Annotated in this window: 51 protein-coding genes (2 of these 51 cut by a window edge); 20 read left to right on the forward strand and 31 right to left on the reverse strand. The window is 60.6% G+C overall.

Annotated elements, in window-relative coordinates:
• Positions 1 to 913, reverse strand: the 5' portion of a protein-coding gene (gene yiaY / locus PG888_RS01590) for an L-threonine dehydrogenase (RefSeq protein WP_270692812.1). Its footprint begins 239 nt before the window's first position; the window shows 913 of its 1,152 coding nt (coding positions 1–913); its start codon is at positions 911 to 913; the stop codon falls past the left edge of the window.
• A 383-nt stretch (positions 914 to 1,296) separates the two neighbouring features.
• On the opposite strand from yiaY, the gene udp reads away from it, so the two are divergent.
• On the forward strand, positions 1,297 to 2,052 hold the full coding sequence (udp, locus tag PG888_RS01595) for a uridine phosphorylase (RefSeq protein WP_042018691.1): 756 nt from the start codon (positions 1,297 to 1,299) through the stop codon (positions 2,050 to 2,052).
• A 150-nt stretch (positions 2,053 to 2,202) separates the two neighbouring features.
• Here udp and PG888_RS01600 read toward each other — a convergent pair whose 3' ends face one another.
• A complete protein-coding gene (locus tag PG888_RS01600; RefSeq protein ID WP_182939259.1) occupies positions 2,203 to 2,898 on the reverse strand; it encodes an RluA family pseudouridine synthase in 696 nt (231 codons plus the stop codon).
• Between the two features lie 239 nt (positions 2,899 to 3,137).
• Here PG888_RS01600 and rihA point away from each other — a divergent pair, with 239 nt between their 5' ends.
• A complete protein-coding gene (gene rihA / locus PG888_RS01605) occupies positions 3,138 to 4,073 on the forward strand; it encodes a pyrimidine-specific ribonucleoside hydrolase RihA (protein ID WP_127008254.1) in 936 nt (311 codons plus the stop codon).
• Positions 4,074 to 4,106: 33 nt separating this feature from the next.
• The gene (locus PG888_RS01610) at positions 4,107 to 4,574 is read left to right on the forward strand and encodes a hypothetical protein (RefSeq protein ID WP_127008256.1); all 468 of its coding nucleotides are present in this window, start codon (positions 4,107 to 4,109) and stop codon (positions 4,572 to 4,574) included.
• Positions 4,575 to 4,660: 86 nt separating this feature from the next.
• Here the strand turns inward: PG888_RS01610 and PG888_RS01615 are convergent, their stop codons facing one another.
• The 3 genes from PG888_RS01615 to PG888_RS01625 form a co-directional block, all read right to left on the reverse strand.
• Entirely contained in the window at positions 4,661 to 4,957 is a 297-nt protein-coding gene (locus PG888_RS01615; RefSeq protein WP_127008258.1) for a winged helix-turn-helix domain-containing protein, read from the reverse strand.
• Positions 4,954 to 5,484 (reverse strand): DUF1523 family protein, encoded by a 531-nt coding sequence (locus PG888_RS01620; protein WP_005344342.1) that lies wholly within the window; start codon positions 5,482 to 5,484, stop codon positions 4,954 to 4,956. The genes PG888_RS01615 and PG888_RS01620 overlap by 4 nt, the downstream gene beginning before the upstream one ends.
• A 175-nt stretch (positions 5,485 to 5,659) precedes the next feature.
• A complete protein-coding gene (locus tag PG888_RS01625; RefSeq protein ID WP_127008260.1) occupies positions 5,660 to 7,282 on the reverse strand; it encodes a methyl-accepting chemotaxis protein in 1,623 nt (540 codons plus the stop codon).
• Between the two features lie 232 nt (positions 7,283 to 7,514).
• On the opposite strand from PG888_RS01625, the gene PG888_RS01630 reads away from it, so the two are divergent.
• Positions 7,515 to 8,147: a LysE family translocator gene (locus tag PG888_RS01630; protein WP_042058111.1), complete on the forward strand. Its 633-nt coding sequence runs from the start codon at positions 7,515 to 7,517 to the stop codon at positions 8,145 to 8,147.
• A gap of 72 nt (positions 8,148 to 8,219) precedes the next feature.
• On the opposite strand, the gene PG888_RS01635 is transcribed toward PG888_RS01630, so the two are convergent.
• From PG888_RS01635 to PG888_RS01670, 8 genes are all read right to left on the reverse strand, one after another.
• Positions 8,220 to 9,428, reverse strand: a complete 1,209-nt coding sequence (locus tag PG888_RS01635; protein WP_182939260.1) for a cation:proton antiporter — start codon at positions 9,426 to 9,428, stop codon at positions 8,220 to 8,222.
• Positions 9,429 to 9,457: 29 nt separating this feature from the next.
• Complete coding sequence (locus PG888_RS01640; protein WP_127008262.1) at positions 9,458 to 10,561, reverse strand: beta-N-acetylglucosaminidase domain-containing protein; 1,104 nt, start codon at positions 10,559 to 10,561, stop codon at positions 9,458 to 9,460.
• A 43-nt stretch (positions 10,562 to 10,604) separates the two neighbouring features.
• On the reverse strand, positions 10,605 to 12,332 hold the full coding sequence (locus PG888_RS01645) for a potassium/proton antiporter (protein ID WP_127008264.1): 1,728 nt from the start codon (positions 12,330 to 12,332) through the stop codon (positions 10,605 to 10,607).
• A gap of 270 nt (positions 12,333 to 12,602) precedes the next feature.
• Entirely contained in the window at positions 12,603 to 12,749 is a 147-nt protein-coding gene (locus tag PG888_RS01650) for a hypothetical protein (RefSeq protein WP_005337933.1), read from the reverse strand.
• A complete protein-coding gene (locus PG888_RS01655; protein WP_182939261.1) occupies positions 12,746 to 13,435 on the reverse strand; it encodes a M15 family metallopeptidase in 690 nt (229 codons plus the stop codon). The genes PG888_RS01650 and PG888_RS01655 overlap by 4 nt, the downstream gene beginning before the upstream one ends.
• Complete coding sequence (dapE, locus tag PG888_RS01660) at positions 13,432 to 14,559, reverse strand: succinyl-diaminopimelate desuccinylase (protein ID WP_182939262.1); 1,128 nt, start codon at positions 14,557 to 14,559, stop codon at positions 13,432 to 13,434. The genes PG888_RS01655 and dapE overlap by 4 nt, the downstream gene beginning before the upstream one ends.
• Positions 14,560 to 14,578: 19 nt before the next feature.
• Positions 14,579 to 14,929, reverse strand: coding sequence for an ArsC family reductase (locus PG888_RS01665; RefSeq protein ID WP_182939263.1), 351 nt, complete (start codon positions 14,927 to 14,929; stop codon positions 14,579 to 14,581).
• Positions 14,930 to 15,248: 319 nt separating this feature from the next.
• Positions 15,249 to 15,563 carry a hypothetical protein gene (locus tag PG888_RS01670; protein WP_005337929.1) on the reverse strand — a complete coding sequence of 105 codons (315 nt, stop codon included), beginning with the start codon at positions 15,561 to 15,563 and terminating at the stop codon, positions 15,249 to 15,251.
• 285 nt (positions 15,564 to 15,848) lie between these two features.
• On the opposite strand from PG888_RS01670, the gene dcuC reads away from it, so the two are divergent.
• The gene (gene dcuC, locus PG888_RS01675) at positions 15,849 to 17,225 is read left to right on the forward strand and encodes a C4-dicarboxylate transporter DcuC (protein WP_182939264.1); all 1,377 of its coding nucleotides are present in this window, start codon (positions 15,849 to 15,851) and stop codon (positions 17,223 to 17,225) included.
• 134 nt (positions 17,226 to 17,359) lie between these two features.
• Positions 17,360 to 18,499 carry a M20 family metallopeptidase gene (locus PG888_RS01680; RefSeq protein ID WP_182939265.1) on the forward strand — a complete coding sequence of 380 codons (1,140 nt, stop codon included), beginning with the start codon at positions 17,360 to 17,362 and terminating at the stop codon, positions 18,497 to 18,499.
• 139 nt (positions 18,500 to 18,638) lie between these two features.
• Here the strand turns inward: PG888_RS01680 and PG888_RS01685 are convergent, their stop codons facing one another.
• The 4 genes from PG888_RS01685 to asnS form a co-directional block, all read right to left on the reverse strand.
• Positions 18,639 to 19,295, reverse strand: coding sequence for an adenine nucleotide alpha hydrolase (locus tag PG888_RS01685; RefSeq protein ID WP_182939266.1), 657 nt, complete (start codon positions 19,293 to 19,295; stop codon positions 18,639 to 18,641).
• Between the two features lie 143 nt (positions 19,296 to 19,438).
• On the reverse strand, positions 19,439 to 20,782 hold the full coding sequence (locus tag PG888_RS01690; RefSeq protein ID WP_042062536.1) for an anaerobic C4-dicarboxylate transporter: 1,344 nt from the start codon (positions 20,780 to 20,782) through the stop codon (positions 19,439 to 19,441).
• 377 nt (positions 20,783 to 21,159) lie between these two features.
• Complete coding sequence (locus PG888_RS01695; RefSeq protein WP_139407501.1) at positions 21,160 to 21,912, reverse strand: substrate-binding periplasmic protein; 753 nt, start codon at positions 21,910 to 21,912, stop codon at positions 21,160 to 21,162.
• A gap of 110 nt (positions 21,913 to 22,022) precedes the next feature.
• Positions 22,023 to 23,423: an asparagine--tRNA ligase gene (gene asnS / locus PG888_RS01700; RefSeq protein WP_182939267.1), complete on the reverse strand. Its 1,401-nt coding sequence runs from the start codon at positions 23,421 to 23,423 to the stop codon at positions 22,023 to 22,025.
• Positions 23,424 to 23,623: 200 nt separating this feature from the next.
• Here asnS and PG888_RS01705 point away from each other — a divergent pair, with 200 nt between their 5' ends.
• Positions 23,624 to 23,968 (forward strand): hypothetical protein, encoded by a 345-nt coding sequence (locus PG888_RS01705; protein WP_182939268.1) that lies wholly within the window; start codon positions 23,624 to 23,626, stop codon positions 23,966 to 23,968.
• A gap of 9 nt (positions 23,969 to 23,977) precedes the next feature.
• Here the strand turns inward: PG888_RS01705 and PG888_RS01710 are convergent, their stop codons facing one another.
• Positions 23,978 to 24,790, reverse strand: a complete 813-nt coding sequence (locus PG888_RS01710; protein ID WP_182939269.1) for a HAMP domain-containing protein — start codon at positions 24,788 to 24,790, stop codon at positions 23,978 to 23,980.
• A gap of 177 nt (positions 24,791 to 24,967) precedes the next feature.
• A complete protein-coding gene (gene bioA / locus PG888_RS01715; RefSeq protein WP_182939270.1) occupies positions 24,968 to 26,242 on the reverse strand; it encodes an adenosylmethionine--8-amino-7-oxononanoate transaminase in 1,275 nt (424 codons plus the stop codon).
• Between the two features lie 193 nt (positions 26,243 to 26,435).
• On the opposite strand from bioA, the gene bioB reads away from it, so the two are divergent.
• From bioB to htpX, 5 genes are all read left to right on the forward strand, one after another.
• Positions 26,436 to 27,524, forward strand: coding sequence for a biotin synthase BioB (gene bioB / locus PG888_RS01720; protein WP_182939271.1), 1,089 nt, complete (start codon positions 26,436 to 26,438; stop codon positions 27,522 to 27,524).
• Positions 27,521 to 28,717 carry an 8-amino-7-oxononanoate synthase gene (gene bioF, locus PG888_RS01725; protein ID WP_182939272.1) on the forward strand — a complete coding sequence of 399 codons (1,197 nt, stop codon included), beginning with the start codon at positions 27,521 to 27,523 and terminating at the stop codon, positions 28,715 to 28,717. The genes bioB and bioF overlap by 4 nt, the downstream gene beginning before the upstream one ends.
• Positions 28,710 to 29,525 carry a malonyl-ACP O-methyltransferase BioC gene (gene bioC / locus PG888_RS01730; RefSeq protein WP_182939273.1) on the forward strand — a complete coding sequence of 272 codons (816 nt, stop codon included), beginning with the start codon at positions 28,710 to 28,712 and terminating at the stop codon, positions 29,523 to 29,525. The genes bioF and bioC overlap by 8 nt, the downstream gene beginning before the upstream one ends.
• A 60-nt stretch (positions 29,526 to 29,585) precedes the next feature.
• On the forward strand, positions 29,586 to 30,263 hold the full coding sequence (gene bioD / locus PG888_RS01735; protein WP_182939274.1) for a dethiobiotin synthase: 678 nt from the start codon (positions 29,586 to 29,588) through the stop codon (positions 30,261 to 30,263).
• A gap of 113 nt (positions 30,264 to 30,376) precedes the next feature.
• Positions 30,377 to 31,249 (forward strand): protease HtpX, encoded by an 873-nt coding sequence (gene htpX / locus PG888_RS01740; protein WP_005337890.1) that lies wholly within the window; start codon positions 30,377 to 30,379, stop codon positions 31,247 to 31,249.
• Between the two features lie 77 nt (positions 31,250 to 31,326).
• On the opposite strand, the gene PG888_RS01745 is transcribed toward htpX, so the two are convergent.
• Both PG888_RS01745 and PG888_RS01750 read right to left on the reverse strand, forming a co-directional pair.
• Complete coding sequence (locus PG888_RS01745; protein ID WP_182939275.1) at positions 31,327 to 33,039, reverse strand: methyl-accepting chemotaxis protein; 1,713 nt, start codon at positions 33,037 to 33,039, stop codon at positions 31,327 to 31,329.
• 221 nt (positions 33,040 to 33,260) lie between these two features.
• Complete coding sequence (locus PG888_RS01750) at positions 33,261 to 35,063, reverse strand: MOSC N-terminal beta barrel domain-containing protein (RefSeq protein WP_182939276.1); 1,803 nt, start codon at positions 35,061 to 35,063, stop codon at positions 33,261 to 33,263.
• A gap of 133 nt (positions 35,064 to 35,196) precedes the next feature.
• On the opposite strand from PG888_RS01750, the gene PG888_RS01755 reads away from it, so the two are divergent.
• The 6 genes from PG888_RS01755 to yciA all read left to right on the forward strand — a co-directional run bounded on the left by PG888_RS01755 (position 35,197) and on the right by yciA (position 43,881).
• A complete protein-coding gene (locus tag PG888_RS01755) occupies positions 35,197 to 35,943 on the forward strand; it encodes a substrate-binding periplasmic protein (protein WP_232099213.1) in 747 nt (248 codons plus the stop codon).
• A gap of 176 nt (positions 35,944 to 36,119) precedes the next feature.
• Entirely contained in the window at positions 36,120 to 37,766 is a 1,647-nt protein-coding gene (locus tag PG888_RS01760) for an NAD(P)-binding protein (protein WP_182939278.1), read from the forward strand.
• Complete coding sequence (gene nifJ / locus PG888_RS01765; protein WP_182939279.1) at positions 37,763 to 41,338, forward strand: pyruvate:ferredoxin (flavodoxin) oxidoreductase; 3,576 nt, start codon at positions 37,763 to 37,765, stop codon at positions 41,336 to 41,338. Before PG888_RS01760 ends, nifJ begins: the two co-directional genes overlap by 4 nt.
• 239 nt (positions 41,339 to 41,577) lie before the next feature.
• Positions 41,578 to 42,498, forward strand: coding sequence for a hypothetical protein (locus PG888_RS01770; RefSeq protein WP_182939280.1), 921 nt, complete (start codon positions 41,578 to 41,580; stop codon positions 42,496 to 42,498).
• An 85-nt stretch (positions 42,499 to 42,583) separates the two neighbouring features.
• Positions 42,584 to 43,417 (forward strand): NAD-dependent epimerase/dehydratase family protein, encoded by an 834-nt coding sequence (locus tag PG888_RS01775; protein WP_182939281.1) that lies wholly within the window; start codon positions 42,584 to 42,586, stop codon positions 43,415 to 43,417.
• A gap of 59 nt (positions 43,418 to 43,476) precedes the next feature.
• On the forward strand, positions 43,477 to 43,881 hold the full coding sequence (gene yciA / locus PG888_RS01780) for an acyl-CoA thioester hydrolase YciA (protein WP_042061418.1): 405 nt from the start codon (positions 43,477 to 43,479) through the stop codon (positions 43,879 to 43,881).
• Here the strand turns inward: yciA and PG888_RS01785 are convergent, their stop codons facing one another.
• The gene (locus PG888_RS01785; RefSeq protein ID WP_042061420.1) at positions 43,882 to 44,106 is read right to left on the reverse strand and encodes a hypothetical protein; all 225 of its coding nucleotides are present in this window, start codon (positions 44,104 to 44,106) and stop codon (positions 43,882 to 43,884) included.
• Between the two features lie 106 nt (positions 44,107 to 44,212).
• Here PG888_RS01785 and PG888_RS01790 point away from each other — a divergent pair, with 106 nt between their 5' ends.
• Positions 44,213 to 45,058, forward strand: coding sequence for an endonuclease/exonuclease/phosphatase family protein (locus PG888_RS01790; RefSeq protein ID WP_075114512.1), 846 nt, complete (start codon positions 44,213 to 44,215; stop codon positions 45,056 to 45,058).
• Positions 45,059 to 45,163: 105 nt separating this feature from the next.
• Here the strand turns inward: PG888_RS01790 and PG888_RS01795 are convergent, their stop codons facing one another.
• From PG888_RS01795 to PG888_RS01835, 9 genes are all read right to left on the reverse strand, one after another.
• The gene (locus PG888_RS01795; protein ID WP_257496286.1) at positions 45,164 to 45,460 is read right to left on the reverse strand and encodes a GrxA family glutaredoxin; all 297 of its coding nucleotides are present in this window, start codon (positions 45,458 to 45,460) and stop codon (positions 45,164 to 45,166) included.
• 97 nt (positions 45,461 to 45,557) lie between these two features.
• Positions 45,558 to 46,994 (reverse strand): D-alanyl-D-alanine carboxypeptidase/D-alanyl-D-alanine endopeptidase, encoded by a 1,437-nt coding sequence (gene dacB / locus PG888_RS01800; protein ID WP_182939282.1) that lies wholly within the window; start codon positions 46,992 to 46,994, stop codon positions 45,558 to 45,560.
• A 119-nt stretch (positions 46,995 to 47,113) separates the two neighbouring features.
• Positions 47,114 to 48,874, reverse strand: a complete 1,761-nt coding sequence (locus tag PG888_RS01805; RefSeq protein WP_182939721.1) for a DEAD/DEAH box helicase — start codon at positions 48,872 to 48,874, stop codon at positions 47,114 to 47,116.
• A gap of 104 nt (positions 48,875 to 48,978) precedes the next feature.
• Positions 48,979 to 50,016, reverse strand: coding sequence for an HlyD family secretion protein (locus PG888_RS01810; RefSeq protein WP_075112117.1), 1,038 nt, complete (start codon positions 50,014 to 50,016; stop codon positions 48,979 to 48,981).
• 3 nt (positions 50,017 to 50,019) lie between these two features.
• Positions 50,020 to 50,358: a DUF3302 domain-containing protein gene (locus tag PG888_RS01815; protein WP_058053676.1), complete on the reverse strand. Its 339-nt coding sequence runs from the start codon at positions 50,356 to 50,358 to the stop codon at positions 50,020 to 50,022.
• A gap of 222 nt (positions 50,359 to 50,580) precedes the next feature.
• The gene (locus PG888_RS01820) at positions 50,581 to 52,002 is read right to left on the reverse strand and encodes a carbon starvation CstA family protein (RefSeq protein WP_182939283.1); all 1,422 of its coding nucleotides are present in this window, start codon (positions 52,000 to 52,002) and stop codon (positions 50,581 to 50,583) included.
• Between the two features lie 140 nt (positions 52,003 to 52,142).
• The gene (gene btsR / locus PG888_RS01825; RefSeq protein ID WP_182939284.1) at positions 52,143 to 52,847 is read right to left on the reverse strand and encodes a two-component system response regulator BtsR; all 705 of its coding nucleotides are present in this window, start codon (positions 52,845 to 52,847) and stop codon (positions 52,143 to 52,145) included.
• Positions 52,844 to 54,514, reverse strand: a complete 1,671-nt coding sequence (locus PG888_RS01830) for a sensor histidine kinase (protein ID WP_182939285.1) — start codon at positions 54,512 to 54,514, stop codon at positions 52,844 to 52,846. Before PG888_RS01830 ends, btsR begins: the two co-directional genes overlap by 4 nt.
• A 353-nt stretch (positions 54,515 to 54,867) precedes the next feature.
• Positions 54,868 to 56,103, reverse strand: a complete 1,236-nt coding sequence (locus PG888_RS01835) for an HD-GYP domain-containing protein (protein ID WP_182970751.1) — start codon at positions 56,101 to 56,103, stop codon at positions 54,868 to 54,870.
• Between the two features lie 230 nt (positions 56,104 to 56,333).
• On the opposite strand from PG888_RS01835, the gene PG888_RS01840 reads away from it, so the two are divergent.
• On the forward strand, positions 56,334 to 57,671 hold the 5' portion of the coding sequence (locus tag PG888_RS01840; RefSeq protein ID WP_182939287.1) for a phosphoethanolamine transferase. 279 nt of this gene lie beyond the right edge of the window; 1,338 of the gene's 1,617 nt are visible here — the first part of the coding sequence; it begins with the start codon at positions 56,334 to 56,336; its stop codon lies beyond the right edge, outside the window.

Here is a 57,671-nt window from a genome sequence, read left to right on the forward strand (position 1 = left end):
GGGCCACATCCTTCAGACGAGCCGCGCTCACCTGGGCGTTGTAAGCCTGAACGTGGGGCAGCAGCACGGCGTTGCAGACACCGTGGGGCAGGTCGTAGAAACCGCCCAGCTGGTGGGCCATGGCGTGTACGTAACCCAGGCTTGCGTTGTTGAAGGCCATGCCGGCCAGGAACTGGGCATAGGCCATCTGCTCGCGGGCGTGCAGATCATCGCCCTGGTTGACGGCGGTGCGCAGGTGCTTGGCAATCAGTTCGATGGCCATCACGGCGCTGGCATCGGTCACCGGGGTGGCGATGGTGGAGACATAGGCTTCGATGGCGTGGGTCAGGGCATCCATGCCGGTGGCGGCGGTGAGACCGGCCGGCTTGGCCAGCATCAGCTCGGGGTCGTTGACCGACATCAGCGGGGTAACGTGTTTGTCGATGATGGCCATTTTCACCTGGCGCGCTTCGTCGGTGATGATGCAGAAGCGAGTCATCTCGGAGGCGGTACCGGCGGTGGTGTTGATGGCGATGAGCGGCAGTTGTGGCTTGGCGGAGCGATCCACCCCTTCGTAATCCTTGATGTTGCCACCGTTGGCTGCCACCAGGGCGATGCCCTTGGCGCAGTCATGGGGTGAGCCGCCACCGAGTGAAATGACGCAGTCACAGCCGTTGGCCTTGATCATGGTCAGACCCGCTTCGACGTTGGTCATGGTGGGGTTTGGCTTGGTTTCATCGAAAACCACGCTCTCAATGCCATGTTCAGCCAGCAGGGTGGTGAGCTTGGCGACCACGCCAATCTGGTTGAGGATCTTGTCGGTGACGATCAGTGCCTTGCGATAGCCGTAACCCTTGATATCGGCGGCGGCCTCTTGCAGACAGCCGGCACCCATCAGGTTGATTGCGGGAATATAGAACTTGAATGTAGCCATGATGGACTTCCTGTAGTTAGCCATTAAGTGGTAGTTGGCCGCTAGGCTATCATCTCGAAAGGGATACAAAAGCATCTTGTTTACAACTTTACGGGGTCGATCACGAGTCGTTAATTAAGCGCTGAACCGGGCTTGACTTTCCCTGTTCGAGACCCTTTTTCAGAAAAACGTTTGTCAATTATTTCATTGGGTTAGCCAACGTTTTGCGCGATCTTTGTGACTGTCAATGCGTGGAAGTGTGAGGCGCTTCAAGGAATTGGAAAGCGCTTTCGACCATAGTTGGCGCCTCCCCGAAGAGGGGGGTAAAGGCTTGAAAGTATCATAAAGAATCATCTTAACTTGCGCCCTGACCATGCTGGCAGGGGGGCAACCAGGAGTCCACTATGTCTGATGTATTTCACTTGGGTTTGAAGAAAGCGGATCTGCAAGGCGCCACCCTGGCGATCGTCCCCGGTGACCCCGAGCGCGTCAAGCGCATCGCAGAGATGCTGGATAACCCGGTGCACCTGGCCAGCCATCGTGAATTCACTTCCTGGCGCGGCGAGATGGACGGCAAGGCCGTGATCATCTGCTCTACCGGTATCGGTGGCCCGTCCACCTCCATCGCAGTAGAAGAGCTGGCCCAGTTGGGTATCAACACCTTCCTGCGTATCGGCACCACCGGCGCCATCCAGCCGCACCTGAACGTGGGTGACGTGATTGTGACCACCGGTTCCGTGCGCCTCGACGGTGCCAGCCTGCACTTTGCACCGATGGAGTTCCCGGCTGTTGCCGACTTCGACTGCACCACCGCGCTGGTCAACACCGCCAAAGAGATGGGCTCCAAGCTGCACATCGGTGTGACTGCTTCTTCTGATACCTTCTACCCGGGTCAGGAGCGTTACGACACCGTATCCGGCCGCGTAGTGAGCCGTTTCCAGGGTTCCATGAAAGAGTGGCAAGCCATGGGCGTGCTGAACTATGAGATGGAATCTGCCACCCTGCTGACCATGTGCACCAGCCAGGGCCTGCGTGCCGGTATGGTAGCTGGCGTTATCGTCAACCGTACCCAGCAGGAAATCCCGAACGCCGAAACCATGGCGAAGACCGAATCTGATGCCATCAAGATCGTACTGGGCGCTGCCCGCAAGCTGATCTGATAGCACCACAAAGAGTGGGGGGTGGGGGCCGTTGCGAAAGCACGGCCCCTATCTTTATCCGCCGTTTGTCCCTTTTCTTCTCCCGTCACGCCTTTATTCCCGACACACTCGCGTCTATTGCCATCAACTGACGGCCTCTACTGATTGCTCCTAAAAAGGCGCGGCACAGCGGATCTGCATCGGCTCGCCGCTCACCGGATGTGCAAAATCCAGCTCGCTGGCATGCAGCATCAGCCGCGGTGCTTGCTCGCAGCCAGGTGACAGCAGGCCGCCATAGAGATCGCAGCCGAGAATGGGGTGGCCCAGCAGCTGGCTGTGGATGCGCAGCTGATGGGTGCGGCCGGTCTCCGGCACCAGCCTTACCCGGGTCAGTGGCACAGCCTGACCCTGCATCTGCTGCGCCAGCCGCTCAATCACCTGATAGCGGGAGCGGGCGGGTTTGCCGCTGGCGGCGCAGATCTTCATCAGCGGGAAAATCGCCGGATCCTTGGCAATGGGGGCATCGATCCCCCCCTCATCGTCAGCGAGATGGCCGCACAGCAGGGCGCTGTAGGCCTTGCTCACCGCCCGCTGGCTGAACTGCTGGCAGATCAGGGCATTGATGACCTTGTTTTTGGCCACCACCATGATGCCTGAGGTACCGAAGTCGAGACGGTGCACCAAGGTGCAGCCGGGGAAATCCTGCACCAAGCGATAGTGAACCGAGTCGAGGTTCTGCGGATTTTTGCCCGACAGGCTCAGCAGGCCGCTCGGCTTGTTGATGAGCAACAGGTGCTCATCTTCGAACAGGATCTCGATGGCGGCACTGCAGGGCGGGGCGATAAAGGTGTCGACGATAACGGACATAGGGCACACGGGCAGAAAACGGGGGGCCATCATACCCAAGTGGCGGGTAAGGCGCGAATCGGCGTAGCGGATACGCTCGCCACACCATCCCCTCGTTGCGGCCTGCTGCTGGCCGGCTGTGACAGCGCGAAGGTAACTGATTGAAAAAAATCAGGAACCATTTTGTGACCCCCTCCCGAGTTCAGCCGCTGCGAGCTTGCTAAGGTAGGGCTCCCTTTGATGTTGTAAGGAGTCTCTCCATGGCACTGCCCGTTATTCTTGATTGTGATCCCGGCCACGACGACGCCATCGCCCTGATTCTGGCGCTGGCCAGTCCTGAACTGAAGGTGCTGGCGGTCACCACCAGCGCGGGCAACCAGACCCCGGACAAGACCCTCAACAATGCCCTGCGCATCCTCACCTTGCTGGGGCGCGACGATATTCCGGTGGCGGCAGGGGCACCGAAACCGCTGGCCCGGGAGCTTATCATCGCCGACAACGTCCATGGCGAATCGGGTCTCGATGGCCCCAAACTGCCGGATCCCGCCTTTGCCCCGCAGGGGATGACGGGGATCGAGCTGATGGCCAGATGTCTGCGCGAGAGCCCGGAACCGGTGACCCTGGTGCCGACCGGGCCGCTGACCAATATCGCCCTGCTGCTGGCGGCCCACCCGGAGCTCAAACCCAACATTGCCCGCATCGTATTGATGGGGGGCGCCGCAGGGGCCGGCAACTGGACCCCGGCGGCGGAATTCAATATTTATGTCGACCCACAAGCGGCCGATATGGTGTTCAAGTCGGGTATTCCCATCACCATGTGTGGCCTCGATGTGACCCATGAGGCGCAGGTGATGGACGAGGATATCGAGCGGGTGCGCGCCATCACCAATCCGGTGGCCCAGTGCGTCGCCGGGCTGCTCGACTTTTTCATGATCTACCACCGGGATCCCAAGTGGGGATTTGCTGGTGCACCGCTGCACGACCCCTGTACCATTGCCTGGTTGCTGGCTCCCGAGCTGTTCCACGGGGTCGAGTGCCGGGTCGATATCGAGACTGGCGGCACCCATACTTGCGGCATGACTGTGGTGGATCGTTATGGTCTGACCGGCAAGCCAGCCAATGCGCTGGTGCTGTTGGGGCTGGATCGTCCGGGCTTTATCGATCTGCTGGTGACGCGGCTGCGGGCGTTTGACTGATCGTCGGTTCATTTTTGCAAGAAGGGGCGGGGAATGTGGAAGAGAGGGGTGGTGCTGCTGGCCGGGTTGCAACTGACGGGTTGTGCGACGCCATTCGAACGGATGTGGCAGGGGCTGGCGACCTGCGAGTTTACCGATCTCTATGTGGATGAGACGGGCAGAGCCGCCAATCTACAGCTGGCCAACTACACCCCCTACAAGGTGAGCGACGGCTTTGCCTGGTACAAGGTGCACGAGGAGCTGCACGGCCTGCCGGTGGTCGGCTTTATCGTGCCTGCCGCAAGCTTTGAAGTGCACGCTCTCTTTGTCGATACCCCCATCGCCAACGCCCGCCGCTTGACTCACAACGCCTACGGCAGCGAGTTTAGTGACGAGCAGAAGCATGACGAGGGGTTGGCGCCCCTGCTGCTGCGCGATCCCAACAACCCCAAGCGATCCATCATCGATTGCACCAGAGGGGAGTCGGAAGAAGAACTGGAAGATTCGGCCATGCCCGAGTAGGGCGACCTGCCACACCATCAGCCTGGAAATAGAGGGGCCAGCCTTGTCGGCTGGCCCCTCTATTTTATTGCTGGCAGGCTTCCGGATCAGGGGTAACTCAGCGTCTCTTTGATAAGAGGCAGTTGGGCTGCAATCCAGTCAGGATTGATGGGACCCCAGTCGCTGATACGGTAGTGCCCCTGCAGGTGGCGAGCCCCCTCGGTCTGCTCGAAGGCGCAGCTGATATCGAGTTCGGCAAGCGCCGTCAGGGTATCTTGCGCAGTGCGGCGCGGCATGCCGGTCGCCTCCATGATGGCGGGTACCGTATCCGTGCCCTGGCTGATCAGCCAGGCCACGTAGAGCCGCCGGTAGAAGCTGGTGCGGGTCTTGCTCGGCTCCATCAGATCTCATCCTCGAGACGATCGAAGTAGCGCCAGGTCGCAATGGCCGCTTTGCCCATCACCAGTGCCCAGAGGCCGAACCAGAACCAGCGGAAGAAGCTCCAGGTGGAGGCATCGGGTTCGGTGCTCTCGATCTTGGTGACGTTGGGGAACATGGAGAACATGTTGATGCGCCAGCCGTAGGAGGTGATGATGGCCAGACGCTTCTCGAACTCCATCGATTTGGCCTTGGCCTGCACGTCGGCGGCGTTGAACTTGAAGTAGAAGGGCCAGCCCCACTCGGTATCTTCATTGCGGAACACCCGGATCTTCTCGCCGGGACGCTCGGTATAGATGTAGTAGACATCGGTGGTGGGGCCGTCAGCCGGGTTCTTCTGGCTGATGGGGCCATCCTTGTCGGTGCGTTTCACCTCGACCCCGGTGATGGTGGCGATGGTGTGCTCCGGCAGATAGTAGTCGAGCCAGGCGGCGGAAATGAGGGCGATGAGCCCCAGGGCGATAAAGGCGGGTTTCTTGAATCTCAGGCTCATGGTGTGCTCACGTGAGGGGGAGTAACGTGCCTCTACCATACCGATATTTGACGGGGCAGCCCAGCCCCTTATGGCACCAATGGCCAAAAAATGGCGTTTAAAACAGGGACAAACGGATTGCCCCGTGAATTAAAAAGGCCCTCGCGGGCCTTTTTGTCTTGTTCACTTCGTGTGCTTACAGCTGGAATTGGGAGAGCTGCTTGCGCTGCTGCTCGGCGAGCTGCGAGAGCTCGTTGCTGGCAGTGGCGCTCTGGCTGATACCGGCGGAGCTTTGGCTCACGATCTCGTGAATATTGGTGATGTTGCGGTTGATGTCGGCGGTGACGCAGGACTGCTCCTCGGCGGCGGTGGCGACCTGGGCGTTGGCGTCGTTGATCTGGCGCACGGCACCGGTAATGCCACTTAGCAGATCCTGCACCTGAGCCGATAGGCGCTGGTTATGGCTGAGGATCTCCAGGGTCTCCTGCACGCCGTTGTTGGCGGACTGGGACTGGCTCTGCAGCCGCTCGATGATGGTCTGGATCTCCTTGGTGGAGTCCTGGGTGCGGGCCGCCAGCATTCTCACCTCGTCGGCCACCACCGCAAAACCACGCCCCGTTTCACCGGCACGGGCCGCTTCGATGGCGGCATTGAGCGCCAGCAGGTTGGTCTGCTCGGAGATCCCCTGGATCACTTCAATCACCTTGCCGATCTGCTCGGACTGGGATTTGAGCTGGGCCACAATGGCGGCGGCATCTTCCAGACTGCCCGCCATCCGGCTGTTGGCGGCGATGCTTTCGGTAAAGAGCGCAAGCCCCTGTTCGACCCGGCCATTGGCATCCCGCGCCAGCTCATCGGCGATGGCAGCATTGTGGTTGACGTTGTCCGCGGTGCTGGAGAGCTCGGTCACGGCGGAGGCGACCTGCTCAATTTCGCTGTGCTGCTGCCTTGCATTGGCCTCGGACTGGGTCATCACGGCGGCCAGTTCGGTGGCGGCGGAGGCGACGCTGTTGCTGATCCCGGTCAGGCTCTCAATGGTGCTACCGAGCTGGGTCAGGGTGAGGTTGATATCTTTGGCCAGACGGGTCAGCTCGTTGTTACCCTCCGCCTTGGCACGGACGTTGAAGCGCCCTTGCGCCACCGCGTGCATCACTTCCTGCAACTGGGCGATGGGGCTGACGATACGACCGGAGAGCACCCAGCCGCAGATCAGTGCAGCCAGCAGGGTGCCGGCAGTGAGCAGCAGGGTACGCAGCAGGGTAGCGTCGTAGTGGGCCTGCTCTTCGGCCAGCTCTTGCTGGGTCAGCTGGTTGATGTGGGCAGACATGCTGTCGATCTGCTTGATCAGCTGTTCACCCAGCTCGCGAAAATGGAGGCGGGCCGCCTCGTAGGCGACCGGATCGCCGCCACCCTGATGTTTTTGCGCCAGCAGCGGCAGCATGTTGCCGCGAGTATGACCGAGGTAGGCCTGCAGGGCGGCAGCGACCTGACGGTTATCTTGCTCGGCCCCGGGGATCACCAGACGGGCGAGGATGCTGTTGATCTCCTGCTCGGCGCTGTTGAGGTTCGCCGGCAGCGCGGCAAACAGCTTGGCATCGTAGAGGCCATAGATGGCACTGGTGCGCAGCCGGTAGGTGGCGTGGATCAGTTTGGCAATGTCGTCCTTGTTCTGGACCACGCTCTGGGTCGTCTCATCTATGTCACGGATGGCTTCGTCCAGCCCCTGTTTACTGATGGCGATCATCACCAACATCAGTAGGCTGGCCAACAGCAGCGGTATCAGGATTTGGACTCTTATTGATAGATTATTCAATGACATAGATAGTTCTAATCCGAAATTGGAGGAACCGACACATTACACATTAGCGTCAGGAGCTGTCAAAGGCTTTTATTGCTGAAATGTGCTGAAGAAAAGGTTTTTCCTTGTGCGCAAGGAGCCGTTTAGGCATGATTGAACGCTTAATCCCCTGAATATGTGGTACAACTGGCTGTATTGATTCAATATTGTCCGGTTTCCGTTATTCCCCGCTCTCGTCCCATGGAGGTGTGTTGTGTCCAGCTGGATCGATCCGGCCATTCTGGCTCTGTTTATCCCGACCTTTTTCTTTGTCTCGGTGACCCCCGGCATGTGCATGACCCTGTCGATGACGCTGGGGATGAGCCTGGGTGTGCGCCGTACCCTGCACATGATGTGGGGGGAGCTGATCGGGGTCGGGTTGGTCTCGGTACTGTCGGTGATCGGGGTGGCCGCCATCATGCTCAACTATCCGGGGATCTTTGCCGCCTTCAAATATGTCGGGGGCGCCTATCTGGTGTGGCTTGGCATCCAGATGTGGCAGGCCAAAGGCAAGATGGCCATTCCGGCGGATCTCTCGGCGGGTCAGCAGACCAGCGCCATGGGGCTGGCGGTGCAGGGCTTTGTCACCGCTATCGCCAACCCCAAGGGGTGGGCCTTTATGATCTCCTTGCTGCCGCCGTTTATCTCTGCCGACAAGCCGATGGCGCCGCAGATCAGCGCGCTGGTGGCGCTGATCCTGGTCATCGAGTTCTCCTGCCTGCTGCTCTACGCCAGCGGTGGCCGCACCTTGCGCCACTTCCTCGCCAGGAGTGGTAACGTCACCCTGATGAACCGCATCGCCGGTACCCTGATGCTGGGAGTGGGAGTCTGGCTGGCGCTCGGTTAAGAGCCGTCAGCGGCACACGCCACCAAAGAAAAATGCCACCGTCGGTGGCATTTTTTATGGGCGCGGCTTGGCTCAGCGAGGTTTGAAGCGCTCGACCCAGGGGTTGGCGGTCAGACCGTGGAGCAACACGCTCAATATGATGGTGCAGAGCACGGTGGCGATGATGGGGCGTTGGCCGATCAGCGCCGGCTGGTTTTGCAGCACCATCACCGCAAAGACGATGCTGGCAAGGCCCCGTGGCCCGAACCAGCCGATAAAGAGCTTGAGCTCGGGCTTGAGGCCGGTGCCGATGAGGCTCAGCCAGACCGGCACCATCCGCAGCAGGGTGAGGCTGGCAACGGCATAGAGCCAGTATTGCCAGTGCATCAGCTCCGGCAGCATGGGGAGCAGGGTGGCGCCGAACACCATCCAGATCACCACGGAGAGCAGGTCGCCATACCCCTCGCAGCTGTCCATATAGGCATGCTTGTGTTCACCGAGTCTGCGCCCGATAAAGAGGCCGCCGACAAAGGCAGCGATAAAGCCGCTGCCACCGAGAGTCTGGGCCAGCGCAAAGCAGAGCAGGGCCAGCCCCGGCATGGTGAGCTGACGCCAGAGTGGCAGTTGCCAACCGTTGAGATAGGACATTTTCAGCAGCCGGATGGTGAGGCTGGTCAGCACGAAGGCGACCAGCAGGCCAATGCCGATCTCCTCCAGCATCAGGGTGATGGCCAGCGTCGCGGTGCCTGCGTGCTGTTCGGTGGGGGCGATAAGGGCCAGCAGCAGGAGCAGTACCGGCACGCAGATACCGTCGTTGAGGCCGCTCTCCTGATTGAGCCCTTCGCGCACCAGTGCCGGTACGGCCGGGTTGCTGACCACCGCCTTGCCGAGCGCCGCATCGGTGGGGGCAAGAATGGTGGAGAGAATGGCCATCTCCAGCAGTGGCAAATCGGGGAAGAGCCAGTGGCCAAATAGGGCGCCACAGACCAGGGTGAGGGGCAGGCCTATCAGTAGCAGCCGGATTGGCAGTTGCCGGTTGGCCAGCAATACCTGCCAGTTGGTATTGGCGGCATCGTTGAACAGCACGATGACCAGCGAGAGCTCGGCCAGCAGCTTGATGCCATCGCTGTCGATGGAGAGGGCGATCAGCTCCACACCACCCGGCCCCAGCAGCCAGCCCGCCAGCATAAACAGCAGGGGGCCGTTGACCAGTTTTGATTCAAAGCGCCCGGCGATCAGGCTATAGACCAGCAAGAAAGCGGCGATCACCGCCAGGTTCTGGTAAATCAGGGATGCGTCCATGCAATATCCTTACGGCCCCGCAGGGCAGATCAATCGGTCAGACAGTCGGGGTCGAACACATACTCCCCGTCGAGCCAGCGCACGATTTCGTCGACGCAGGCTTGATCCCGAAACGGCAGGTAGCGCGCCTTGAGGGCGGCAATCTGCTCGGGGGTGAGCTGCGCCAGCCCCAGATCCTGAAACAGCGGCAGGTCGGCTTCGATCATCGCCGAGATCTGTGGGCCGCAGGTGGCGTTGAGGGCGGCGTGCAGCGCCTTGTCGGGATCGTACTGCTTGCCGAGGCGGTAACTCATCGGCAGGGTGGCGAGCGGCAGGGCCGACAGCGCCGCCTGCTTCATCGGGTTGACCGCATGGCCAGCGACCAGCTCTGCCAGTTCGGCGGGGCGGTTCTCGAAGGCGCGCAGATGGAGGTAGCTGCTCGCCTTGCTGCCGTCGTTGACCGGGTAGTTGTCCCACAGGAAGGGCTTGCGGCCGAGCAGTTCGGTCACCTGCTTGAGGTGGCTGGCCGGATATTCGCTGGAGCAGACCTTGGGGCCGGTCCAGAAAATCTCGAAGCGGCGGTCGAGCTGCTCGCCAAGTTCTTCCAGATAGCGGGGAGGTATGGCGCCGAACACCTTCTCCAGCACCGGATCGGTCGAGTAGTAGCTGGGGCAGAAGATGAGGCGGGTCGACTTGCTGTGGGCCGCGATATCGTGGGCGATGGTGAGCTGGTGGCGGGCCAGGTCAGGGGTATCCCCCTTCATGTCGTCAAACAGCACTGCCAGAATGTCGGGCTGGAGCATCTCGTCGATCAGGCGCACTTTTTCGAGCAGCGCCGGGCGCTTGCGATCGTAGTCGTGATGCGCCCCCATCGGGCTCAAGCCCACCCCGAAGGCGAGCCCGTTGGCGCGGCACTGGCGCGCCAGCTCGGCGAGATCCGCCAGCTGCTGCTCGGGCCAGGGGAGGGCCCAGTGCTTGCGCAGATAGCCATCCTCTTTTGGTGCGTAGATATAGAAGCCGTAGCCGTGGCGCGGCAGCCACTGGGCGTAGCGGGCGCGGGCCTGCCAGCTCCATCCCTTGCCAAAAAAGCCTTCAATGACCCCCAGATTGGCAGCGGGGGGCAGGGGGCCGGACAGCAAACTTTGATATGGCATAACTCTCTCCCTTCTTGCTGGGGACTTGATACGGGACGGTCGGTCAGACCGGGTCCTCTTCCTGAAAGCGCACCCCGATCTTGCTCGGCACGCTCTCGTCCATTTCGGCCACGGTCCAGATCAGGCCCTGCCATTCGATGTTGTCACCGACCACCAGATTATCGCCCAACTGGCTGGCAATAAAATCGCCCAGTGTCTGATCCGCCACCTCGCTCACATCCAGCCCATAGAGAGGGGCGAGATCCACCAGCCGCGCCGCTGCTTCCAACAGGAAGTCGCCGAAAAAGCGGGGGCCGAGATCCTGCTCCGGCGCTTGGCTAAAGAGCTGGCCGAGGGCGGGGAGGTCACGCTCGTGACCAATCACACAGAGAATGTCATCGGCCTGCAGGCAGGTACTGCCCGAGGGGTGGAGCAGCTCGCGGCCACGAAACAGGGCGCAGATCCGGGTGCCGGCAGGCATCTGCAGATCCCGCAGTGGCGAGCCGATACACCACTTCTCCTCCCCCAGTTGGTAGACGAAGGTCTCCCACTGACTGTCGAGATCGATCTCGAGCCCGGAGCGGTTGATGGGCGAGGGCGGTGCCGGTACTTCCACCCGCGCCAGTTTTGATGCCAGCGGCAGCGAGCTGCCCTGCAAGATCAGCGAGACCAGCACCACGAAGAAGGCGACGTTGAAGTAGAGCTGGGCGTTGGGTAGCCCCGCCATCATGGGGAACACCGCCAGAATGATCGGCACGGCGCCGCGCAGCCCAACCCAGGAGATAAACCAGCGCTCGCGCGGGGCGAAGTTCTTGAACGGCAGCAGCCCGATCCAGACCGATACCGGGCGGGCAAACAGGATCATCCAGGCCGCCAGCGCCAGCGCGGGCAGGGCGATGGGCAGCAGCTTGTGGGGTGAGGCGAGCAGCCCCAGCACCAGAAACATGCCGATCTGGCTGAGCCAGGTCAGGCCGTCCAGCACCGACAATGTGGTGCTGCGACTGCGCAGGGAGAGGTTGCCGAGCAACAGACCGGTCAGATAGATGGCGAGGATGCCGCTGCCACCGACTGCCGTGGTGAGGGCGAAGATCAGCAGGCCGCCGCTGACGGTGAGCAGTGGATAGAGCCCCGGCGCCAGACGGGCGCTATTGATGAGGCGCCACAGCAGCCAGCCGCCGCCGAGGCCGATCCCGGCGCCAAGGCCAAACTGCTTGATCAGTTGCAGCAGCAGGAAGCCCGCATCCAGCCCTTGCTGGGCGGTGGCGAGCACCTCGATCAGGGTGACGGTGAGAAACACTGCCATCGGATCGTTGCTGCCTGACTCTATCTCCAGCGTGGCGCTCACCCGCTCGTTGAGGCTACGCCCGCCGAGCAGGGAGAAGACCGCCGCCGCATCGGTGGAGCCGACGATGGCGCCGATCAGCATTCCCTGCATCAGACTGAGGTCAAACAGCCAGGCGGCGGCCAGACCCGTCAGGCCGGTGGTGATGGCCACCCCGACCGTGGCGAGCGATAGCGCAGGCCAGAGTGCGACCCGAAACGAGGAGACCCGGGTGCGCATGCCGCCGTCGAGCAGGATGATGGCAAGCGCCAGGTTGCCCACCAGATAGGCGATGGAGTAGTCGGCGAAGTGAATGCCACCGGGGCCATCCTCACCGGCCAGCATGCCGACAGCGAGGAAGATAACCAGAATGGGAATACCGAGGCGGGAAGAGAGGGCGCTCAACAGTACGCTGGCTCCCACCAACAGGGCAGCGACAAAAAAGAAACTGTTGATGGTAGCGGCATCCAAGGGCGAACTCCTTCCTGGTAATGTGCAAAGTAGGCACATTATATGCAGTTAGGCCCCCCTTGTGTGGCTTGATTGTGCATCAATTTGCATTTTTTTACATTTTTCACCTCATGCCCGCGCCATATGATGGTCGCGACAAGGTGAACGAAAGCGGAGCCAAAGGAGCGTTGATCTCAGGGTGAGAAGACGGGGTGTAATGGGGGACCAGTGAGGTCGGGCAGGAGTGGGGCAGGGGAGCACAAGGGAGCTCCCCACGGGATGGGGCGGGATTCAGTCGTCCTCGTCATCCTTCACTTCGCGGATCTTGTCCTTGTAGTTGGGCAACTGTTTCTCCAGCCGTTTCATGTCTTTGATGGCATTGAGAAACAACCCGAGCAGGAACAGCAGCGGCAACCCTATCCACAGCCAGAGATTCATGGGATTTTCCTTTCGTCAGGACAGGTGGTGACATAACGGGCCAAAAGTTCATCAAGGTTGGCCAATATGGTCGACTTGCCTTCAATATCCGCCTGTTGCAGGCAAAGCGCCAGTGCCGCGGGATCGAGCCGCTGCTCGTCGGACTCCAGCGAGAAGCTGATATGCCAGGGCTCGTAGGCGACCCCGCTCTGTGCCCCGACCGGTTTGGCATAAGGAAGGAAGAAGCCGAAGTCGCTCATATGATCGCTGAGCCACTCGCTCAAGTCGGCAAACCAGCCCCCGGCTTCATATTCCCACGGCTCCAGCGCCAGTTTGGTACCGGCAGGCAGGCAGTCCGGATCATAGATATCGAGATCGGTCCCCCAGTGGTGGCGACTGGTGCCCGGTAGGGCGCTCCAGCGCAGGATGGCGTGCAGCCGCTCTATCTCGCAGAGTTGCAGGGCATCGATGGGCTGGCTGCTGGCATCGAGCAGCGGCCGCTCGCCACGCCACTTGCCATTCCAGATGGCGAGCTGGCGCTCGAAGCTGCGCCAGCTGGAGGCCGCCTGCAGGTTGAACCCCTCATAGGCGGACGCCACCTGCATGTCGTTGAAGGCCGCCGCAGTGGCTGCGGTCAGACGATGGGGGCCGCGCCCCACCACAATAAGATGGCTCTCGTCGAGCCCCAGCAGTTGTTCCTGTCTCATGCCAGCAATCTCTCGAGCACCCCTTGGTACATGTCGGCCAACAGATCCAGATCGTCCGCCTTCACGCACTCGTTGACCTTGTGAATGGTGGCGTTGACGGGACCGAGCTCAATCACCTCGGCGCCGGTGGGGGCGATAAAGCGCCCGTCGGAGGTGCCGCCGGTGGTGAGCAGGGCCGGTCGCTGGCCGTTCACTGCCTCGATGGCCGCCACAGCCGCATCGAGCAGCGCGCCGGTATCGGTGAGGAAGGGCTGGCCGGAGAGGGTCCAGCTCAGCTGATAATCGAGGCCATGTTTATCCAGCAGTGCCTCGACCCGCTCGCGGATATCCATGTCGGTCAGTTCGGTGCTGAAACGGAAGTTGAACTGCACCTGCAGCTCGCCCGGAATGACGTTGGAGGCGCCAGTGCCCGCCGAGATGTTGGCGATCTGGAAGCTGGTGGGCGGGAAGTAGGCGTTGCCCTCATCCCACACGGTGGCGGCGAGCTCCGCCAGTGCTGGCGCGGCGTTGTGAATGGGGTTGTCCGCCAGATGGGGATAGGCCACATGACCCTGCACCCCGCGCACCAGCAGATCGCCGGTGATGGAGCCGCGTCGGCCATTTTTCACCACATCGCCGACCACGGCGGTAGAGGAGGGCTCACCGACGATGCACCAGCGGATCTTCTCGTTACGCGCTTCCAGGGTGTCGATCACCCGGGTGGTACCATTGATAAAGGGCCCCTCTTCATCGGAGGTGATGAGAAAGGCGATGGACCCTGTGTGATCCGGATGCTCGGCCACGAAGCGTTCGACCGCCACTACCATGGAAGCCAGCGAGCCCTTCATGTCGGCCGCGCCGCGCCCGTAGAGTACGCCATCCTTGATGGTCGGCTCGAACGGCGGGGTGTGCCATTTGTCCAGCGGCCCGGCGGGCACCACGTCGGTGTGTCCGGCGAAGCAGAACAGCGGCCCCTCGCTGCCACGGCGGGCCCAGAGGTTGGTGGTGTCTTCAAACACCATGGGCTCGATAACGAACCCGATCCTGGCGAGGCGCTCCGCCATCAGGGTCTGGCACCCTTCATCGAGGGGGGTAACGGAGGGGCGGCGGATCAGATCCTTGGCCAGTGCGATGACATCCGACATCAGTTGTCCTTAGTTGTCCTTAACGGGAGAAGAGGGATTGGTAGTGATCGGCCTTGAAGCCCAGGGTCAGCTCGCCGTCACGGTCCAGCAGCGGGCGCTTGATCATGGCCGGGTATTCCAGCAGCAGGGCGCGCGCCTTGGCGGTGTCGAGCCCCTGTTTGGTCTCATCCGGCAGGGCGCGGAAGGTGGTGCCGCGGCTGTTGAGCAGGGCTTCCCAGCCGAGTTGTGCCAGCCAGCAGTCCAGAGCGTCCGGGTTCAGGCCGTCGGCGCGGTGGTCGTGAAAGCGGTAGTCGATACCGGCCTCATCCAGCCACTTGCGGGCTTTCTTGATGGTGTCGCAGTTCTTGATGCCATAGAGGGTGGTGGCCATGGGGAGTCCTTCTCTTGTGGGCGCAGCCGTGGGGCGCGTCCCGAAAATCCGAATCAATACAGTGCAAGGGCCCGATTCTGGCATTGTGGCGATCTCATGGCAACGCTGATGGTCTGGAGTGAGGGGATTCTCGTGACTGGTCGCACCTGAACGGTGCTTTCGAGCTCAGGTCAGGATCACTGTGGCGGGAGTGCCCGATGGGGGGCGGTTATTCTGGGAGAAAAGCGGTTATTGCGAGAGAAAAAGAGAAGGGGGCAAACGCCAGATAGCCAAAACGCGCCAGCGGGCGCGTTTTGGTCGGCATCTTCAAGCACGTCAATCAGTGCAGGGTGGTCCATTCATGATCAAAGACCCGGGCCCGTTCCCAGGGGGCATCAGGCAGGCTGGAAGAGAGGCCAGTGTATTTGCCCACGTCGTCCACCACGATGGCGGAGAGGATCGGCAGGTTGTTTTCGGTGCAGTACATGCGGATGCGTTGCAGCAGGGTGCGCAGTTCATCCTGGCACTGCTCCAGCCCGGCCTGCTTGGCCAGTTTGGAGTAACGAATGGTAGTGCGTTCCTTTGCAGACTCGACGAGGATGTCCCACAGCTTGTAGTCGCAGGTCGAGGCACCTGCGGTGGCTTGGCTTGTCATAACTCTCTCCGGCGCGAAATGGTCGCTATATGTCGAAGCGCATCTTCGCCAGTTCGGCGCCGTCATATGTTGATCCAACGCAAAAAAGAGGGGAGTCGCGTCACACAATTCCCCGATAAGGGCGGACAAAGGTTTTCCAGTAGTTGAAATAACGAAAATTTGTTACATGACCGACATATTATGCTGATGAATCCCGATGACGGCACCTTTCTTGATAGGGATCAAAGGCAAACTGTGGTCAGAACACTAGATTTCGCTCTTCGATAAATTTATCAGGAGTGAATATTGGAACTGCTATTCGTCTTGCTCGTACTGGTTGCCGTGGTCTACGGCATTATCAAGGATTACAACCCGCAGGCGGTGCTGGCGCTGGCGGGCATGGCCATTTTTGCGGTGGCCTACTGGCTGGGGCTGCACCCCATTCTCCCCGCTGACAAGAGCACCGGCTTCGCCCTGTTCGACCTGTTCGAAGTGTTCAAGGGGATCTTCTCCTACCGCGCGGCGGGGCTGGGCCTCACCATCATGGCGGTGGCGGGCTTTGCCACCTACATGTCCCATATCGGGGCCTCTCAGGCGCTGGTGCGGGTGGTGGTCAAACCGGTGGCGGGCATCCAGTCCAGCTACCTGATGCTCTCCATCTGTTATCTGGTGGCGGTATTCGTCTCCCTGTTCGTCACCTCCGCCACCGGCCTTGGCCTGCTGTTGATGGTCACCATGTATCCGGTGATGCGCAACCTCGGCATCAGTCCGGCCTCCGCCTGTGGTGTCATCGCCACCTCCCAGGCGTTCGAGATTGGCCCGACCCAGACCAACGCCATCTTCTCCGCCGGCCAGTCCGGCATGGATCCGACCAGCTATTTCGTTGACTACCAGATCTGGCTGGTAGCCCCCATGCTGCTGGTGACCATGGTGTTGCACTTCTTCTGGCAGCGGCACTGTGACCGCAAGGATGGCTGGGATCCGGCCCAGCATCGCGGCGATCACGCCGAGCTGGACGAGCAGGGCGCCGAGAGCGTGCAGGCGCCCACCTGGTATGCCCTGCTGCCGATCATCCCCTTCGTGCTGATGATGACCTTCTCCAAGTTGCTGGTGAGCGACATCAAGATGAGCGTGGAGGTGGCCATGCTGCTGTCGGTCTTTATCGGCATGCTGTGCGAGCTGCTGCGTAGCCGCTCGGTGCGCACAGCCATGGCGGGGCTCTCCAGCTTCCTCGACGGGATGGGCAAGGTGTTTGGCCCTGTAGTGGCACTGATCGTCTGTGCCGAGCTGTTTGCCGAATCCCTCAAGGCCATCGGTGCCATCGATACCCTGCTGCACTCAGCCAGCAATGCCGGGATCGGCAGCGGTCTGATGACGCTGGTGATGGTGGCGCTGATCATGGTGGCAGCGGTCATCATGGGCTCCGGCAACGCGGCGTTCCTCAGCTTCTCGACCTTGGCACCGGCGGTAGCGGCCAAGTTTGGCGTGCCTGCGGTGACCATGCTGCTGCCGATGCAGCTGGCCTCCAGCATTGGCCGCACCATCTCCCCCATCGCGGCGGTGCTGATCGCCTGTGCGGGGATTGCCAAGGTATCGCCCTTTACCGTGGTCAAGCGCACCAGCGTGCCGATGGCGGGGGCACTGGTGACGGCGTTGACCCTCAACTATCTGCTGTTCATGTAGTGATATGAGTTATGTAGTGGTGTTTGGAATTTAGCGGTCGGGCGGGTGGCATGGCTGCCCGCCTTTTTCTCACTGTGTCGCATAGTTGCAATTGACGATCGGCCATCAACGCTGATTGTTGCATGGAGAAGATAATGACAGTTGTAAAGAGCCCGTTTTCCCTCGATAGCTATCTGGCCGATCTGGCCCCGCTGATCAATCTCGATTGCGGCACCCGCACCCCGGCCGGGGTGGCTCGGGTGGCCGACATCATGACCGAGAAATATGAGGCTATCGGCTGGCAGGTGACTCGCCATCAGTTTGCCGCCGAGTGCGGCCCCTGCCTCGAGATCACCAATGCGCCGGGCGCCGATCACTACGACGTGATGCTGTGCGGGCACATGGATACCGTCTTCCCCGAGGGGACGGCGGCCAAACGCCCGCTGAAAATCGAAGGCAATCAAGCCTTTGGCCCCGGCGTGTCGGACATGAAGAGCGGCCTGCTTTCCATCTGGTATGCCCTTAAAGAGATGGATCCGGCCCAGCTGGCCAGGCTCAAGGTGCTGGTCTGCTACAACTGCGACGAAGAGATTGGCTCCCCCTGGTCGAAGAATTGGCTGGTCGAGCGAGCCAAACAGAGCGGCTGCGTGCTGGTGGCTGAAGCGGCGCGCCCCAACGGGGATCTCATCAGCGCTCGCAAGGGTAATGCCAAGTACCGCATCACCTTCCACGGCAAGGCGTCCCACGCCGGTTCGGCGCTGACCGAAGGGGTCTCTGCCATTACCGAGCTGGCGCACTGGGTGCTGGCCATCAACGAGCAGGTCAATATGACCACGGGCACCACCATGAACGTCGGCGTGGTACAGGGTGGCACCGGCGTCAACGTGGTGCCGGACTTTGCCGAGGCGATCGTCGATCTGCGCTTCTGGAGCAACGAAGAGGCCGCTGCGGTGCACGACCGGCTCACCTTTATGGCCAACAACCCCTTCCTTGCGGGCTGTCGGGTCGAGGTGGATCGCCAGACCTTCAAGCCAGCGATGCGCCCGAGTGGCGATACCGAGGCGCTGATGACGCTGGTGGCGGCGGCGGCCAAGGAGGAGGGGATCCCTTTCAACTGGCTGGAGGCCGGTGGCGGCTCGGATGCCAACTTCACCGCCGCCGCGGGCGTACCGTCGCTGGATGGCTTCGGCCCCATGGGCGGCGGCTTCCACTCGGAGGCAGAGTTCCTGCTGCTCGACAGCATCGAACCGCGCATCCGTCTGTTGCAGCGGGTGCTGGGCAAGCTGGCGAAATAAGCCGGTTTATCCCTTGTTCGGGTCGTTATTGGCCCGCTCAAAACTGGTCCGCTCAAATCCAAACGGGAGGCTGTTGCCTCCCGTTTTTTTATCTCGATTTTTCGCGCGCTGAGTGAGCGGGCCAGATGGCCTGATGCCGTTACCCCTGTGGCTCGGCCAGATAGGCCAGATGATCCTGCCGCGCCACCTGCCAGCCATCGAGGTGCAGCGGGGCGGCAAAACCCGGGCCGTCAGTCACCATGGTGTGGTACTCCCCCTGCTCGCCGCAGGCATCGAATCCTTCACGCTCGGCCAGTTGCTGCAGATCGCTGAGGGTGGCCGCATCTAGGATTCGCCCGGCCCACTCGGGGGCCAGCACCCGGGTATCGACGCAGGAGAGGTGGGCGACGATGCCGCGGGCCAGCATATCCGCCAGCAAGGCTTGGCGAGATTGCTGCCAGAGCGGGGTATGGACGGTGAGCCCGAGCGGGCGGCAGCGTTCACGGATCCAGTTTGGTGCGCCCCCCACGCTGTCGATATCGCCGGTCACCACCCCATCCAGAACCCACTCCTGCTGCAAGCGGCTCAGCGCCGTCTCATAACTCTGCTCGAACGGCGCTTCTATGGTGACCAGCAGATGGGGCAGCCCGAGGGCCGCCGCCTGACGGCGCACCAGCGGCAAGGGGTGAGCGAGAAATCGGGGCTCTGGCGGGGCAAAGGTGGCCAGTGCCACCACCTGATGGCCCGCAGCGCGGGCATGACAGAGGGCCAGCATGGCATCTTTGCCACCGCTCCAGAGCAGGATGACGCGAGACATGGGGGAGATTCCGGTGGTGAACGAGGGGGCATGCTACCCAGCGGCGGGGGCGCAGGTAAAGCGGATGGGTCAATCGGAGCGCAAAAAAGCAACGGGCCCGCGATGGGGCCCGTTGAGCGGTGACGTGATAAACGGCGCTGCGATTACAGCAAAATGGTGGTCAGCAGATAACCCACGGCACTGGCGCTGCTCACCCCGATCAGCCCCGGAATGATGAAGCTGTGGTTGATGATGAACTTGCCGATGCGGGTGGTGCCGGAGCGGTCGAAACCGATACAGGCCAGATCGCTCGGGTAGGTCGGCAGCACGAAGTAGCCGTAGCTCGCTGGCAGGAAGGCGATCAGCAGTTTCGGCTCAACGCCCAGTGCCAGACCCATGGGGGCGATGGCGGTCAGGGCGGCGGCCTGGCTGTTCACCAGCTTGGAGATGAGGAACAGCACCAGGGCGTAGGTCCAGGGCTGGGCCTGTACCACGTGGGCCAGGGTCTCTTTGAGCAGCGGCATGTGGGCCTGGAAGAAGGTCTCACTCATCCATGCAACCCCGAACACGGAGAAGATGGCGACCATGCCGGCCTTGAAGACGGCACCGTTGGAGATATCACCCGGCTTGACCTTGCAGCGCATCAGGATGATGGCACCGGCGATCAGCATCATCATCTGGATCACCAGGTTCATGGAGAGCGGGCCGGTCTTGTCCTTGATGGTGAACACCGGACGCAGACCTTCGTTGGCACCGAGCAATACCACGGCGGCGATGGCGGCGAAGAAGATCCAGGTAGACCAGTAGGCCTCTTTCGGGAACTTGGTGTTGAGCAGGGTTTCACCGCCGCCGTAGATGAAGGCGCGTTGCTCCGGATCCTTGATCTTGGCCTGGAACTCTTCGTCCTTGTCCAGATCCTTGCCGCGACGCAGGCTCCACAGGGCCGCCATGACCACACCGGTCAGGGAGGAGGGGATGGCGACCATCAGGATGTCGAGCAGGCCGTAAGCCTGACCGATGCCGTGACCGGCAGCCAGAATGGAGACCATGGAGACCACGGCAACGGAGACCGGGGAGGCACAGATCGCCATCTGGGAGGCAACGGATGCCACGGCCATCGGACGCTCGGGACGGATGTTCTTCTGCAGCGCGATGTCAGCGATGATGGGGAACATGGTGTAGACCACGTGGCCGGTACCGCACAGGAAGGTGAGGGTCCAGGTCGTCAGCGGCGCCAGGATAGTGATGTATTGCGGGTGACGGCGCAGCAGACGCTCGGCCACTTGCATCATCAGGTTGAGGCCACCGGCAGTCTGCAGGGTGGCGGCACAGCCGATCACCGCCAGAATGGTCAGCATCACCTGCACCGGCGGTTCGCCCGGCACCAGGCCGAAGACGAAGGTCAGCAGGAAGAGACCGATACCACTGATGAGACCGAGTCCCATGCCCCCAAAGCGGGTACCCAGCAGCAAGCAGCCGAGTACCACTAAAAATTCCATCAAGATCATTCCGTTACCTCGTGTGATTCAACCCATATTGCCGCGGGTAGCCTGAACCATGAATTGTCGTTGTCTGTTTTATTTAGCCCAAAAGGGTTAGTTGCTATTCTGCTCCCCTGCAAAAGTGAAAAAATTGAGTTACTTCAATAACTCGATGAATTTTAGATTAAACCACTTAAAAACCACGTGCTGATAAAAGCATCACTTCTTCAAGGGTATGGTATCACTCTGGACTCACCCGACAGGTCGCTACAGAGGGCGTCATGACGGGGAAAAAGGCTGCAAGGGAGGCGTCAGAAAAGGTCTGGATCACCGGAGAATAGGTGCTAAAAGCGCGGGTTCGGATGATAATTCCCGCCAAGTTGGGGGTTCTACGAGTCTGATTGTCAGGGGGCGGGCGGTGACTGCAGATAGCGGCGTTGATAATCCTCGCTCAGCTGCACAATATCGAGTCTTGCAATAGCCTGAGCCACCCGTTGTTGCAGTGCCTGCTGGTCGGGGTGAAACATGATGTGCAGGCTCTTGTGCTCGAGGATCCGCGGGTGAAACTGCAATCCGGCCACTTGCAGCTGGCGGTCGTGATTGATCAGCCAGTGAAAGACATCCCGGTCGATCACTGCCAGATCGAGCCGGTTGCGCTGCAGTTTGCGCAGATTGAGCAGATCTTCATCGACGGCAAACGTATTAAGGCGCTTGTTCACCATCAGGGTATCGAACTCTCGGGTATTGACGTACCCCTCCACCACGCCGATCCGGTAGGGGGCGAGATCCTCGAGCTGCTGCCAGAGGATGGGCGCCCCGGCACGCTGCGCCATGCCCAGCACACTGTCGCCCACGCTGGGGGAGCTGCGCCACAGGGTGGGCAGGGTGTCGGAGAGGTACTCGGGAAAATAGCCGCTATAGGGCTCGGCCGGATCGGCGGCCAGCCGTACCGCCCGTTGCCAGGGGTAGAAGTCGAACTCCACTTCCAGTCCCGCCTCGGCAAAGGCACGCTTGACGATGTGACCGGTGAGGCCGCCATCGGGCAGACTCTGGCTGGTGTAGGGGGGCCACTCCAGAGTGGCCAGACGAACGGGCTTGGCCCACAGTGGAACAGGCATGCAGAACAGCAATAGCGAGAACAGCAGGCGATATCCCATAGGCGACGAGTTCCTTGTGCCGTTTGATCCTGAGTATCACCCATAACGGTGACAATAAAAAAGCCGACCCACAGGTCGGCTTTTGCAATGCAGTGGCAAGATACCGCTGATCAGAACTCGGCAGTACGCGGAGTACGCGGGAACGGGATCACGTCGCGAACGTTGCCCATGCCGGTCACATAGACCACCAGACGCTCGAAGCCCAGACCGAAGCCGGAGTGCGGCACGGTACCGTAGCGACGCAGGTCGCGATACCACCAGTAATCTTCCTTGTTCAGGCCCATCTCGGCCAGACGGGCATCCAGCACGTCCAGACGCTCTTCACGCTGGGAACCACCGATGATCTCGCCGATACCCGGTGCCAGTACATCCATCGCGGCAACGGTCTTGCCGTCGTCGTTGAGGCGCATATAGAAGGCCTTGATATCTTTCGGGTAGTTCTTCACCACCACCGGAGACTTGAAGTGCTCCTCGGCCAGATAGCGCTCGTGCTCGGAGGAGAGGTCGATACCCCAGGAGACCGGGAACTCGAACTTTTTGCCGCAGTTTTGCAGCACTTCGATGGCATCGGTGTAGTCGATCTGGGCGAAGTCGGAAGAGACGAAACGCTCCAGACGGTCGATGGCATCCTTGTCCACGTGCTGGGCGAAGAACTCCAGATCGTCGCGACGCTCGGTCAGCACGGCGTTGAAGACGTACTTCAGCATGGCTTCGGCCAGTGCGGCGTTGGCGGCCAGATCGTTGAAGGCCACTTCCGGCTCAACCATCCAGAACTCGGCCAGGTGACGGCTGGTGTTGGAGTTTTCAGCGCGGAAGGTCGGGCCGAAGGTGTAGACCTTGGAGAGGGCGCAGGCATAGGTTTCGGCGTTCAGCTGGCCGGATACGGTCAGGAAAGCCTCTTTGCCAAAGAAATCTTCGTTGTAGTCCACCTTGCCGGCGTCGGTGCGCGGCAGGTTTTCCATGTCCAGGGTGGAGACGCGGAACATCTCGCCGGCACCTTCGGTGTCAGAGGCGGTGATGAGCGGGGTCGCAACCCAGAGGAAACCCTCTTCGTGGAAGAAACGGTGAATGGCTTGCGCCAGGCAGTGACGAACGCGGGTCACGGCGCCAACGATGTTGGTGCGCGGGCGCAGGTGGGCCTGTTCACGCAGGTATTCGATGCTGTGGCGCTTGGCGGCCATCGGGTAGGTGTCCGGATCTTCGACCCAGCCGATCACCTTCACCTCGGTCGCCTGCAGTTCGAAGGCCTGGCCGCTGCCCTGAGAGGCGGCAACCACGCCGGTCACTTCCACGGAGCAGGCAGTGGTCAGACGCAGCACTTCATTCTCGTAATTGGCCAGGGTATTGGGGACAACCGCCTGTACCGGATGGAAACAGGAGCCATCGGATACGGCCAAAAATGAGATCCCCGCCTTGGAATCACGGCGAGTCCGGATCCACCCTTTTACAGTTTGGGTGGTGCCGACCGGATACTTACCGGCCAGCACATCTACTACGGATGCGTGCGTCATCGAAATATTGTCTCCAGCTTGTTCTTGCAGCGCTATTTGCAACACTAGGGAGTCTGGCCCGGGCACAGATGGCCCACCATGGCAGACTAAGCCGACAATCTTACCCGCGCGGGTTTGATAAACAAGCAAAAATGTCGGACTCTGGTGGGGTTTTCGGCATGGTTCACTCAACAAGAGTGTCACGGGCGCAGGAGAGGTGGGTGAAAGAGCGGCGGCAGGGGCCAGATTGGCTGACACGGGTGTTGCGGGTGCTGGTGCTGCTCTGCTGGGGCGGCTTTATCGTGCTGCTCTCGCTCTATCACTATGCCCGCCCGGAGATTGCCTACGGTTTTCTGGTCTATGGCGGGATCAAGGTGCGCGACTATTGGGATCCGGCGCTGACCCCCTGGCTGGTACACGGACTCTGGGGCTGCTGCGCCCTGACGCTGGCGGTGTTGCTGCTGGAGCGCAACCGCAGCCGCCGTCGGGATGATGCCCTGCATGTCAATCTGGCGATCCTGTTGCTGGTGCTGATCGCCGGATTGCTCTTCTATTACGTCGGTTAATCGCCCGCCTCAACGGGGCTGATCCGGCTCCTGCCTGCTGGCCTTGGGGCGCTTGCCGAGCTGGCGCTCCACGCTGTCGAGCATCTGGTTGTAGGCCACAGCCACCCGGCCAATCTCGTCGCCGTCATCTCCCTCCAGCCGGTGGCCGAAGTCGTGCAAATCGGTCGCCTCTTCCATGGAACGGGTCAACTGGTTGAGAGGGCGCACGATCCAGGTGCGGATGACCCAGAGGGTCAGCAGCAGCCCCAGCCCGAAGATGCCGGTGAGAATGAGCGCCGAGGTGAGGATGTTCTGTTCGACCCGGGTAAACAGCGAGTCGAGGGAGTAGTCAAAGCGCACCGCGCCGAGCACGGTATTCTCCGGCACCAGATGGCAGCTGGTGCAGTCGGTGCCGCGAAAGTCCTTCTTGGCCAACAGCGGTCGGGTCACCACCAGACGGCTGTGCATGCCGTCGTGAACGACTTCCAGACTCCCTTTACCGGCCAGTGCCAGCTGATCATATTCATCCTTGCTCTGTTCGCTCTCCCGGCCCGGCCCGTACAGTTTGCTCACCGCCTCGCCACGGACGATGCGGGCATCCTCAACATGGGCATGATCGAGAAACTTGCCGCGCAGGGTATCGCGGGCATCCATCTTGCCGGTCAGCATCAGCATGTTGAGGCCGTCGAAGTAGGCTTCGGTCTGCTCGCGGCTCTGCTCCTTGATGAGGGTCAGGATGAGATCGCGCTCGCGCACCGCCTGATAGGCGGCGGAGAAGACCAGTACCATGGAGAAGATGAAGAGCAGGAAAAAGTTGATTTTGGCAGCAATGGAGAGGCGCATGGGCAGTCTTTCTTGATGGTAAAACCGCAGCAGTTTACCCCTCTTGGCGCCTCAGGTCTGGTGTTTTGCTCACATTACGGCAAGTGAAACCGCAGTGACGGGGATAAAGTTGCCCTCTTTATATATCAAATGCGGGCAGTCAAACGGGCGGCCCGAGATGGCCGCCCGTCCCGTGCCTTAAAACTCGCCCTCGGCGATGGCCTGACTGATGGCGCCGGTCAATACACGCAGTTCTTCCGGGGTGATGACGAAGGGAGGCATCAGGTAGATCAGCTTGCCAAACGGGCGGATCCAGGCGCCCAGTTCGACAAACTTGCGCTGGATGCGCGCCACATCCACCCGCTCTTTCATCTCCACCACCCCGATGGCGCCGAGTACCCGCACGTCGGCGACCGCCGGGTGCAGGGTCAGCTGCACCAGCTCGGTACGCAGTTGATGTTCGATGGCGCGCACCCGCTCCTGCCACGGCGAGGCCAGCAGCAGATCGATGGAAGCGTTGGCCACCGCGCAGGCAAGCGGATTACCCATAAAAGTAGGGCCGTGCATAAAGACCCCCGCCTTGCCGTCGCAGATGGTGCGGGCGACATGCTCGGTGGTCAGGGTCGCCGAGAGGGTGAGATAGCCGCCGGTAAGCGCCTTGCCCAGACACATGATGTCGGGGCTGATCCCCGCCCAGTCGCAGGCAAACAGCTGGCCGGTGCGGCCAAAGCCGGTGGCAATCTCGTCGGCAATCAGCAGCACACCGAACTCGTCGCACAGGGCGCGCACCCACTGCAGGTAGCGGGGGTGATAGAAGCGCATGCCGCCAGCCCCCTGCACTATGGGCTCGAGCACGATGGCGGCGATCTCTTCGTGATGATCGGCTACCAGCGTTGCCAGCTCCACCACGCACTGCTCGTCCCACTCGGCGTGGAAGCGGCAGCTGGGGGCCGGGGCGAAGTAGTGCTCTGGCAGGAATCCCTGGTAGAGCTCATGCATCCCGCCCTCCGGATCGCAGACGCTCATGGCGCCAAAGGTATCGCCGTGATAGCCGCTGCGCAGGGTGAGGAACTTGGCTCTGGGCGTTCCTTTGCTGTGCCAGTACTGCTGGGCCATCTTGAGCGCCACTTCCACTGCCACCGAGCCGGAATCGGCCAGAAACACCCGATCCAGACCCGCCGGGGTGATCTCCACCAGTTTGCGACAGAGCTCGACCGCCGGAGCGTGGGTCAGGCCGCCGAACATCACGTGAGACATCTTGCCGAGCTGGGCGGTGGCGGCAGCGTCCAGTTCAGGCACCTGATAGCCGTGCACGCAAGCCCACCAGGAGCTCATGCCATCCACCAGTTCGCGGCCATCGCTGAGGGTGAGGGTCACGCCCTTGGCGCTGGCCACTTCATAGCAGGGCAGGGGGTGAGTGAGGGAGGTATAGGGGTGCCAGATGTGGTGCAGGTCGAATTCTTGATTGGTCATTTGTTATTCTGTTGTCAATTAGTTTGATCTGGTCGGTGTTGACAGTCTACGCGTGCTCTCTACACTAGCCAACAATTTCAGCCACTTGGCACTGCGCATCACCCTGAGCGCGCAGGCCCGGCGGCGGGTTTTGTGGCCGTCCATCCCAAGATGGCGGGCGCAGGATCCCACTAATAACAACCGGAAGCCATGTATGAATGCTCTCACCGCGGGCGGTCACGCCCTTCGTCATGACTGGACTCTCGCCGAGGTTCAGGCCCTGTTTGTCCTGCCATTCAACGATCTGCTGTTCCAGGCCCAGACTGTCCACCGCGCCCATTTCGACCCGAATGAAGTACAGGTGAGCACATTGCTCTCCATCAAGACCGGTGCCTGCCCGGAAGATTGCAAATATTGCCCCCAGAGTGCCCGCTACCACACCGGGCTCGAAGCCGAACGGCTGATGGAGGTGGAAAAGGTGCTGGAGCGGGCCCGCGAAGCCAAGGCCAACGGCTCGTCACGCTTTTGCATGGGGGCCGCCTGGCGCAATCCCAAAGAAAAAGACATGCCCTACATCATCCGGATGATTGAAGAGGTGCGTGGGCTGGGGATGGAGACCTGCATGACCCTGGGGATGCTCACCGCCGATCAGGCGGCGCGCCTCGGCGCTGCGGGGCTCGATTACTACAACCACAACCTCGACACCTCGCCGGAGTTTTATGGCGAGATCATCTCCACCCGCACCTATCAGGATCGGCTCGATACGCTGGAGCATGTGCGCGGCGCGGGCATGAAGGTCTGCTCCGGCGGCATCGTCGGTATGGGCGAGCAGGCCAAGGATCGGGCGGGCCTGCTGATAGCGCTGGCCAACCTGCCACGCCACCCAGAGAGCGTGCCCATCAACATGCTGGTCAAGGTGAAGGGGACGCCGCTGGAGAACGAAGAGAACCTCGATCCGTTCGAATTTATCCGCACCATCGCGGTGGCACGGATCATGATGCCCGCCTCCCATGTACGCCTCTCCGCCGGGCGGGAGAAGATGAACGAGCAGATGCAGGCGATGTGCTTTATGGCGGGCGCCAACTCCATCTTCTACGGCTGCAAGCTGCTGACCACGCCTAACCCGGACGAAAACAGCGACATGCAGCTGTTCAAGCGGCTCGGCATTCGCCCTGCCCAGCGGGCCCAGAAGCCGGATCAGGTCCAAGAAGAGGATCTGCTGGCCGAGGTGAGTCGCCAGAGCGAACCTGCCGAGCTGTTTTATGACGCCACTCGCCCCCGTGCAGGGGCCGTGCGGTCATGACTGGCCCTGCAGTCACAGGTCCCTTTGCATTGGGCACGGCGCTGGCCGGGCGCGAGCAGGCCAATCTGCTGCGTCGCCGCATCGCGACGCAAGGCAGTGTGGCAGGGCGGTTACAGGTGGCCGGGCGTGATTACCTCAATTTCTCCGCCAACGACTATCTGGGGCTTACCGGTCATCCCGCCATCAAGGCCGCCTTCCAAGCGGGGATTGAGCGCTATGGCGCCGGTGCCGGCGCCTCGCCGCTGGTAACCGGTTACTGCCGGGCCCACCAGCAGTTGGAAGAGGCGCTTGCTGACTGGTTGGGGGTGGAGGCTGTGCTGCTGTTCAACTGCGGTTTTTCCGCCAATCAGGCGGTGCTCAAAGCGCTGCTTGGCAAGGAGCATCTGCTGTGGCAGGACAAACTCAACCACGCCTCCCTGCAGGAGATGGGCAGCCAGCTGCCCTGCAAGATGAAGCGCTTCGGTCACAACGATATGGCGGCCCTTGAGCGGCAGCTTGAGCCGAATCGCGGGCTGATTGTCTCTGAAGGTGTGTTCAGCATGGATGGGGATCAGGCTCCCTGGCGCGAGCTCGCAACACTCGCCGCCCAAAGCGGCAACTGGCTGATGATCGACGATGCCCACGGCCTCGGCGTGCTGGGGCCCGAGGGGCGCGGCACGCTGGCTGCGCAGGGAGTAGATCCGGCCAGCATACACATCCAGATGGGCACCTTTGGCAAGGCGCTCGGCGTCGCCGGTGCCTTTGTCGGCGGCAGCCGCGAGCTGGTGGAGTATCTGGTCAATTTCGCCCGCCACTATGTCTACAGCACCCATATGCCCGCCGCCCAGGCTTGCGCGGTCAGCAAGAGTATCGAGCTGGTGCGCGCCGCCGACGAGGCCCGCGCCCACCTCGCTCGCCTTATCGCCCGCTTTCGGCAGGGGGCAGAGGGGCTTGGCTGGCCACTCGGTGCGAGCGACACCCCGATCCAGCCGCTGCTGGTGGGGGAGAGCAGTGCCGCGCTGCAACTGGCCGAACGACTGCGCGAATGCGGCGTCTGGGTGAGCGCCATTCGCCCGCCCACGGTGCCGGTCGGTACCGCGCGGCTGCGCATTACCTTGAGCGCGGCTCACCGCGAACAGGATGTGGATCGCCTGCTCGATGCCCTCGGCCCCTGCTCAGGCAGTGCCACTTCGGAGGGGGCTCACCATGGATGAGCGCTTCCAGTCGGTGGACAAGGCGCAGCTTGCTCGCCGTTTCGGCGCCGCCGCCCGTCATTACGATGCCCACGCCCACTTTCAGCAGGAGGTGGGTCAGGCGCTGCTGGAATGGATGCCGGACAGGTCGGTTGGCACTGATCTGACGGTGAGCGGGCTGGATCTGGGCTGCGGCACCGGTTTTTTCTTGCCTCAACTGGCGAACCGCTGTCACCAGCTGGTGGGGCTGGATCTCGCCCCCGGCATGCTGGCGCAGGCTGCCCAGCGCGCCAGCGGTGCCCGCCTGCTCTGCGGTGATGCGGAGCAGCTTCCTTTCGCCGATAACGCGTTCGACTGGGTCTTCTCCAGTCTGGCGTTGCAGTGGTGCGAACGTCCGGCGCACGCCTTCGGCGAGCTGCTGCGGGTGGTCAAACCGGGCGGCCAGATCTTTTTCTCGACCCTGCTTGATGAGTCGCTCTGGCAGTTGCGAGCCGCCTGGCAGCAGCTTGATGGCCGCGCCCATGTCAATCGCTTCCTCAGCCTTCCACAATTGGAGCAGGCGCTGGCCGCCGCCGGGGTCGCCTCTCCCGAGCTGCGGTGTGTCACCTGGGATCTCGCCTATCTTGAATTGCCGCAGCTGCTGCGCGATCTCAAGGGGATCGGGGCCAATCAGGTTAACGATAATCAGGGAGGCGCCGCCCCGGCCGGTCTGAGCGGTCGCGCCAGATTGCAGCAGCTGGCTCAGGCGTATGAGGCGTTTCGCCAGCCCGACGGCAGGCTGGTCGCCAGTTATCGGGTGTGCCTCGGCCGTATCAGCAAGCCTCGCTGAGCGCCGGGAATTGCAGTATGTGCAGGGCAGTGTGCCACTCCCTGCCAAGGAGAGAACCGTATGAAATCATTCTTTATCACCGGCACCGATACCGATGTGGGCAAGACGTTGGTGGCGCGCACTTTGCTGCGTGAATTCAGCGCACAGGGGATCAAGTGCGCGGGCTACAAGCCGGTCTCGGCAGGGTGTGCCCGCACTTCGGACGGGCTGCGCAACCTCGATGCCGTCCTGTTGCAGGAGGCTGCGAGCCTGCCGCTGTCTTACGAGGTGGTCAATCCGTTTGCCTACGAGCCACCGATTGCGCCCCACATCGCCGCCAGCGAGGCGCGTCAACCCATCACCATGGAGGGGTTGAGCGATGGGCTGCGCAAGATAGAGCAGGCTGGTGCCGAGATCACGGTGGTGGAGGGGGCGGGGGGCTGGTATCTGCCGCTTGATCGCAAGCATCTGCTGTCGGACTGGGTCAAGCAGGAGAACATGGCGGTGATCATGGTGGTGGGGGCCAAGCTGGGTTGCCTCAACCATGCGCTGCTCACCTTTGCCGCCATTCGCAACGACCAGCTGCCGGTAGCGGGCTGGGTAATTAATCGGCTCCATGGTTCCATGAGTCATTATCAGGAAAATCTGGACACCCTGAGGGGCTTGCTGCCAGCCCCCTTCCTCGGTGAAATTCCGTTTATAAACAATCCGCTTGAAGCCAATTTGCAGGGGCGTATCGATATCTCGCCGCTACTGTGACGGCATATTCAGCGAACATTCATCGAATCTCCCTAGAATGTCGACATTAACATGATCAGGTGGGGATCCCGAGTGGTCCCCGGTCATGTCCTTTATCTTCACAAGGAGTCTATATGAAGCGAATTATGCTATTCCTGGTGACCAACCTGGCCGTCATGCTGGTGCTGGGGGTGGTACTCAATATCCTGTTCTCGGTTCTGGGGATCAACAAGTCCAGCATTTCCGGGCTGTTGGTGTTCTGTGCCGTGTTCGGTTTTGGGGGTTCCTTTATCTCCTTGCTGATGTCCAAGTGGATGGCCAAGCGCAGCTATGGCGTCCAGGTCATCGAGCAACCCCGTAACGAGACCGAGCACTGGCTGGTGAGTACTGTGGCCCGTCAGGCCCGCGAAGCGGGTATCAAGATGCCGGAAGTGGGGATCTACGACTCTCCCGAGATGAACGCCTTTGCCACCGGCGCCCGCCGCGATGATTCGCTGGTGGCGGTCTCCTCCGGCCTGCTCTACAGCATGAGTCGTGACGAGGCGGAAGCGGTACTGGCCCACGAGGTTAGCCACGTGGCCAATGGCGACATGGTGACCCTGACCCTGATCCAGGGGGTGGTGAACACCTTCGTGATGTTCTTCGCCCGTATCGTGGCTGGCGTCATCAGCAACTTCTTCAGCTCCAACAACGAGGAAGAGAGCAGCAGCACCGGCGGTTTTGCCTACATGATCACCGTGTTCGTGCTGGAGATGCTGTTCGGTATTCTGGCCTCCATCATCGTCATGTGGTTCAGCCGTCAGCGCGAGTTCCGTGCCGATGCCGGTGCCGCCAAGCTGGCCGGTCGTGACAAGATGATTGCCGCCCTTGAGCGCCTCTCCCGCGGTGCCGAGCCGCAGCTGGAAGGCTCCATGATGGCCTTTGGCATCAACGGCAAGCGCTCCATGAGCGAGCTGTTCATGAGCCACCCGCCCATCGAGCAGCGCATCGCCGCCCTGCGTGGATGATCGATGCTGGATGACAGGGGATAACCCTGAATAAAAAAACGGCTGCCTTTTGGCAGCCGTTTTGCTTTGCAGCATTTTTAAAGTTTGAAGTGCCCCATCTCCTGGCGCAGCACCCGTGACAGCTGCTTGAGCTTGGCCGCCTCTTGCGACACGTGGCGGGCGGCATCCCCCGATTGCTCGGAGAGAGAGGTGATGTTGCCGACGGTAGAGACCACCTCGTTGGCGGCGGTGGACTGCTCGCGCAGGGTGTGGCTGATCTCCCCCATCAGGCCGGTGAGGTTGGAGGCGTGACTCTGGATACTGGCGATCGCCTCGCCGGTCTGGTTGGCCAGCGTGACCCCGCGGGAGACGTTGTTGACCGTGTTCTCCATGCTGCGGATGGAGGCATCCGCCCCGCTCTGGATCTTGCTGATCATCCCGGTGATCTGCTGGGTTGACGCCGCCGAGCGACTGGCCAGATTGCGCACCTCGTCGGCCACCACCGCAAAGCCGCGCCCTTGTTCACCCGCACGCGCCGCCTCGATGGCGGCGTTGAGCGCCAGCAGGTTGGTCTGATCGGCAATGCCGCGGATCACCCCGATGATCTCCGAAATCTGCTGGGTATGACCATTGAGTTCGGAGATGGTGCTGGCCGCTTCCCCTACCGTGGTGGAGATGTTCTCGATGCTGCCGAGGGTCTCCTTGATAACGCCGGATCCCTCCTCCAGGGTATTGGCGGAGACCTTGCTCAGCTCGTCGGCATGGGTGGCATTGTCGGAGAGATGGCTGATGCTCACCACCAGCTCCTCGATAGCAGCGGCCATGGTCTGGGTACTGGTCTGCTGGGAGGTGGCGAACTGGGCGGTCTGTTCGGCGATCTGGGCGATGCTGTCGGCAGAGTCGGACAACTCTTCGGTGGAGTGGGAGACCTTGGCGATGATCCCTTTGAGGGTGGTCTGCATGCCGCCGAGCAGGCCGATCAGGCTCTCTTTCGAGCCTTGCGGCACCTTGATGGGACGCGAGAAGTCCCCTTCCGCCAGCAGATGAAGATCGGTCTTGAGCTGTTCGACCGAGGTGCCCACCAGATCGAGCAGGGAGCGATAGGTGCGCCAGAGGAAGAACATCAACACCAGACCGAGGGCGATAAAGAGATAGCGCAGCATATCGGTATGGGAGATGGCGCTCTCGACCGCCTCCTGGTTGCGCTGCTCCATCATCACGTAAAAGTCATCGATGGGGGACATGATGCGCCCCTTGTTCTGGTGATAGGCCTTGTCATGCATCATGGCGATGGCTTGTTGCTGATTGGCGGCGAGATCGCCATCGGTCTGCTGCACCAGCTTGAAGGCGGCCACCTCGGTGTTGACCAGCGCATCCGAGTTGTTTTTGGCTTCGTTGAGTTTGGCGAGCTCCCCGTCGGTAAAACCGGCATCCTTCATCAGGTCGATCAGGCCGCGGCGCTGGTTGCTATCGGGTCGGGGATTCTGACCGTTGGCGGCGACAAAGTCCCAGTAGATACGGTTGTAGCCTTCCGGCCTCGGTTGCTCGCCGTTGCGAATGGCCAGGATCCGCATGTACTGCTGCTCGTAGGCGGGATCCTTGGTGATGACGTAGGTGCGCCCGAGTCGGGTCAGATCATCGGAGGATTGGCGCAGCTCATCGGCCAGCAGGTAGGAGACATATTGTTGCCGATAGCTCTCTTCCTGCTGTTTCCCCGCCCAGCTGTAGGCGAAAAATACCAGTGACAGCAGGATCAGGGTAATGACGGATAGCAGCAGGTTGAGCTGAAAGGCGGGCTTGTTCTGTTCCATGGTGGAGCGTCCTTATTCTCATCAGGGAGCGTCTTGTGGCGCATTGCCAAGTCAATGGCTGGCAAGGCTTTTTGCTCTGTGATTATAGGAAGGGAAAGCTTGCTCCGAGGACGATGAACGGAAATAAGCAGAAACGGGGCGGCGCCATCGGCAAAAAAATGACCGGGGTCAATTCCCCGGTCATCTGAGTGAGAGTGAGTTAACGCGGCCCGATCACCAGATCACAAGATCTCCAGATCGGTCAGCGGCACGGCGCAGCAGGTGAGGATCTTGCCCTCGGCCCGTTCGGCGGCGGTAATGGCGGGGGCATCGGGGTGATCCACCTCGCCCGAGACCAGCGTCTGCTTGCAACTGCCGCAGATCCCGGCGCGGCAGCTCCAGGGCAGCTCTACGCCCTGTTTGTTGGCCTGATCCAGCACGGTACCCTGATTGTTGCCGGTGAAGGCCTGGGTGCCGATGCGCAGTTGTACCGCCTGATGGGGGCGGGCTACCGAGATAATGGCGCCGCCAAAACTCTCCTGGCGGATGCGCTCGGCCGGAACGCCGAGGGCGGCGACTCGGGCGGCGGCATCGGCCATAAAGCCGTGGGGGCCGCAGATAAAGACCTCTTTCCCGGCCAGCCCGTTGACCCGTCGCAGATGCTCATCATTGAGTCGCCCTTGCAGCCCCTGCCAGTGATTGTCTGGCTGGCTCAGGATAATAGTCAGGGTCATCCCCTGCTGCGCCATGGCGTGCAGCTCGCTGGCGGCGGGAATGTCCGCTTCACTGCGGCACTGGTGCATAAAGTGAACGGCTTCCAGCTCCCCGCGCAGCGCCTGGGTGCGGGCTATCGCCAGCATGGGGGTGACGCCGGAGCCTGCGGATAACAACAGCAGATCGCGCTCGCGGCCCAGGTGAAACTCGCCAGCGGGAGTGGCGGCCAACAGCCGATCACCTACCTGCAACTGCTGGTGCAGCCAGTGGGAGATGCGGCCCCCCGCCACCTTCTTGACGCTGATGCTGCAGCGCTCAGGCTGCTCCGGTGTGGAGCTCAGGGTATAGCGCCGCTGAACTCGCTCGTGTTTGATATCGAGACTGATGGGCAGATGCTGGCCCGGCAGGTAGTCGGGTAGCGGTTCGCCATCGGCCGCCTCGAACCAGAAGGTCTCCAGATCCCGCGCCAGCGTTTCGCGGGCCACACAGACCAGCTCCCGCTTCTTCGGTGCGGCGTTGGGGTAGACAGGGGGGCGTGTCGTTTCCAGCACCTCGATCTCGCTGCCCGTCTCGATCCATCCTTCGTTCAGCGCCACCAGATTCTGGCCGAAGTAGACCTCGCCATCCTCGCCACGGCGGTAGCGGGTGAGGGTCGCCAGCGGCTCTTTCAGGGCATTGAACCGATCGGTACCCGCTTCCACCGTGGTCATGATGCAGCGGCTGCAGGGCTTGACCACCTGAAACTCCACCTCGCCGATGCGGATGCGCACCCAGCTGTCCTCCTCGAAGGGGCGGGTGCCGCTTGCCACCAGATTGGTGCGAAATTGACTCATCTGGTGCAGCGCATCGGAGCGCAGGTTGAGATCCTCGATGGAGGCCTGGCTTATCAGCAGCAGCGGATAACCGTCGGCAAAGCTGACCCGGGTGCCGGTTTTTTCACGAAAACGATCAGAGGTTTCACCCAGCCAGAGCAGTTGCACCGGTTCCCCTGCCACCCGGCTCAGCCAGCCATCGGCTTTTGGGTCGGTATGCAGGGCGGTGAAGCGGTCGCTCCAGACGCCGGTGGCCTGCGGGGTGCGGCTGAAGTCGGCCTCTTGCAGGATGAGCGGTTCAAAGCCCGGATAGCGCAGTTGCAAACCGCCATCGACAGGGGTAGCGACGACTTGCTGCAGTTGGGGGTGGGTGCGGGCGGTGATAAAGGTACCGTCCGGCTTGACCACCATATAGCGGCGATCCCCGGCGAGCCCCTCTTCGGTCACCCGGGCGCGAGCCAGTGGCATGCCTGCCGTCGATTTGATGGGGTAGAGGTGAATGCTGGCTAGCCTTGGCATGTCCGGATCCTTGTGAAGTGGCTGTTTTCGTTCGGGAAGGGGGCAACATAGCGGTTCCGTGGCGATCCGGCAATCCTTTCACGGCGGCAGTCTATAGTTGGAAAAACAGTACTAAGAGGGCATCGGGATGAAAATGAGCTGGTTGCTGGCGGGGAGCCTTTTTTGCCACGGGCTCTGGGCGCAGGAGCTGACCCTGACCACGGGGGAGTATCCGCCCTACTGCTCCGAGACGCTGAAATATCAGGGGCTGATCCCCCATATAGTGAGCGAGGCATTCAAGAGTGAGGGGGTTAGCGTCAAGTTCCAGTTTCTGCCCTGGAAGCGGGCCTTTCGCTTGTCGGAGGAGGGGGTGGTGGATGGCACTGTCCACTGGTACGAATCGAGCGAGCGGCGCAAAAGCCATCTCTACAGCGATCCCATCCTGAGCGAGACCTATGTCTGGTTCTATCTCAAGTCAGTTCCACTTGAATGGAATGAGTACCGGGATCTGGCAGAACGCAGGCTGGCTGCGGTCAGTGGCTATACCTACAATGCAGATTTTTTTGCAGCCATCGAACAGGTGCCACTGCAGGTGCAATTCGTCACCCGGCTGCGCCAGAGCTTCGATCTCCTGCTTTCCGGCCGCGCCGACCTGACCCTGGAGAACATCGATGTCGGTTACTACTCCCTGCGTCAGTTCTACCCGGCCAGCACGGTCGATCTGTTCACAACCCATTCAAAACCCGTGATGAAAGTCGAAGGTCACCTGCTGATCAGCCGCAAGCGCGAGAATGCTGACGAGCTGGTCAAAACCTTCAATCGGGGGCTCGCCAAACTGAAAGCCAGCGGTCAGCTGGAGAAGATGTTACTTGAGTCACGTTCTGGTCTCTATGAACCATAAAGTGCAACATTTTTTGATCCTGATTCGCTAATCAGTACAAAAAAGCCGCCATTATCGACTCAGTTCCCAGTTTCTAACGCTTTCGCTTCTTCCCTCTCTGGCCACCGTCTGCTTCGGCTACACGGTATCAAGTGCTATCTGAGCGGGCCTGTTACCCAACAAGAAGAAAGCAATGTATGAGCAAACAACTGGACATGACCCCATTGCCGGATCTCTCCCTGAAAACGGGAACAGGCCCGGTGCGTACCCGGCTACCCGTTTGGCGGCCAGCCCTGCCACCCTGCAATCATGCCTGCCCGGCCGGAGAAAATATCCAGGCCTGGCTCTCTTTGGCGCAGGCCGGTCGCTTTGAGGCGGCCTGGCAGACCCTGATCGAAGAGAACCCCTTGCCCGCCATTCATGGCCGGGTCTGCTACCACCCCTGCGAGAGCGCCTGCAACCGCGGTCAGGTGGATGAATCTGTCTCCATCCACGCCATCGAGCGTTTCCTCGGCGACGAGGCGCTGGTCCATGGCTGGCTGCCTGCAGCCCCCGCGCCTGACAGCGGCAAGAAGGTGCTGGTGATTGGTGCTGGCCCCTCCGGCCTCTCCTGCGCCTGGCATCTCAACCGGCTCGGCCATCAGGTGGAGATCCGCGAGGCGGGGCCACTGGCGGGCGGCATGCTGCGCTTTGGTATTCCCGCCTACCGCTTGCCCCGCGACGTGCTGGATCGGGAGGTGGCCCGCATCGTGGCGGCCGGGGTGACCCTGACCCTCAACCACAAGGTGGAGGATGTGCTGCGCGAGCGCGACGAGGGGGGCTTTGACGCCGTCTTTATGGCGATTGGCGCCCATCTGGCCAAGCGGGTCGATATTCCGGCTCGGGAAGCGGGCAAGATCCTCGATGCGGTGAGTTTCCTCGAACAGGCCAGTCTGGCCGAAGAGCAGGGCCTGCCACCGCCAAAACTGGGACGGCGGGTCGCGATCTACGGCGGCGGCAACACCGCTATGGACGCGGCTCGCACCGCCCGCCGCCTCGGTGTGGAAGAGGCGATGATCATCTACCGCCGCGACCGGGATCATATGCCCGCCCACGCCTTCGAGGCCGATGAGGCCGAGGAGGAGGGGATCAAGATCAACTGGCTGCGCAGCATCCGCCAGCTCGACAACACCTGCATCGAAGTGGAGGTGATGGCGCTGGATGCCGAGGGCAAGCCGGTGCCGACCGGCAAGTTTGAAACCCTTGAAGCAGACTCCCTGATCCTGGCGCTGGGTCAGGAGGTAGACCTCTCGGTGCTGGAGAGCATTCCCGGCGTGCGGGTCAACAAGGAAGGCGTGGTGCAGGTGGCAGGCAACCTGATGACGGATGTGCCGGGTCTCTTTGCGGGCGGCGACATGGTGCCCTCCGAGCGCACCGTCACCATCGCCACCGGTCACGGCAAGAAGGCGGCGCGCCATATGGATGCCTGGCTGCGCGGTCGCCACTATCAGAAGATGGTCTCTTACCCGCTGGTGGGGCCGGAGCAGTTGCAACTCTGGTTTCAGACCCACGCGCCCGCCAGCAGTCAGCCGGTCAAACCGGCGTGGGCACGGGATGACTTTGGCGAGATCATCGGCGGGTTGGATGAGGTGGCCGCCCGCTACGAGGCGGCGCGCTGCTACTCCTGCGGCAACTGCTTCGAGTGCGACGGCTGCTATGGTAGCTGCCCCGAGCAGGCCATCGCCAAGCTGGGGCCGGGCAAGGGCTATCAGGTCGATGCGGCACTTTGCACCGGCTGCGGTGCCTGCCATGACCAGTGTCCTTGTCACGCCATCGAGCTGCGCCAACCGGAGGAGTCCCAATGAAACATGAACTGATCATGGTTGACGGCAATGAAGCCGCAGCCCGGGTGGCGTACCAGCTGAGCGAAGTGTGTGCCATCTACCCCATCACCCCGAGCTCGACCATGGCCGAACTGGCCGATGCTTGGGCGGATGAGAAGCAGACCAACCTGTGGGGCAATATCCCCACTGTGGTGGAGATGCAGAGTGAAGGGGGGGCGGCCGGTACGGTACACGGCGCCTTGCAGGCGGGGGCGCTCGCCACCACCTTCACCGCCAGTCAGGGGCTTATGCTGATGCTGCCCAATATGTACAAGATCGCCGGTGAATTGACCGCGGCGGTGTTCCATGTGGCGGCCCGTTCGCTGGCGGCACAGGGGCTGTCGATCTTTGGCGACCATCAGGATGTGATGGCGGCGCGCAGCACCGGCTTTGCCATGCTCGCCTCCGGCTCGGTGCAGGAGGCGCAGGACTTTGCCTTGGTCGCCCATAGCGTCACCCTGCAGTGCCGGGTGCCCTTTATCCACTTCTTCGACGGCTTTCGTACCTCCCACGAGGTGAACAAGATCACCGCCCTGCATCGGGACGAGATCCGGGCGCTTATCGACAACGACTGGGTACGCGCCCACCGAGCCCGGGCCCTCAACCCGGATCATCCGGTGATGCGTGGCACCGCCCAGAACCCGGATACCTATTTCCAGTCCCGCGAGAGCGTCAACCCCTTCTACGAGGCGGTACCGGCGCGGGTGCAGCAGTGCATGGACAACCTCGGTGAGTTGACCGGCCGCCACTACAGGCTGGTGGAATATCACGGCGCGCCCGATGCCACCGACGTCATCGTGCTGATGGGCTCGGGGGCGGCCACCGCCCGCACTACTGTGGATTGGCTCAACCGGCAGGATCGCAAGACCGGGGTGCTGGTCATTCGCCTCTATCGCCCCTTCCCGGTACAGGCGCTGCTCGATGCGCTACCCGCGAGCGTGCGGCGCATCGCGGTGCTGGATCGCACCAAGGAGCCGGGGGCGGGCGGCGAGCCGCTGCTGCTGGATGTGCAGAGTGCCCTGATTGACGGCTTGCAGCGCGGTCTGTTCAAGCGGCTGCCCTGGCTCAGTGGCGGTCGCTACGGCCTCTCTTCCAAAGAGTTCACCCCCGCCATGTGCGCGGCGGTGTTCGAGGAGCTGGCTTGTGATGCGCCGCGCCCGCGCTTTACCGTGGGGATTGTCGATGACGTGTCGGGCCTCAGTCTGGCCTGGCACCCCATCGGCGATCTGGAGCCCGCCAGCCGGGTACGGGCACTGTTCTTCGGCCTTGGCGCCGACGGCACGGTGGGTGCCAACAAGAACAGCATCAAGATCATCGGCGAGCTGGAGGGGTTCCACGCCCAGGGCTACTTCGTCTACGACTCCAAGAAGTCGGGCTCGCGCACCGTCTCCCACCTGCGCTTTGGCCCAGAGCCCATCGACGCCCCCTGGCTTATCGAGCAGGCGAGCTTTATCGGCTGTCACCAGTGGGGCTTTGTTGAATCGGTCGATCTGCTGGAGCACGCCGCGGAAGGGGCGACCCTGCTGCTCAATGCCCCCTATGAGGCTGACAAGGTGTGGGGCCAGCTGCCCGAGCGGCTGCGGGCCCGTATTCGCGCCCTCAATATCCAGCTCTACTGCATCGATGGGGATCGGGTGGCCGAGCAAAACGGCATGGGCAATCGCATCAACACCATCATGCAGACCTGCTTCTTCGCGCTGGCCGGGGTGTTGCCACGGGACGAGGCGATTGCGCTGATCAAGGAGAGCATCGAGAAGAGTTATGCCCGCAAGGGGCCCGAAGTGGTGGCGCGCAACTTCGCGGCGGTGGACGATACCCTGGCTCACTTGAGCAAGGTGGTGATCCCGGCCGGTGAGGAGCAGATCAGCGACTATCCGTTGCCGCTGGCACCGGGCGGCAGCGATTTTGTCCAGCGGGTCACTGGCGAAATGCTGGCCGGGCGCGGCGATCTGATCCCTGTCTCCATGCTGCCGGTGGATGGTACTTACCCCACCGCCACCAGCCGTTTCGAGAAGCGGGATATCGCCCGCGAGATCCCCATCTGGCATTCCGATATCTGCATTCAGTGCGGCAACTGCGTCTTTGTCTGCCCCCACGCGGCGCTGCGGGCCAAGTTCTACCATCAGGACTGGCTGGCGACCGCCCCCGAGGCGGCCCAGTCGGTGCCCGTCACCGCCAAGGGCTTCCCCGACAGCCGCTACACCTTGCAACTCTATCCGGAGGATTGCACCGGCTGTGGCCAGTGCGTGCAGGCCTGTCCGGTGCGGGTCGGGGCTGATGAGGAACACGAGGGCGAGCGGGCCATCACCATGATGGACAAGGCGCCGCATCTTGCTGGTCAGAAGCAGGCGCTGCGCTGGTTCGAGAGCCTGCCGTGGCCTGCCCGCGAGCGGGTGGATTTCTCCACCGTGCGCGGTGCCCAGTTCCTCGAACCTCTGTTCGAGTTCTCCGGCGCTTGCGCCGGTTGTGGCGAGACCCCGTATCTCAAGCTGCTGACCCAGCTGTTTGGCGATCGCATGCTGGTGGCCAACGCCACCGGTTGCTCCTCCATCTATGGCGGCAACCTGCCGACCACGCCGTGGGCCAAGAACGCGGAAGGGAAGGGGCCCGCCTGGTCCAACTCATTGTTCGAGGACAACGCCGAGTTCGGCTTTGGTTTTCGTCTCACCGCCGATCAGCATCACGGTCAGGCGGTGGCGGCCCTCGAAGCGATGAAGGGGGAGCTGGGGGAGGCGCTGGTCGATACCCTGATCACTGCCCCGCAGCGGCTGGAGTCGGAGATCCGCGCCCAGCGCACCCGGGTGGCGCAAGTGCGCGAGCGGCTGGAAGAGGTGAAATCCGGCAAGGCTCGCGAGCTGCTGTCACTCATCGATCAGCTGGTACGCCGCTCGGTCTGGATCATCGGCGGCGATGGCTGGGCCTATGATATCGGTTCGGCGGGGCTCGATCATGTGCTCGCCTCCGGGCGCGACGTGAACGTGCTGGTGATGGATACCGAGGTCTACTCCAACACCGGCGGTCAGATGTCGAAATCGACCCCGCTCGGCGCCGTCGCCAAGTTCGCGGCGGGAGGCAAGACGCTGGCCAAGAAGGATGTGGCGCTGCAGGCCATCTCCTACGGTAACGTCTATGTTGCCCGCATCGCCTTTGGTGCCAATCCGCAGCAGGCGCTGCAGGCCTTGCGTGAGGCGGAAGCCTATCCGGGCCCGTCGCTTATCATCGCCTACAGCCACTGTATCGCCCACGGCATCGATATGGAGTTTGGCCTGACCCAGCAAAAACGGGCCGTGGCCTCCGGTCACTGGCCGCTGATGCGCTACAACCCGGTACTGCGCAGTGCGGGGCAGAACCCCTTCAGCCTCGATAGCTTGCGCCCCTCCATTCCCCTTGCTGAATACCGGCAGGAGGAGACCCGTTATCGGGTGCTGGCCCAGAGCCATCCGGAGGAGGCCGAGCGGCTGATGCAGGTGGCGCAACAAGTGGCGTGGCAGAAGTGGGCCACCTACGAGGAGATGGCCACCCGCGAAGCCAGCCATTTCCATCCGCCGGTGTGAGAATGGGGTTAACTCTGCATAAAACGAAGCGGGCCACTGGCCCGCTTTAATTGAGAAGACATGAGGTTATACAGAACGAAAGATTTATCAGAAAGTATGGTTGCAATATTTATGGTGATAGTGTTTTGGGAAACTTGAGAAGCTATTGATATATTAAGTTTGCAAGGGCGCTACATTGGTATTGAGATATTATATTGAGTTGTTCATTGAATAATGAATTTTATTTGTAAGAGGTTGGTATGCAAAAAGATATAATGCAAGCTGCTCAATCGTTCAAAGAGGAATTCGGGGGTTTTTCTCATGAAATGTCGATGAAGCATTTCGAAAGGCAGCGAGAGATGTATGAAATCGAGTATGCTGATTTCTTGGCTCACTATGAACGTGAAGAATGCTATTTGTGTGGAAAGCCATTTAAGACCATAAGTAAAGAACAACCATGTATTCATTGGTTGTTGCGTCGCTGCAAATTCAAAAAGAAAGATTTTCCTAAAATTATAGAAAAGTATGATTTTTACAATATATCGGCTTTCTTAAGATGGGTTGCTAATGTGGAGACTGGAGTGAAAAACATAAACAACCTCAAGGAGGAAAGTAGTGAACGTAAGCTATTTGAAACAACAATAAAATGGAAAAATATTGAGTGGACATTAGACTGCTCAAAAAATGACTTTGACGGTCACAAGGGGAGTAAAACTGACTTTCCTCATTGGCATTTTCAAATGAGGGTTGATGGTGTTCAGTTTATCAACTTTAATGATTTTCATATTAGATTCTCTAAAGATGACCAACTGAAAATTGTTCTTGAACGTGACCCTGATTCTGGTTTCTTGCATTCATTCGGTCCAGGAGGACAAGGAATGCAGGAGCATATGGACCGTTTTTCTAATAACCCTGATGAATTTATTGCCAATGTAAAAACAACTTCGAATCCAGAGGAAGGGACTGTTCATATGCAGTCAATTGTGAAGGGGCCCGAAGGAGGTATTTCGGGAGATAAGATCAATAAGGCTATAGAGATGGCTAGAAAGACAGGTAAATCTCTAACTCACTGCTTTAGGGAAGTGTTAGGGGAGGATGAAGGCATTTCTATAACAACTATCGCCAGCCCTGCTGACAGTGTTCCTCAAATTGCAAAAAGAACAGAGCGGAATCGAAGGTAAAGACCGGTGGCCTTGACCAAGACTTTATTTTCCCTCCAAGACAGGTAAGCTGCGGGGCAAATAGTGTCAAGCAGGAGAAGGGACGATGACAGAACAACATATCGCTGGGACGATCGGCATTCTGGGGGCGGGGTGGCTAGGGCTGCCGCTGGCGCGGGCCCTGCTGGCGGCAGGCAAGCAGGTAGCGGTCACGGTCAGCAGCGCCGAGAAGGCGGCCCGTTTGCAGGGGGAGGGGATCGATGCTCATCCGCTGACGATTTCTGCCGAGATGCCCGTTGCTGATCAACAAGCGCCGTGGCCCATCCCCTGCGAATCGCTGGTTATCTGCGTACCGCCCAGCAAGACCGATGACTATACGCAAGCGGTGGCAAAGGCCTGTGCGTTGGCCAAAGCGAGCGGCACCCGGCGGGTGCTGTTTGTCAGCGCCACCTCGGTATGGGGGGCGGGTCAAGAAGAGGGTGAACAACCCAAACCCCGCCATGCCCGTGGCGAGCGAATGCTGGCGGCGGAGCAGGCGGTGCTGGCGGCCGGTTTCGAGGCGGTGATGATAGTGCGCCCCTCCGGCCTTTATGGCCCGGATCGCCATCCCGGCCGTTTCCTGGCGGGCAAGACTCTCGATGGCGGCGCCCAGTCGGTTAATCTGGTCCATCTGGACGATGTGGTGGCGGCTTGCATCTTGCTTCTGGAGCGGGGCAAGGACGGGGATGTGTTCAACCTGAGCGCGCCGGTACATCCGCGCCGCGAGCAGTTCTACCCCTTTGCGGCGCGCCAGCAGGGGCTCCCTGCGCCGGTCTTTATCGAGCCTGCCGGTGAATTTCAGCCCATCGATGGCCAACTGATTTGCCAGCAGATGGGATTCAACTATCGCTGGCCCGATCCGGCCCACTGGTTTGCCGAGCTGGCCGCCTCGGGCAATTGAGGTTTGCCAAGGGGGTGATCGCCCCCTATCATGCCGCCATCCATGAGAGAGAGGCGGTAATGATGGTAGATACAAAACGTCACCCCGATGGGGAGTTGTTGCTGAGAACCCTGGCAATGCCAGCCGATACCAACCCCAATGGCGACATCTTTGGTGGCTGGATCATGTCCCAGATGGATATAGGTGGGGGCATCATGGCCAAGGAGCTGGCAAAAGGACGTATTTGTACCGTATCCGTCGAAGGCATGACCTTTCACAGTCCGGTCAAGGTGGGCGATGTGGTCTGCTGCTACGGTCGCTGCATCAAGATTGGCCGCAGCTCCATGAAGCTGAAGCTGGAGGTGTGGGTCAAGCCGGTACTGCGGGAAAACGATGCCCAGCGTTACTGTGTGACCGAGGGGGTCTTTACCTATGTCGCCATCGACGACAACGGTAAATCCCGCCCGGTTCCGGTCAGCGTCTGATCAAATCAGCCGGGCATTGATGATGGATATTTCCTGCTCAAGCCCGGTTTTTTGCCGTATCATGCGTTCCAGCATCTCTTCCGAGCCCACATATTGCAGGGTGTCAAACAGGCAGAGATCGCATTGAGGGTCCCGTCTTATCTGATAGACGGTGGCCAGCTCCACTTGATGACAATTTCCTTGTTGATCATAAAACGTCACGCAGTACCGAAGTTCTCTCGCCATTGACAGGCTCCTTCTGGTTGGGTGGAACAGGGACTATCAGCTTAGTCGGCGTGGATGACGTTTGTGATGGTCGCAACAAAAAGCAAAGGCGGGCGGTTGTTAGCCAATGAAAAATAGTTATCGCATTCTTGGCACCTCCCTGCTGACCCTGGGGTTGGTAGGTTGTTTTGAGGTGCCGGATCAGAACCATCTGGTCACAGCTCAAGGGATTGTGCCGGGACTCGACTGCCAGCGTCCGCCGCTGGTAGCGTTGGCGACCACGGCGCTGCCCCGTGAATTCGGGGTGACGGTGTGGAATCTCTACAAGGGCCAGCGCAAAAACTGGCGTGAAGGGATGGACAGTTATGCCAAGGGGCAGGATCTGGTGTTGCTGCAAGAGTCGGCCACCCGTCCCGAGATGCTCGACTGGCTGCGTGCCGGTGATTTCCAGTGGCAACAGCTGCAAGCCTTCACCCAGGGCGGCGTCTCGTTCGGGGTGATGACGGTGGCCAAGACCCCGCAGGCGTTCGTCTGTGGCGTGCGCTCCCCCGAGCCTTTGCTGCGCATCCCCAAATCCGGGCTGGTGAGCCTCTATCCGCTGCAGGGCGACCCTGACGGCGTGCTGGTGATCAACCTCCATGCGGTCAATTTCGAGCTGGGGATGGCCACTTTTCGCGAGCAGCTCAACGATCTGACTGCCTTGGTACGCCGCCATCAGGGGCCGGTTATTCTGGCCGGTGACTTCAATACCTGGAGCGACAAGCGCCAGTTCTGGCTGAACAAACTGGTGGACGAGCTGGGCCTGCAAGAGGCCGTGCCGGTGCCTGACTTGCGTCGCACTGCGTTTGGTCGTCCGCTGGATCACCTCTACTACCGCAATCTGGACTTGGTCGAAGTGAGCTCACCGGCGACCGACTCTTCCGATCACAACCCCATCATTGCGCGCTTTGCCGCCCAGTCGGTGACCCCTTGATCGGGGATGATGTGCGAGTTCCGCTCATAAAAAATCCGGCGCCTGATGGCGCCGGATTTTTTTATACGCTCTGGCGGTTAACCCGCTCGAGCTGACCCGCAGGCATTACTGGTAGAGACCCAGATTCTCTTTGGCGTAGGCTTCGAAATCGGTGCAGCCACCGATGTGCTGCTCGTCCAGGAAGATCTGCGGCACGGTATTGACCGGCTTGCCGGCGCTCTTGGCCAGATCTTCTTTGGTGATCCCTTCGGCATGGATATCCACGTAGCGGAATTTGAAGTCATCGCGCTGCTCGGTCAGCTGCTCGGCGATCTGTACGGCACGGACACAGTAGGGGCAACCCGGGCGACCAAAAATCACTGCAAACATATTTTCTCTCCGTTCTTTAAGCCGTTTTGCTATGGCCGTTGATATGAGGCAGGCAACAGCATAGCCCTGCCTCGTGGCGACTTGAAGCCGAAATTATCGATACAGTGATTCGAGTGGACCTATTACGGCATCACTGCGGCTCGGCGATCTGGATCGGTTGCTGCTGATAGATGCTCTCCAGCACCCCCTTCTCGAATACGGTCCAGGGCCCGGGTGCCTTGCTGGCACGGTAGCGTTCATGGGTCGCCGGATCTTGCGACAGGCCGCGCTGGAACATCACGAACGCCTTGCGCTGGCCGCCTGCGGTATCGATAAAGCCCACCAGATTGGAGGTACCGGTGATGGTGCCTGTCTTGGCGTGGACCTTGTTCTTCATCATGGGGGCGGTGACGCTGCGCCGCCACGCCAGAGTGCCATCCACCTGGGAGCTTGGCAGCAGCTTGATCAGGCCAAGCTCTGCATCGTTTTTCTGGATAAAGTTGAGCACCGACAGCATCTGACGGGCGCTGATGAGATTGTGAGCAGAGAGGCCGGAGCCGTCGGCCAGGGTGGCGTTGCCCAGATCGATACCGTTCTTGGTCAGAATGGCGCGTACCGCCATGGTGCCGCTGCGATAGCTGCCCGGCTTGTTGTAGTAGTGACGACCCACGGTTTTGAGGAAGGTATCGGCGTAGAGGTTATCCGATTTCTTCAGCATCTTGGCGAGCATCACCGGCAGGGAGACCGAGTAGTGGGTGCCCAGTGTCTCGGCGCCGACCGGTGACTTGTGAGTGACTCGCAGCAGGCCATCATGCTTGATGCCCGCCCGGTTCATCGCCCAGCGGATGTTGTCCCAGCCCCAGGCTTCCACATCGTGGATGGCGAAACGCAGACCCTGTGGATCCTTGTTCGGGGTGATGCAGCCCTTGAGCTCGTAGAAGTTGCCCTTGGCCATGTCCACTTCCAGCGCGCAGAACTGGCGCGCCATGTCGGCGTAGCTCATCACTTCCACGTTGTCTGCACCGATGCCGATGGGGACGCCGGTGGCCACATTGCCAACCGCCGGTTTGCCGATCTGGGTGGCGGTGATGGTGCCGTAGGCGCAGTTCTTGTCGATGATGACCGAGGAGACCGGAGCGGCGAAGCAGAGGGTCTGATCCCCCCACGACCAGCCGTTGCCGCGCTCGTAGCCGTTGTAGGCGCCGGTGTTGACGTAGACATTGCCCTTGATCTGGTTGACCCCGAGTTGCTTGAAGAGCGCCAGCAGATCCATGCGGGAGAGGGTGGGGTCGCCGACGAAGTTGATCCAGATATCGCCGTTGATGGTGTCACCCTGTTTGGCGCCCGGCTGGGCCTGAATGTCGGTGGCGAAGCGGAAATCGGCACCGAGCTCGAGGCGGGCTGCCAGTGCGGTGAGCACCTTCATGGTGGAGGCAGGGGCGATCATCTGATCCGCATGGCGGGCGAACTCCACGCCGTTATTGCCCTGCACTATGATGGCGTACTGGCCACCCTGAGGGGGCGTCAGCGGGGCGGCCTGAGCCGCCAGAGAAAAGAGAGCACAAAAACCAATCAACAGCCGCTGCATAACATCCTCTAACGTGACGAAGGGGCCCGGCAGTGGTGCCGACCCTGATAATTCAACCTGCCGATGCGGGATCGACGGGGGTAACGCAATTCGTGGGATTGATGCCGGTCGCCTGGCCATCACGCCATCGAGTTGGCGGTGCGATAGCGACCCTCATAATCAAAAATCTTCTCTTTTATCTGCCAGAAGCGACCCGATTTGCGGGCGATGACAAAATCCGGATGACGGAACTGGCGCTCGCACGCCAGCACGCTCGCCAAGGTGGTGAATTCAGGCTCCAGCCCCGGGGCGGGCCAATGATGACGCACAAAGCGCTGTTGAAACAAGCGTTGTGCGCCCGGGGAGTGAAAACCGAAGTATTCGCTGAGGGTCAGACCATCCTCATCGTGGTAGGTCACCTCCAGCCGTTCCCCCTGTTTGCCGCGCCCTGCGGTGAGGGTTAGCCCTGCGCAGCGAATGACCATGCAATCCTTGAGATTGAGCGCCTCTTTAAGCTTGTCGTCCGGATCCACCAGCAGCTGATCGCAGCTCTGGCAGCGGCGGGCGGCAATGTCATTCTCTGCGCCGCAGCCCGGGCAAATCTTGGCGCGAAAGCGGTAGTCGCACTCCTCGCGATTGCCCTCGTCATCTTCAAACAGCCCCTGACAGCGGCGGCCGTAGTGCTCGATCACCTTGCCATCCTCGTCGGTCTTGCCCCAGAAGGTGTTGGCAAAGCCGCAGGCGGGGCAGGGCACTTGCACCGGTTCGGTACCGGCGTGGGGGCGGGGTTCCCCCACTTCAGGGGCGAACAGGTTGAAGTTGTTGCCCGCATAGTCGAGCACCAGACAATCCTCCTTGCCCGGCGACAGGCGCAGGCCCCGACCCACAATCTGCTGATAGAGCGACACCGACTCGGTGGGGCGCAGCATCACGATCAGATCGACATGGGGGGCATCGAAGCCGGTGGTGAGCACCGCCACGTTGACCAGAAACTTGATCTCCCGTGCCTTGAAGGCGCTGATAAGGGCATCGCGTTCCGGCCCCGGGGTCTCGCCAGTGATAAGGGCTGCACTCTGGGATTGGGCCTGCAACAGCCCCTGAATTTCCCGGGCGTGCTCGACGGTGGCGGCGAAGATCATCACCCCCTGCCGGTCGGCGGCATACTCCAGCACCTGACTCAGGATATGAGGGGTAACCCGCTGCTGGCGCTTGAGCTCGCCGTTAAGATCCGCCTCGCTGAACAGGCCGTTCTCCCGAGCCACCAGCTTGCTGAAGTCGTAGTGGACGATGGGGGCATCCACCATGCGCGGCGGCGTCAGGTAGCCGTTTTTCACCATGAAGCGCAGGGGCAGCTCGAACACGCAGTCGCCAAACAGCCGCTCGCCGTGGCTCTTGACCATGCCGTGGTAGTGGCGTCGGTAGATCCAGCCCAGCCCGAGCCGATAGGGGGTGGCGGTGAGACCTAGGATCTTGAGGGCGGGATTGGCTGCCTTGAGATGCTCGATCACCTGATGGTACTGGCTGTCGTCATCGAGCGAGACCCGGTGGCACTCGTCGATGATCAGCAGCGAGAAGGCGCCGTCGAAGGCCGCCAGATTGCGGGCGACCGATTGCACCGAGCCGAACACCACCTGAGCGCTCGCCTCCTTGCGATCCAGCCCTGCGGCGAAGATGTCGGCCTTGAGCCCCCACGCCTCGTATTTGGCGTGGTTCTGCTCCACCAGCTCCTTGACGTGGGCCAGCACCAGCACCCGACCGCGTGCCTTGCGGGCCAGTTCGGCGATCACCAGACTCTTGCCCGCACCGGTGGGCAGCACCACCACGGCGGGGTCCGGGTGTTTGCGAAAGTGGCTGATCACGGCGTTGACTGCGTCGGTTTGATAGGGTCTGAGAACGAACATGAGGGTGTGGCGTTTGGGCATGGTGTGGCGCCATTATAGGGATCTTGCCGCCACAAAAACAGCGGGCCGGCATGATGCCGGCCCGCTGGGAGGTAGGGTGCTGATTAATGGAACGGGAAGATGTAGTTCATCCAGCTTGCCATGCGCAGCAACACTTTCCGCATGATGGAGACATGGTGGAAGTAGTGGGTATAGATAGCAGCCTGACCACTGGCACCGGCGATCACCTGATACTTGGGCCACTCGGGGTCAGTGATGGAGATGATCACAGGCAGACGGCCCGGACGCACCGCAGTAGTCTGATCCAGCAGACCGGCGTTGGCTTGCACGTTACCGGCGGCAATGGCCGGGATCACTGCAGTCACCTTGCCCTTGAAGATCTTGCCGGGGATGCCATCGATCACCACTTCGGCCTCGTCGCCAATCGCCAGACGCTGCATGCTGTTTTGCCAGAACCAGCCGACATAGGCGGTCTCATCCTTGTGGATGAAGGTCATCACCGGGCGGTACATGAAGGGGGTGGCGATCATGCCGGGGCGCAGGGCCAGCTGCACTACATGGCCATCGCTCGGGGCATAGACCACGGTTTGGGCCAGCTGATACTTGGCTTCCAGCAGCTGAGCTTGCAGATCGTTCAGGGTGGCTTTCTGCTGGTCAATCTGGGCCACGATATCGTCTACGTTGGCCTGGCTGACATCCAGATCACGCTGTTTGCCGACACCACGTTGCATCAGCTCTTTGGCGCGATCCCGATCCAGCTTGGCGGAGCGCAGCCGCGCTTCGATGGATTTGAGGTGTTCGCGGTTGGATTCGACCCGTGCGGCGAGGCTGTCTGCCTTCAGGCGGAACGGCTCATCATCAAGGCGAAACAGCACATCCCCTTTTTTCACCAGCTGGTTGGGCTTCACCGGGACTTCAACGACCCGGCCCTTGACCAGCGGCACAATCGGGGTGGATATGTAGTAATTGCGCGCCATCTCCGAGTAGGGATGGTTGTAGTTCATCAGTATGATCAGGGCGCCGATGATGATGATGCCACCCAGTGCGGCAGTGGGAACCGTCCACTTGTTGAGCGGGATACGGAAGATTTTGAATACGGCCACACACAGTGCCGTATAAGTCAGGATCAGTAGCAGGTCCATGGTTTATCCCTGTTGCTCACTCTGTTCGATAGTGTTGATACGGCTCTTCAGATCGGCCAGCTCCTGCTTGAGAGCGGCCAGATCGTCTTCATCTTTTTCCAACCGCTGGCTAAAGCCCCAGCCGCGATCCGGCCGATAGAGGGTTGCCCAGATCCAGAGGAAGGGCCACAACACATGCAGGGTAAACAGGCTGACCCAACCCGCGACATGAATGGCATCCTGATGAGGGTGATTCCGGTGTTTGGCAATATCGTAGGGAATATCGTGGATCACGATAATTCCATAAAAAATGACCAGCCCGACAAAGACGAGCAGGCCAAGAGCAAAATAATCAAGGGCCATTTATAACCTCCACTGGCATGACGCGCAGCTTAATCATGGGTTCCAACAAGCACTAAAGCAATTAAGAATCACATATTTATCGTTATTTCGCACGGAATCTTAAGCGCTTTCGCTGTATTGAAGCTGAAGCCATCACAGAGTTTTGTTATTACTTTATTTGTCATTAAAAAAGGCGCCATAAGGCGCCTTTTTATGCTGTTTTTTGCAGCATTTTTTGCCGTATTACCCTTCACTGGCACGGCTGACCAGCGGCTGGCGGAATTTCACCAGGAAGGCAACGGTAATCACTGCGGTGGCTGCCAGACCGATGATGGTGGAGATCCCCATCTCCAGCCCGAACCCGATGGGGGCGTTGGCCAGATAGGTGAACACCACGGCGGTCATGAACATGGCAGGAAGGGTGCAGACCCAGTGCAGCTTGCCCTCTTTGATAAGGAAGGCGGCAGCAGCCCACAGCATGATGACGGCGGTGGTCTGGTTGGCCCAGCCGAAGTAGCGCCAGATCACCCCGAACTCGGCCTTGGAGATGATGAAACCAAGGATGAACATGGGGATGGCGATCAGCAGACGCTTGGCCAGCGGCTTCTGGGTCATCTTCAGGAAGTCCGCCACGATCAGGCGCGCACTGCGAAACGCGGTGTCACCGGAGGTGATGGGCAGGATCACCACGCCGAGGATGGCCAGAATGCCGCCCACGGTGCCGAGCAGGCTGGTGGAGACTTCGTGTACCACAGCGGCCGGGCCGCCGTTGGCCATGGTGGCGTTGAGTGCTTCGGTGCTGTCGTAGAAGGAGAGACCCAGGGTGCACCAGATCAGGGCGATGATCCCTTCACCGATCATTGCACCGTAGAAAATGAAGCGGCCGGATTTCTCGTTTTGCATGCAGCGCGCCATCAGCGGTGACTGGGTGGCGTGGAAGCCCGATACCGCGCCACAGGCGATGGTGATGAACAGCAGCGGCCACAGCGGCAGTTCGGTCGGGTGCAGGTTGGAGAAGTCCATCCCGGTGTTGTAGAAGCCTTTGCCGGAGGCGATCAGACCGATGATGAGGCCGACCGACATGAACACCAGCAGGGCGCCGAAGATGGGATAGAAGCGGCCAATGATCTTGTCGATGGGGACTATGGTCGCGAGGATGTAGTAGGCAAAAATCGCCACGATCCAGTAGACCAGATCGGTGGAGGTGAGGTTGGCGAGCAGCCCTGCTGGGCTCAGTACGAACACCACACCCACCAGCATCAGCAGCACCACGGCGAACAGGTTCATGAAGTGCTTGGCGGCGGTGCCCAGATGCTCACCGACCACGGTCGGCACCGAGGCGCCCTTGGCGCGCACTGACAGCATGCCGGAGAAGTAGTCGTGTACCGCACCGGCGAAGATGCAGCCAAAGACGATCCAGAGCATGGCGACCGGACCGTAGAGGGCACCGAGGATCGGGCCGAAGATGGGGCCGACACCGGCGATGTTGAGCAGTTGCACCAGATAGACTTTTTTGTCCGACATGGGGACATAGTCCACCCCGTCAGCCATGGTGATGGCGGGGGTTTTCAGCTCAGGTTTCGGGCCGAATATCCGTTCGATGAACTTGCCATAGATGAAATAGCCGGCGACAAGTAAGCCGACACAGAGGAAGAACCAGATCATTGCTACGCTCCTGCATTGTTATTTTTTGATTTGCACAGCGAGTCTAAAACGATTGCTCTGCTCTGGCAGGTGAAACGGCCCGAGCGGCGTCATGGCGCGCCGAGCGGTCGCCGGCTGTGATCCGGCGCACACTCCACGGCTCAGTCCAGTCCCAGTTGATCCTTGAGCTCCTTGAGATAACGACGGCTGACCGGCACCCTGGCTCCGCTCGGGGTGACGATCTCCGCCAGCTGGTTATCCAGCAGCTGGATCTCGAAGATGGCGTTGGGGGAGACCAGATACTGGCGATGGCAGCGCAGCAGCGGGCTCTTCTCCTCCAGCGATTTGAGGGTGAGCTGGGTGTGGAACAGCTCCCCCTGACAGGCCACATGGACGCCGCCAAGATCGGAGAAGGCATACTCCACCTGTGCGATGGGCAGCAGCCTGACCCGGTTGTGCAGATAGCCCGGAATGTGTTCGATGGTGGGGGCCAGCCGCTCGACCGGCTGTGGCGAGATATCCTGCTTGAGGCGGGCGAGGGTCTTGGCCAGCCGGGCGGGCTCCACCGGCTTGAGCAGGTAGTCAAAGGCATTCTCCTCGAAGGCCTGAATGGCGTACTCGTCAAAGGCGGTGACAAAGACGATGCGGGGCAGGGGGTCGAGCATGGCCACCAGCGCCATCCCGCTCAGCTTGGGCATCTGGATATCGAGGAACACCACGTCGGGCCTGAGCCGCTGGATCAGCGGCAGCGCCTCGATGGCGTTGGCCGCTTCCCCCACGATCTCGATGGCGGGATCGCAGGTCAGGTGCAGCTTCAGCTCTTCGCGGGCGTAGTGTTCGTCATCGACAATCAGGGTGCGGATCATGGTTGCTCCTTGGGGATGGTGAACGACACCCGGGTCCACTGCTCCGGTTCGCACGCAATGGTCACGCCGTAGCGTTCGCCAAAGGCGCTCTTCAGTCGCCGGTCGACGATGGTCATGCCAAGACCGTCACCGGTCGGGCGCGCTTGCCAGGTGCCGGCATTATCTTCCACATGGATGGTGACGCTGGCGGGCTGTTCCTCGGTCCAGAGGCGAATGCGCCCCTGCTCCAGCAGGGTCGAGATGCCGTGCTTGATGGCATTCTCGATCAGCGGTTGCAGGGTGAAACTGGGCAGCCGCAGTGTGGCCAGATGGGGCGGGATCTCGTTGATCACCGTCAATCTGTCGCCAAAACGGGCCAGTTCGATCTCCAGATAGGATTGGCAGTGCTCCTGCTCCTCCTGCAGGGTGGCAAGGCCGCTCTGGCGCTTGAGATTCTTGCGAAAGAACAGGGAGAGGTGCAGCAGCAGACCCCGCGCCTTGTCCGGATCGCGCCGGGTGATGGCACTGATGGTGTTGAGGGTGTTGAACAGGAAGTGGGGGTTGATCTGCGCCTGGATCAGCTTGAGTTCGGATTGCACCAGCAGCCGCTGATGCTGCTCCAGCCGACCGGCCAGCAACTGCTGTGACAGCAGGTTGGCAATCCCTTCCCCCAGGGTGTGGTTGATCTTGAGAAACAGCCGCTTCTTCGGCTCGTAGAGCTTGATGGTGCCGATCACCCCCTTGTCTCCCTGCAGCGGGATCACCAGCACTGAGCCCAGCTGGCAAGCGGGTGAGAGGCTGCAGCGATAGGGCTGGCTGTTGCCATCGGCAAACAGCACCTTGTTGCGGGCGATGGCCTTCATGGTGATGGCCGACGCAATGGGGGTGCCCGGCAGGTGGTGATCTTCCCCGGTGCCGATAAAAGCGAGGATTTTCTCGGTGTCCGTGATGGCAACGGCCCCTACGCCGGTCTCTTCCTGAATGATGCGGGCAATCTTGCTGCTCGCCTCTGGCGTAAAGCCCTGACTCATGATCCCTACGGTGCGGTTGGCGATGTTGAGCGCCTTGGCGGAGAAGACCCGTGAGAACTTTTCATACATCTGCTGCTGGTCGCGGATCATGCTGATAAAGAGCGCAGCGCCGCAGGAGTTGGCCAAAATCATCGGGGTGGCGATGGTGCGCACCAGCAGCAGGGATTTGTCGAACGGGGTGGCCACCAGCAGGATGATCAGCATCTGCATGATCTCGGCATAGAGGGTGGTAAAGAAGGCGATCCGAGGTTGAAACAGGGCATCCGTTCGCCCCGCGCGCATCAGCCGCCAGTGCACCACTCCGCCGAGCAAGCCTTCGCAGGTGGTGGAGATGGCGCAGGCGAGATCGGTAAATCCCCCCAGCGTGTAGCGGTGCAGACCACCGGTCAATCCCACCAGAAATCCCACCAGCGGGCCCCCCAACAGCCCCCCCAACACGGCGCCGACCGCCCGGGTGTTGGCGATGGCATCGTCGATATCGAGGCCGACATAGGTGCCGAGGATGCAAAAGCTGGAAAAGATGATGTATATCAGTATCTTGTGAGGTAGTCTCACCGAATAGTTGGCAAGCGGGCGCAGCAGCGGACTTTTGGAGAAGAGATAGGCGATCACCAGGCTGACGCTCATCTGTTGCAGCAAGGAGAGGACCAACTGCATAAAAAACGTTCCTCATAAGTCGGGTGAAAAAATAACCAGCCCGTGAATAAGTGTGATCAAGATCTTGTTCTGTTGGCCAAAAGGGCTGCAACGGGCCGCCAGTTTGCCAGAACAGGTGGATAAAACCATATTAAATCAGCATGTTAAATTGATATTTGTGTAAGCGGCCACGGGTTGATATTGATGGGTAGAGCATGGAAGTATCCGCTGGATACGCTACACGGAGGTGGCATGCTCCGCCCAGCCCCATGGCTGGGCGTTTTTTATACATGGTCAGATGGCAACCTTGGGATAGGGATTCGAGCAATTATTCCGGTTTGTCCAATGAGTTATCCCCAGCTTCTGGGGATAACTCAGAAGGCAAAGTAGTAGCAGAAGCGGCGGGTCAGATTGAAGAACTGCCGTTGTCCCTCATCCAGTTCGTCCTGTTTGATAAACGCGGTGATGGTGCGTTCATCTTCCCGCAGATCGATCATGGCGACCGCTTCCGGCCGCTGCGCCTTGATATAGGGCAGGATCTTCGGTTTGAGGGGCATGGTGGGCTCGGTGGAGAGCACCAGCGCGATGCTCTCGTCCGAGAGTTTCACCAGTGATCCTGGCGGATAGACCCCCAGCACCTTGACCAGCAACTTGACCAGATTCTGGTCGAACTTCTTCTGGGATAACTTGTAGAGCTGGCTGATGGCCTGACTCGGCGCCGCCGGGGTACCGCTGTTGCGGGGATGGAGCAGTTCGTCGTAGAAGTCGACCAGTCCGATCAGCCGGGCCAGCGGCGGGATCTCCCCCCCCTTGATCCCGAGCGGATAGCCGCTGCCATCGAGTCGCTCGTGGTGCAGATGGGCGACCTGACGGATTTTCGGCTCAAAGGCGTTGAGCTGGGTCAGCATGTCGAGCCCGTATTGCGGGTGCATGTTGAGAAAGTTCTGCTCTGCCTTGCTGAGCTCCCCACGCTTCTGGATGATCTGGCTCGGTATTTTGAGCTCGCCGATATCGTGGATAAGTCCGGCCAGACCGGTTTCTTCCAGTTCGATGGGATTCATGCCCAGCTCGCGCGCCATCAACATGGCGATAAAGGCCACGTTGAGACTGTGCTGCAGCAGGATATCGGTGTGGGGGCTGCGAATAAGGTGCAGCCCGAGGGGGCCCTCGTGCTGACTGAGGGTGAAGGCGGCATTGCGGACGATCTGGGCGGTGTTGGCCAGCCCTTCATCCGGTTTGAGATTGAGCGCCCCGAGCGCATCGCGCAGCTCGCTCATGGACTGGCCAAAGGCTTTGTCGGCGGCGCGCATGGAGCGGCGAAAGGCCTTCTCGTCAAAGGGGGGCGGGCCCGAGGCAATCAGCTCTTCCAGCTCGTCAAGATCAGGTCCTGCATCGGGAATATCACCGCGCAGCAGCGGCTCGATAGGCAGATCGCTCTTGTCGGGGTCGACCATCAGCAGGGTGAGATCAAGATGACGGATAATGTCGAGTTGCTGCTGATCCTTGATCTTGAACGTATTGAACATGAACGGATGGTTGGTCCAGCCGGTCGGAAGGTGGATAAAGTGGCCTACTCTCAACTGCTCTATCGAGGCTTGGATCAGTGCCATCAGTGAACCTGCATTTCGTGAATGCCTACTCAACAAGCTAGCAAAATCCAAGGGATAGACAACTAAAAATCCATTGTGAGTGAGGTGATTACCCCACGCTGTGATGGCGCGCACTAGCACCACGCTTCCCTTCTTAATTCGTTCTTAAGTTTGACTTCCTACGCTGGCCCCGTCGTTTCTGTTGGCTTGACCGCGCCCTCTCTCTGTAGGCCGGTATGTAGGAGTTGTTTATGCGAGTGACCCTCGGTGTACTGCAGACCAATCTGTTGCTGGTGCTCTTTTTCGCTCTGGTACTGAACTGGCCAATCTTTTTGCATTTCTATACGGTGCTCAGTGGTCTGACCCATGTCAAAGCCGGGTTTGCCATCTCGATCCCGTTGGTGCTGATCGCGGCGCTCAATGCCGTGTTTATTCCCTTCACGTTCCGGTTTGTGCTCAAGCCCTTTTTTACCTTGCTGATCCTGAGCGGCTCCATCGTCAGCTACGCCATGCTCAAATACGGCGTCATCTTCGATGCCGGCATGATGCAGAACATAATCGAAACTAACAGTGGTGAGGCTGGGGCCTATTTGAATGGCTCGGTGGCACTCTGGTTTCTGCTGACCGGGCTGCTGCCTGTTCTGGTGCTTTGGTCGATCAAGATCCGTTATCCAGCTCGCTGGTATCAGGGGCTGGCGTTGCGGGCAGGTGCGCTGGCCATCTCCCTGCTGTTTATCGGGGGCGTTGCCGCACTTTACTATCAGGATTACGCCTCGGTCGGGCGTAACAACAAGTCGCTGGCCAAAGAAATTGTGCCCGCCAACTATGTCCACGGCCTCTACAAATATGGGCGGGATGTACTGTTTGCCACCCCGATCCCCTACCAGCATCTGGGGACTGACGCCAGGGTGGTGGCCCGGGGAGGCAAGCCGACCTTGATGTTCCTGGTTGTGGGGGAGACTGCGCGCAGCCAGAACTACTCCCTGAACGGTTATGGAAAGGCAACCAACAGCTTCACCTCGAAAGAGCAGGGGGTGGTGTCGTTCAAGGATGTGCGTTCCTGCGGCACGGCAACCGCCGTATCGGTGCCTTGCATGTTCTCCAACCTCACACGGCGCGGCTACGATGATCAGCTCGCCAGCTCCCGTGACGGCCTGCTCGATGTGCTGCAGCATGCCGGGGTATCTGTGCTGTGGAAAGAGAACGATGGCGGTTGCAAAGGGGTGTGCCGCAATGTGCCGACCATCGAGATCCTTCCCAAATCCTATCCGGCGCTCTGTCAGGGAGAGTCCTGCTATGACGAGGTGCTGCTGGAGGGGCTGGATCAGCAGATTGCCGGCATGAAGGGCAACAAGTTGGTGGCCTTTCATCTGATGGGCAGCCATGGCCCGACCTATTTCCGTCGTTACCCTGCCAGCGAGCGCGCCTTTATGCCGGACTGCCCGCGCAGCGACATTGAAAACTGCAGTAACGAAGAGCTGGTCAACACCTATGACAACACCATCCGCTACACCGACAAGGTAGTGGGGCTACTGATAGACAAGCTCAAGTCGCTGGAGAGCCAGTACGATGTGGGACTGGTCTATCTC

The sequence above is a fragment of the Aeromonas sp. QDB23 genome, from assembly GCF_027707745.1.
Taxonomy (GTDB): domain Bacteria; phylum Pseudomonadota; class Gammaproteobacteria; order Enterobacterales; family Aeromonadaceae; genus Aeromonas; species Aeromonas allosaccharophila.

Coding starts and splice junctions, on each gene's coding strand:
- PG888_RS01690 (WP_042062536.1), bottom strand. CDS start 20,782: ATGATCTTGATGGAATTTTTAGTGGTACTCGGCTGCTTGCTGCTGGGT.
- PG888_RS01710 (WP_182939269.1), bottom strand. CDS start 24,790: ATGCGCCTCTCCATTGCTGCCAAAATCAACTTTTTCCTGCTCTTCATC.
- PG888_RS01665 (WP_182939263.1), bottom strand. CDS start 14,929: ATGGCCACCACCCTCTATGGCATCAAGAACTGCGACACCATCAAGAAA.
- udp (WP_042018691.1), top strand. CDS start 1,297: ATGTCTGATGTATTTCACTTGGGTTTGAAGAAAGCGGATCTGCAAGGC.
- PG888_RS01785 (WP_042061420.1), bottom strand. CDS start 44,106: ATGGCGAGAGAACTTCGGTACTGCGTGACGTTTTATGATCAACAAGGA.
- PG888_RS01695 (WP_139407501.1), bottom strand. CDS start 21,912: ATGGGATATCGCCTGCTGTTCTCGCTATTGCTGTTCTGCATGCCTGTT.
- dacB (WP_182939282.1), bottom strand. CDS start 46,994: ATGCAGCGGCTGTTGATTGGTTTTTGTGCTCTCTTTTCTCTGGCGGCT.
- bioA (WP_182939270.1), bottom strand. CDS start 26,242: ATGACCAATCAAGAATTCGACCTGCACCACATCTGGCACCCCTATACC.
- PG888_RS01640 (WP_127008262.1), bottom strand. CDS start 10,561: ATGCCATATCAAAGTTTGCTGTCCGGCCCCCTGCCCCCCGCTGCCAAT.
- htpX (WP_005337890.1), top strand. CDS start 30,377: ATGAAGCGAATTATGCTATTCCTGGTGACCAACCTGGCCGTCATGCTG.
- PG888_RS01775 (WP_182939281.1), top strand. CDS start 42,584: ATGACAGAACAACATATCGCTGGGACGATCGGCATTCTGGGGGCGGGG.
- PG888_RS01650 (WP_005337933.1), bottom strand. CDS start 12,749: ATGAATCTCTGGCTGTGGATAGGGTTGCCGCTGCTGTTCCTGCTCGGG.
- PG888_RS01600 (WP_182939259.1), bottom strand. CDS start 2,898: ATGTCCGTTATCGTCGACACCTTTATCGCCCCGCCCTGCAGTGCCGCC.
- PG888_RS01835 (WP_182970751.1), bottom strand. CDS start 56,103: ATGGCACTGATCCAAGCCTCGATAGAGCAGTTGAGAGTAGGCCACTTT.
- PG888_RS01635 (WP_182939260.1), bottom strand. CDS start 9,428: ATGGACGCATCCCTGATTTACCAGAACCTGGCGGTGATCGCCGCTTTC.
- PG888_RS01655 (WP_182939261.1), bottom strand. CDS start 13,435: ATGAGACAGGAACAACTGCTGGGGCTCGACGAGAGCCATCTTATTGTG.
- bioC (WP_182939273.1), top strand. CDS start 28,710: ATGGATGAGCGCTTCCAGTCGGTGGACAAGGCGCAGCTTGCTCGCCGT.
- bioD (WP_182939274.1), top strand. CDS start 29,586: ATGAAATCATTCTTTATCACCGGCACCGATACCGATGTGGGCAAGACG.
- PG888_RS01745 (WP_182939275.1), bottom strand. CDS start 33,039: ATGGAACAGAACAAGCCCGCCTTTCAGCTCAACCTGCTGCTATCCGTC.
- btsR (WP_182939284.1), bottom strand. CDS start 52,847: ATGATCCGCACCCTGATTGTCGATGACGAACACTACGCCCGCGAAGAG.
- dapE (WP_182939262.1), bottom strand. CDS start 14,559: ATGTCGGATGTCATCGCACTGGCCAAGGATCTGATCCGCCGCCCCTCC.
- bioB (WP_182939271.1), top strand. CDS start 26,436: ATGAATGCTCTCACCGCGGGCGGTCACGCCCTTCGTCATGACTGGACT.
- PG888_RS01625 (WP_127008260.1), bottom strand. CDS start 7,282: ATGTCATTGAATAATCTATCAATAAGAGTCCAAATCCTGATACCGCTG.
- PG888_RS01755 (WP_232099213.1), top strand. CDS start 35,197: ATGAGCTGGTTGCTGGCGGGGAGCCTTTTTTGCCACGGGCTCTGGGCG.
- PG888_RS01820 (WP_182939283.1), bottom strand. CDS start 52,002: ATGATCTGGTTCTTCCTCTGTGTCGGCTTACTTGTCGCCGGCTATTTC.
- PG888_RS01790 (WP_075114512.1), top strand. CDS start 44,213: ATGAAAAATAGTTATCGCATTCTTGGCACCTCCCTGCTGACCCTGGGG.
- PG888_RS01760 (WP_182939278.1), top strand. CDS start 36,120: ATGAGCAAACAACTGGACATGACCCCATTGCCGGATCTCTCCCTGAAA.
- bioF (WP_182939272.1), top strand. CDS start 27,521: ATGACTGGCCCTGCAGTCACAGGTCCCTTTGCATTGGGCACGGCGCTG.
- nifJ (WP_182939279.1), top strand. CDS start 37,763: ATGAAACATGAACTGATCATGGTTGACGGCAATGAAGCCGCAGCCCGG.
- PG888_RS01830 (WP_182939285.1), bottom strand. CDS start 54,514: ATGCAGTTGGTCCTCTCCTTGCTGCAACAGATGAGCGTCAGCCTGGTG.
- asnS (WP_182939267.1), bottom strand. CDS start 23,423: ATGACGCACGCATCCGTAGTAGATGTGCTGGCCGGTAAGTATCCGGTC.
- rihA (WP_127008254.1), top strand. CDS start 3,138: ATGGCACTGCCCGTTATTCTTGATTGTGATCCCGGCCACGACGACGCC.
- PG888_RS01685 (WP_182939266.1), bottom strand. CDS start 19,295: ATGTCTCGCGTCATCCTGCTCTGGAGCGGTGGCAAAGATGCCATGCTG.
- PG888_RS01610 (WP_127008256.1), top strand. CDS start 4,107: ATGTGGAAGAGAGGGGTGGTGCTGCTGGCCGGGTTGCAACTGACGGGT.
- PG888_RS01620 (WP_005344342.1), bottom strand. CDS start 5,484: ATGAGCCTGAGATTCAAGAAACCCGCCTTTATCGCCCTGGGGCTCATC.
- PG888_RS01815 (WP_058053676.1), bottom strand. CDS start 50,358: ATGGCCCTTGATTATTTTGCTCTTGGCCTGCTCGTCTTTGTCGGGCTG.
- PG888_RS01750 (WP_182939276.1), bottom strand. CDS start 35,063: ATGCCAAGGCTAGCCAGCATTCACCTCTACCCCATCAAATCGACGGCA.
- PG888_RS01805 (WP_182939721.1), bottom strand. CDS start 48,874: ATGTTCGTTCTCAGACCCTATCAAACCGACGCAGTCAACGCCGTGATC.
- PG888_RS01810 (WP_075112117.1), bottom strand. CDS start 50,016: ATGGACCTGCTACTGATCCTGACTTATACGGCACTGTGTGTGGCCGTA.
- yciA (WP_042061418.1), top strand. CDS start 43,477: ATGATGGTAGATACAAAACGTCACCCCGATGGGGAGTTGTTGCTGAGA.
- PG888_RS01670 (WP_005337929.1), bottom strand. CDS start 15,563: ATGACAAGCCAAGCCACCGCAGGTGCCTCGACCTGCGACTACAAGCTG.
- PG888_RS01770 (WP_182939280.1), top strand. CDS start 41,578: ATGCAAAAAGATATAATGCAAGCTGCTCAATCGTTCAAAGAGGAATTC.
- PG888_RS01680 (WP_182939265.1), top strand. CDS start 17,360: ATGACAGTTGTAAAGAGCCCGTTTTCCCTCGATAGCTATCTGGCCGAT.